This is a genomic window from Streptomyces sp. NBC_00078, assembly GCF_026343335.1.
Classification (GTDB): Bacteria; Actinomycetota; Actinomycetes; order Streptomycetales; family Streptomycetaceae; genus Streptomyces.
The window spans coordinates 7988818-8044654 of record NZ_JAPELX010000001.1; the positions used below are offsets into that span (position 1 = coordinate 7988818).

At 71.2% G+C, this 55837-nt stretch carries 51 protein-coding genes and 2 pseudogenes (2 of these 53 running past the window's edge); 27 read left to right on the forward strand and 26 right to left on the reverse strand.

The genetic code is table 11. The features are described 5' to 3' along the window. Positions 1-1976, reverse strand: the 5' portion of a protein-coding gene (locus tag OOK07_RS37085) for an AfsR/SARP family transcriptional regulator (protein ID WP_266800833.1). Its footprint begins 1132 nt before the window's first position; only the first 1976 of its 3108 coding nucleotides appear in the window; its start codon is at positions 1974-1976; the stop codon falls past the left edge of the window. A gap of 441 nt (positions 1977-2417) precedes the next feature. Here OOK07_RS37085 and OOK07_RS37090 point away from each other — a divergent pair, with 441 nt between their 5' ends. Beyond that, positions 2418-3356 carry a hypothetical protein gene (locus OOK07_RS37090; protein WP_266686542.1) on the forward strand — a complete coding sequence of 313 codons (939 nt, stop codon included), beginning with the start codon at positions 2418-2420 and terminating at the stop codon, positions 3354-3356. Positions 3357-3481: 125 nt separating this feature from the next. Beyond that, a complete protein-coding gene (locus OOK07_RS37095) occupies positions 3482-3949 on the forward strand; it encodes a hypothetical protein (RefSeq protein WP_266686544.1) in 468 nt (155 codons plus the stop codon). A gap of 50 nt (positions 3950-3999) precedes the next feature. On the opposite strand, the gene OOK07_RS37100 is transcribed toward OOK07_RS37095, so the two are convergent. Next, positions 4000-5283: an MFS transporter gene (locus OOK07_RS37100; protein ID WP_266800835.1), complete on the reverse strand. Its 1284-nt coding sequence runs from the start codon at positions 5281-5283 to the stop codon at positions 4000-4002. Positions 5284-5470: 187 nt separating this feature from the next. On the opposite strand from OOK07_RS37100, the gene OOK07_RS37105 reads away from it, so the two are divergent. Further along, positions 5471-7525: a phosphocholine-specific phospholipase C gene (locus tag OOK07_RS37105; RefSeq protein ID WP_266686547.1), complete on the forward strand. Its 2055-nt coding sequence runs from the start codon at positions 5471-5473 to the stop codon at positions 7523-7525. A 77-nt stretch (positions 7526-7602) separates the two neighbouring features. Continuing rightward, positions 7603-8442 carry an LURP-one-related family protein gene (locus OOK07_RS37110; RefSeq protein ID WP_266686549.1) on the forward strand — a complete coding sequence of 280 codons (840 nt, stop codon included), beginning with the start codon at positions 7603-7605 and terminating at the stop codon, positions 8440-8442. A 19-nt stretch (positions 8443-8461) separates the two neighbouring features. Here OOK07_RS37110 and OOK07_RS37115 read toward each other — a convergent pair whose 3' ends face one another. Both OOK07_RS37115 and OOK07_RS37120 read right to left on the reverse strand, forming a co-directional pair. Next, positions 8462-9412: a hypothetical protein gene (locus OOK07_RS37115; protein WP_266686550.1), complete on the reverse strand. Its 951-nt coding sequence runs from the start codon at positions 9410-9412 to the stop codon at positions 8462-8464. Then, complete coding sequence (locus OOK07_RS37120; protein WP_266686551.1) at positions 9409-10233, reverse strand: phosphatase PAP2 family protein; 825 nt, start codon at positions 10231-10233, stop codon at positions 9409-9411. Before OOK07_RS37120 ends, OOK07_RS37115 begins: the two co-directional genes overlap by 4 nt. 215 nt (positions 10234-10448) lie before the next feature. Here OOK07_RS37120 and OOK07_RS37125 point away from each other — a divergent pair, with 215 nt between their 5' ends. After that, on the forward strand, positions 10449-11063 hold the full coding sequence (locus OOK07_RS37125) for a TetR/AcrR family transcriptional regulator (RefSeq protein WP_266686552.1): 615 nt from the start codon (positions 10449-10451) through the stop codon (positions 11061-11063). 146 nt (positions 11064-11209) lie between these two features. On the opposite strand, the gene OOK07_RS37130 is transcribed toward OOK07_RS37125, so the two are convergent. Next, positions 11210-12256 (reverse strand): DUF2510 domain-containing protein, encoded by a 1047-nt coding sequence (locus tag OOK07_RS37130; protein WP_266800838.1) that lies wholly within the window; start codon positions 12254-12256, stop codon positions 11210-11212. 321 nt (positions 12257-12577) lie between these two features. After that, positions 12578-12799: pseudogene (locus OOK07_RS43840) on the reverse strand (anhydro-N-acetylmuramic acid kinase); the annotation flags it as partial. A 6-nt stretch (positions 12800-12805) separates the two neighbouring features. Between OOK07_RS43840 and OOK07_RS43845 the strand changes: the two are divergent. Continuing rightward, the gene (locus OOK07_RS43845; RefSeq protein WP_406312982.1) at positions 12806-13093 is read left to right on the forward strand and encodes a hypothetical protein; all 288 of its coding nucleotides are present in this window, start codon (positions 12806-12808) and stop codon (positions 13091-13093) included. Positions 13094-13259: 166 nt separating this feature from the next. Then, complete coding sequence (locus OOK07_RS37140) at positions 13260-15944, forward strand: ATP-binding protein (protein WP_266800840.1); 2685 nt, start codon at positions 13260-13262, stop codon at positions 15942-15944. Positions 15945-15990: 46 nt separating this feature from the next. On the opposite strand, the gene OOK07_RS37145 is transcribed toward OOK07_RS37140, so the two are convergent. The 8 genes from OOK07_RS37145 to OOK07_RS37180 form a co-directional block, all read right to left on the reverse strand. Then, a complete protein-coding gene (locus tag OOK07_RS37145; RefSeq protein WP_266800842.1) occupies positions 15991-16782 on the reverse strand; it encodes an SDR family NAD(P)-dependent oxidoreductase in 792 nt (263 codons plus the stop codon). A 70-nt stretch (positions 16783-16852) separates the two neighbouring features. After that, on the reverse strand, positions 16853-17974 hold the full coding sequence (gene pcaDC / locus OOK07_RS37150; RefSeq protein ID WP_266800844.1) for a bifunctional 3-oxoadipate enol-lactonase/4-carboxymuconolactone decarboxylase PcaDC: 1122 nt from the start codon (positions 17972-17974) through the stop codon (positions 16853-16855). Next, positions 17971-19332, reverse strand: a complete 1362-nt coding sequence (pcaB, locus tag OOK07_RS37155; protein WP_266800845.1) for a 3-carboxy-cis,cis-muconate cycloisomerase — start codon at positions 19330-19332, stop codon at positions 17971-17973. Before pcaB ends, pcaDC begins: the two co-directional genes overlap by 4 nt. Next, positions 19329-19934, reverse strand: coding sequence for a protocatechuate 3,4-dioxygenase subunit alpha (gene pcaG / locus OOK07_RS37160; protein ID WP_266686560.1), 606 nt, complete (start codon positions 19932-19934; stop codon positions 19329-19331). The genes pcaB and pcaG overlap by 4 nt, the downstream gene beginning before the upstream one ends. Positions 19935-19940: 6 nt before the next feature. After that, positions 19941-20714, reverse strand: a complete 774-nt coding sequence (gene pcaH / locus OOK07_RS37165) for a protocatechuate 3,4-dioxygenase subunit beta (RefSeq protein WP_266686562.1) — start codon at positions 20712-20714, stop codon at positions 19941-19943. A gap of 31 nt (positions 20715-20745) precedes the next feature. Continuing rightward, positions 20746-21948 carry a thiolase family protein gene (locus OOK07_RS37170; protein WP_266686563.1) on the reverse strand — a complete coding sequence of 401 codons (1203 nt, stop codon included), beginning with the start codon at positions 21946-21948 and terminating at the stop codon, positions 20746-20748. Next, the gene (locus OOK07_RS37175) at positions 21945-22589 is read right to left on the reverse strand and encodes a CoA transferase subunit B (protein ID WP_266686564.1); all 645 of its coding nucleotides are present in this window, start codon (positions 22587-22589) and stop codon (positions 21945-21947) included. The genes OOK07_RS37170 and OOK07_RS37175 overlap by 4 nt, the downstream gene beginning before the upstream one ends. Beyond that, entirely contained in the window at positions 22589-23344 is a 756-nt protein-coding gene (locus OOK07_RS37180; protein ID WP_266800848.1) for a CoA transferase subunit A, read from the reverse strand. The genes OOK07_RS37175 and OOK07_RS37180 overlap by 1 nt, the downstream gene beginning before the upstream one ends. A 211-nt stretch (positions 23345-23555) precedes the next feature. Between OOK07_RS37180 and OOK07_RS37185 the strand changes: the two genes are divergently transcribed. Beyond that, on the forward strand, positions 23556-24020 hold the full coding sequence (locus OOK07_RS37185; protein ID WP_266686566.1) for a MarR family winged helix-turn-helix transcriptional regulator: 465 nt from the start codon (positions 23556-23558) through the stop codon (positions 24018-24020). Between the two features lie 11 nt (positions 24021-24031). Here the strand turns inward: OOK07_RS37185 and OOK07_RS37190 are convergent, their stop codons facing one another. Next, positions 24032-25042: a DUF3048 domain-containing protein gene (locus tag OOK07_RS37190; protein WP_266800849.1), complete on the reverse strand. Its 1011-nt coding sequence runs from the start codon at positions 25040-25042 to the stop codon at positions 24032-24034. Positions 25043-25232: 190 nt separating this feature from the next. Here OOK07_RS37190 and OOK07_RS37195 point away from each other — a divergent pair, with 190 nt between their 5' ends. After that, positions 25233-26423: a zinc-dependent alcohol dehydrogenase gene (locus OOK07_RS37195; RefSeq protein WP_266800851.1), complete on the forward strand. Its 1191-nt coding sequence runs from the start codon at positions 25233-25235 to the stop codon at positions 26421-26423. 1 nt (position 26424) lies between these two features. Here OOK07_RS37195 and OOK07_RS37200 read toward each other — a convergent pair whose 3' ends face one another. Continuing rightward, positions 26425-27495, reverse strand: a complete 1071-nt coding sequence (locus tag OOK07_RS37200) for an ATP-dependent DNA ligase (RefSeq protein ID WP_266686568.1) — start codon at positions 27493-27495, stop codon at positions 26425-26427. Positions 27496-27568: 73 nt separating this feature from the next. Between OOK07_RS37200 and ligD the strand changes: the two genes are divergently transcribed. The 3 genes and pseudogenes from ligD (at position 27569) to OOK07_RS37215 (ending at position 30141) form a co-directional block, all read left to right on the forward strand. Next, positions 27569-28708, forward strand: a complete 1140-nt coding sequence (gene ligD, locus OOK07_RS37205) for a non-homologous end-joining DNA ligase (RefSeq protein WP_266686569.1) — start codon at positions 27569-27571, stop codon at positions 28706-28708. Positions 28709-28851: 143 nt separating this feature from the next. Beyond that, positions 28852-29070, forward strand: a pseudogene (locus OOK07_RS37210) (multicopper oxidase domain-containing protein); the annotation flags it as partial. A 27-nt stretch (positions 29071-29097) separates the two neighbouring features. Next, positions 29098-30141 (forward strand): LacI family DNA-binding transcriptional regulator, encoded by a 1044-nt coding sequence (locus OOK07_RS37215; protein ID WP_266800854.1) that lies wholly within the window; start codon positions 29098-29100, stop codon positions 30139-30141. Between the two features lie 105 nt (positions 30142-30246). Here OOK07_RS37215 and OOK07_RS37220 read toward each other — a convergent pair whose 3' ends face one another. Continuing rightward, a complete protein-coding gene (locus tag OOK07_RS37220; protein WP_266686571.1) occupies positions 30247-31026 on the reverse strand; it encodes a VOC family protein in 780 nt (259 codons plus the stop codon). Between the two features lie 250 nt (positions 31027-31276). Here OOK07_RS37220 and OOK07_RS37225 point away from each other — a divergent pair, with 250 nt between their 5' ends. Next, complete coding sequence (locus OOK07_RS37225) at positions 31277-31522, forward strand: WhiB family transcriptional regulator (RefSeq protein WP_266686573.1); 246 nt, start codon at positions 31277-31279, stop codon at positions 31520-31522. A gap of 100 nt (positions 31523-31622) precedes the next feature. Here the strand turns inward: OOK07_RS37225 and OOK07_RS37230 are convergent, their stop codons facing one another. From OOK07_RS37230 to OOK07_RS37240, 3 genes are all read right to left on the reverse strand, one after another. Next, positions 31623-32597, reverse strand: a complete 975-nt coding sequence (locus OOK07_RS37230) for an acyl-ACP desaturase (protein WP_266686574.1) — start codon at positions 32595-32597, stop codon at positions 31623-31625. A gap of 214 nt (positions 32598-32811) precedes the next feature. Further along, positions 32812-33588, reverse strand: a complete 777-nt coding sequence (gene ddaH, locus OOK07_RS37235; protein WP_266686575.1) for a dimethylargininase — start codon at positions 33586-33588, stop codon at positions 32812-32814. A 123-nt stretch (positions 33589-33711) separates the two neighbouring features. Beyond that, a complete protein-coding gene (locus OOK07_RS37240) occupies positions 33712-35325 on the reverse strand; it encodes an ABC-F family ATP-binding cassette domain-containing protein (protein WP_266800857.1) in 1614 nt (537 codons plus the stop codon). Positions 35326-35627: 302 nt separating this feature from the next. Between OOK07_RS37240 and OOK07_RS37245 the strand changes: the two genes are divergently transcribed. Then, positions 35628-36299, forward strand: coding sequence for a GOLPH3/VPS74 family protein (locus tag OOK07_RS37245; RefSeq protein WP_266686577.1), 672 nt, complete (start codon positions 35628-35630; stop codon positions 36297-36299). A gap of 181 nt (positions 36300-36480) precedes the next feature. Here OOK07_RS37245 and ssgD read toward each other — a convergent pair whose 3' ends face one another. Then, positions 36481-36894: a spore wall synthesis regulator SsgD gene (gene ssgD / locus OOK07_RS37250; RefSeq protein WP_266686578.1), complete on the reverse strand. Its 414-nt coding sequence runs from the start codon at positions 36892-36894 to the stop codon at positions 36481-36483. Positions 36895-37142: 248 nt separating this feature from the next. Here ssgD and OOK07_RS37255 point away from each other — a divergent pair, with 248 nt between their 5' ends. Together OOK07_RS37255 and OOK07_RS37260 are read left to right on the forward strand one after the other, a co-directional pair. Next, positions 37143-38219 (forward strand): WD40/YVTN/BNR-like repeat-containing protein, encoded by a 1077-nt coding sequence (locus tag OOK07_RS37255; RefSeq protein WP_266686579.1) that lies wholly within the window; start codon positions 37143-37145, stop codon positions 38217-38219. A 101-nt stretch (positions 38220-38320) separates the two neighbouring features. Beyond that, a complete protein-coding gene (locus tag OOK07_RS37260; protein ID WP_266800858.1) occupies positions 38321-38653 on the forward strand; it encodes a plasmid stabilization protein in 333 nt (110 codons plus the stop codon). 10 nt (positions 38654-38663) lie between these two features. Here the strand turns inward: OOK07_RS37260 and OOK07_RS37265 are convergent, their stop codons facing one another. Further along, a complete protein-coding gene (locus tag OOK07_RS37265; protein ID WP_266686582.1) occupies positions 38664-38960 on the reverse strand; it encodes a YciI family protein in 297 nt (98 codons plus the stop codon). 75 nt (positions 38961-39035) lie between these two features. Between OOK07_RS37265 and OOK07_RS37270 the strand changes: the two genes are divergently transcribed. Together OOK07_RS37270 and mmpA are read left to right on the forward strand one after the other, a co-directional pair. Beyond that, positions 39036-39731 carry an endonuclease V gene (locus OOK07_RS37270; RefSeq protein ID WP_266686583.1) on the forward strand — a complete coding sequence of 232 codons (696 nt, stop codon included), beginning with the start codon at positions 39036-39038 and terminating at the stop codon, positions 39729-39731. 89 nt (positions 39732-39820) lie between these two features. Next, entirely contained in the window at positions 39821-39967 is a 147-nt protein-coding gene (mmpA, locus tag OOK07_RS37275) for a morphogenic membrane protein MmpA (protein WP_266686584.1), read from the forward strand. A gap of 7 nt (positions 39968-39974) precedes the next feature. Here mmpA and OOK07_RS37280 read toward each other — a convergent pair whose 3' ends face one another. Continuing rightward, positions 39975-41153, reverse strand: a complete 1179-nt coding sequence (locus OOK07_RS37280) for a saccharopine dehydrogenase family protein (protein ID WP_266800861.1) — start codon at positions 41151-41153, stop codon at positions 39975-39977. Between the two features lie 427 nt (positions 41154-41580). Between OOK07_RS37280 and OOK07_RS37285 the strand changes: the two genes are divergently transcribed. The 5 genes from OOK07_RS37285 to OOK07_RS37305 all read left to right on the forward strand — a co-directional run bounded on the left by OOK07_RS37285 (position 41581) and on the right by OOK07_RS37305 (position 47990). Further along, entirely contained in the window at positions 41581-42792 is a 1212-nt protein-coding gene (locus OOK07_RS37285; protein ID WP_266800863.1) for a CaiB/BaiF CoA transferase family protein, read from the forward strand. Further along, on the forward strand, positions 42789-43931 hold the full coding sequence (locus tag OOK07_RS37290) for an acyl-CoA dehydrogenase family protein (protein ID WP_266686589.1): 1143 nt from the start codon (positions 42789-42791) through the stop codon (positions 43929-43931). The genes OOK07_RS37285 and OOK07_RS37290 overlap by 4 nt, the downstream gene beginning before the upstream one ends. A 24-nt stretch (positions 43932-43955) precedes the next feature. Continuing rightward, positions 43956-45170 (forward strand): acetyl-CoA C-acetyltransferase, encoded by a 1215-nt coding sequence (locus tag OOK07_RS37295; protein WP_266800865.1) that lies wholly within the window; start codon positions 43956-43958, stop codon positions 45168-45170. A gap of 50 nt (positions 45171-45220) precedes the next feature. Further along, entirely contained in the window at positions 45221-47398 is a 2178-nt protein-coding gene (locus tag OOK07_RS37300) for a 3-hydroxyacyl-CoA dehydrogenase NAD-binding domain-containing protein (protein WP_266686592.1), read from the forward strand. A gap of 193 nt (positions 47399-47591) precedes the next feature. After that, complete coding sequence (locus OOK07_RS37305; protein WP_266800867.1) at positions 47592-47990, forward strand: ACT domain-containing protein; 399 nt, start codon at positions 47592-47594, stop codon at positions 47988-47990. Between the two features lie 64 nt (positions 47991-48054). Here the strand turns inward: OOK07_RS37305 and OOK07_RS37310 are convergent, their stop codons facing one another. Further along, entirely contained in the window at positions 48055-48768 is a 714-nt protein-coding gene (locus tag OOK07_RS37310) for a MerR family transcriptional regulator (RefSeq protein WP_266800869.1), read from the reverse strand. 235 nt (positions 48769-49003) lie between these two features. Between OOK07_RS37310 and OOK07_RS37315 the strand changes: the two genes are divergently transcribed. The 3 genes from OOK07_RS37315 to OOK07_RS37325 are packed head-to-tail and all read left to right on the forward strand — an operon-like array spanning position 49004 to position 51683. Beyond that, complete coding sequence (locus OOK07_RS37315; protein ID WP_266686596.1) at positions 49004-50470, forward strand: amino acid permease; 1467 nt, start codon at positions 49004-49006, stop codon at positions 50468-50470. 38 nt (positions 50471-50508) lie between these two features. Next, the gene (locus OOK07_RS37320; RefSeq protein WP_266686597.1) at positions 50509-50778 is read left to right on the forward strand and encodes a hypothetical protein; all 270 of its coding nucleotides are present in this window, start codon (positions 50509-50511) and stop codon (positions 50776-50778) included. After that, the gene (locus OOK07_RS37325) at positions 50775-51683 is read left to right on the forward strand and encodes a PfkB family carbohydrate kinase (protein ID WP_266800871.1); all 909 of its coding nucleotides are present in this window, start codon (positions 50775-50777) and stop codon (positions 51681-51683) included. The genes OOK07_RS37320 and OOK07_RS37325 overlap by 4 nt, the downstream gene beginning before the upstream one ends. Before the next feature lie 26 nt (positions 51684-51709). On the opposite strand, the gene OOK07_RS37330 is transcribed toward OOK07_RS37325, so the two are convergent. Then, on the reverse strand, positions 51710-53197 hold the full coding sequence (locus tag OOK07_RS37330) for a M1 family metallopeptidase (RefSeq protein WP_266800873.1): 1488 nt from the start codon (positions 53195-53197) through the stop codon (positions 51710-51712). A 197-nt stretch (positions 53198-53394) separates the two neighbouring features. Here OOK07_RS37330 and OOK07_RS37335 point away from each other — a divergent pair, with 197 nt between their 5' ends. Beyond that, positions 53395-55335, forward strand: a complete 1941-nt coding sequence (locus OOK07_RS37335; protein ID WP_266800875.1) for a Xaa-Pro dipeptidyl-peptidase — start codon at positions 53395-53397, stop codon at positions 55333-55335. Positions 55336-55348: 13 nt separating this feature from the next. Here OOK07_RS37335 and OOK07_RS37340 read toward each other — a convergent pair whose 3' ends face one another. After that, positions 55349-55837 carry the 3' portion of an FAD-dependent oxidoreductase gene (locus OOK07_RS37340; RefSeq protein WP_266800876.1) on the reverse strand. 474 nt of this gene lie beyond the right edge of the window, so only the last 489 of its 963 coding nucleotides appear in the window; its start codon lies off the right edge, out of view; it ends in the stop codon at positions 55349-55351.

The following is a 55837-nucleotide window of genomic DNA, read 5'->3' on the forward strand; positions in this document are numbered from 1 at the left end:
GCCGGCTCCGGGAAGTACCGGGCCGCTCCGCCCGGACCGCGGGCGGCCGCCTGCTTCGCGAGTCCCAGCCAGCACTCCACCAGCCGCAGCACGGCCGTCGTACGCTCCTCGGCGCTCTCCTCCGACAGACAGCGCTCTCGGGCGTGCTCGCGGGCCAGATCGTGGATGCGGTAGCGGCTGCGCCCGGTGTCGTCGACGCCGATCACGTCGATGAAGTGGCAGTCCACCAGCCGCTCCACGGCCTCCTCGGCCTCCTCCGTGCCGATGTCGAGCAGCGGGGCGGCGATCCAGGCCGCGAAGTCGGGCAGATCGAGCAGGGCCAGCCGGCGCAGTGCCCGCCGCTCCTGCGTGTCGAGGTCGGCGTAACCGAGTTCCAGGCTGGTGCGCAACTCCAGGTCCCCGGCGCGCAGTTCGTTGAGCCGGCGCCGTTCGTCCCGCAGCCGGTCCGCGAGCCGGCCGGGCACCCAGTGCGGGCGGGCCGCGAGCCGCGCCCCGGCGATGCGCACGGCCAGCGGCAGCCGCCCGCACAGCGAGACGATCTCGGCGGCCCGCTCCGGATCGGCGCCGGTGCGGTCCCGGCCGGCCACGCGGCGCAGCAGTTCGAGCGCCTCTGCCGGGTCCGGCACGGCCAGATCCAGGTGGGCGGCGCCCTCCAGCGCTACCAGCCGGCGGCGGCTGGTGACGAGCACGGCGGAGCCGGGGCCGGGCGGCAGCAGGGGTCGTACATGGGCCTCGCCGGCAGCGTTGTCGAGGATCAGCAGGATGCGCCGGTGGCCGATGTGGGTGCGGTACAGCCCCGTCAGCTCCTCGACCGACGTCGGCAGTGTCTCCGGCTCGGCACCCATGGCGCGCAGCAGTCGGGCGAGGGCGTCGGCGGGTTCCAGCGGGGTCGTGTCGGCGGCCCGCAGGTCCACGAACAGCCGCCCGTCGGGGAAGAGTTCGGCGGTGCGGTGGCCGACGTGTACGGCGAGGGCGGTCTTGCCCGTTCCGGACCGTCCGGAGATCACCCCGATCGGCGGCGCCGTACGGCCGGCGTCGTCGACCCCGCCCAGCAGCGAGCCGGCCCAGTCGATCTGCTCGCGACGGCCCACGAAGTCGGCTATGTCCGGCGGGAGATGGGAGGGCGCGGGCCGTGGGCGCAGGACCGGCGCGCTTCGGCTCGCGCCCTCCCGCGCCCTGGGATGCCCGGCCGGTCTGTCCGACGCGCTCCGGGGCCCGGGGCCCAGCAGCTCCGGGTCGTTGGTCAGCACCGCCTTGTGCAGCGCCCGCAGCTCCGGCCCGGGGTCGATGCCCAGCTCCTCGCGCAGCGCCTCACGGCCCTCCTGGTAGGTGCGCAGGGCGTCGGAGACCCTGCCGGTGCGCACCAGCGCGGTGATCAGCTGGCCGCGCGGCCGCTCCCGGAGGGGATGGGAAGCGACGTGCGCGAGCAGGGGAGCGATCGTCCGGTCCGCGCGGCCCAGTTCCAGCTGCAGTGCGAAGGACTCCTCCTGGCCGACGAGCCGCAGTTCCGCGAGGCGGGCTGCCTCGATCCGGGCGAAGGACTGGCCGAGCCCCTCCAGGGCGTCGTGGCCGCGCCACAGCCCCAGCGCCTCGGACAGCAGCTCGGCGGCCTCCTCGGGGCGGCCCCGCGCGGCCGAGGCCCGGCCCGACGCGAGCAGTTCCTCGAAGCGGCGGGCGTCGACCTGGGACGGGTCGAGGTCGGTCACGTAGCCCGGCGGCCGGGTCCGGATCAGCTCCGCCTCGCCGACCCTGGCCAGGGCACGGCGCACGGCTGACACATGGGTGGCGACGAGCGCGGCGGCGGTCGCGGGCGACTGCTCGTCCCAGACGCAGTCCACGAGCCGCTCGGTGGAGAGCACCTCGCCGAGGTGGACGACCAGCGCGGACAGGACCGCCAGGGGCCTGATGCCGCCGAGCGGGGCCCGTCTGCCCCCTGCCCACACCTCCACCGGACCGAGCAGACGCACTTCGAACATCGTTCCCCGATCGCCGTACCATCCGCCCCGCGGATCACGGCGAAAGATATCGGCGAACATGCCCACGACACGGCGACAGCCGGACCGTCGTGTCCGAATCCGGACGGTCCGGTGTACTCGTGTCGCCCACCGGCAACATCGGTGCTGGCAACGCCTGTTGCCCCCGCCCGGTCGATGGCGGGCGGTTCTCCGCCCCCCTCACCAGTTGGCTAAATTCCGTCTCCCGGGAGGACCGGGTTCGCATACAGGGAAGACGGTTCGCCCGCCGCCCTCGTATGACCCCGGCCGCGAGAAAAGAACCTGGAATTCGAGAGGCATACGGACGGGCTTCCCGAGGCGTCAACGGCTCGAAAGAACAAGCAAGTTCGACCACGCCCCGGGAGCATGCCGATGAAGCGCACCGACGCCCCACGCCGGACGGTGGTACCGAAGAGGCGCAGCATGCGACGGACCGCCGCCGCGGTGGGCGCGATCACCGCGCTGGCCTCGCTCGTCCTGGCCGGTTGCACGGCGGGCGCCGACTCGCCCGACCGCACCTCGCCGGTCGCGAAGGCCCGGGCCGCCGCGCAGGCCCGGGATCTCACCTACGCCCAGGACCTGCGGATCTCCGACGCCGAGCAGCGCCTGATCACGCGCTGCATGACAGGGCAGGGCTTCCGCTTCTGGGCGGAGCGACCGCTGAGCCTGGAGGAGAGCCGGCCGGTCGGCTACGTCCAGGACGACATCGACTGGGCGCGTAGCCACGGCTACGGCAGCAGGATCATGGCGAAGGAGGACCGCGCCCGTGTGCGCAACCCCAACATCTCCTACCGCAAGTCCCTCTCCCGTTCGCGGCAGCGTGCCTACGACATCGCGATGGACGGCGGCCGGGACGCCGTCCTGTTGAAGGCGCGGGTACCTTCCGGCGGCACCATCACCAAGCAGTCCGGCGGCTGCGCGGCCGCGGCCGAGAAGACGCTGTACGGCGACCCCGCGGCCTGGCTCCGGGCCGACGCGACCGTCAGCAACCTGCGGCCGCTGTACGTGGGCAAGCTGCTGCGCGACAAGGAGTTCAAGAGCGCGGTGGGGGCCTGGTCGCGCTGCATGAGCAAGGCCGGCCATCCCTTCACCGACCCCGACGCGGCTCGCCAATCCACCCGCGACCACAGCGCGGAGCAGACCCGGGCCCAGGAGGCCAGGACCTTCGGGGACGAGACCCGGATCGCGGTCGCCGACGCCACCTGCGCCCGCTCCGTCTCGCTGCGCGCGGTCGGAGAGCGGCGCGAGGCCCACTACGTCGGCGAACTGGCCGGCAAGTACGGCGACGCCCTCGACGCCCACCGTCGGATGCAGCTGCACGCCCTCGCCCGCGCCGAGCGGATCGTCCCCGCGCGGGCCTGATCCGGCCGGGCGCACACCCCCTGATTTCCGTGACCCCGCGTCACGGACAGTTCCCCGCGGCATCGCTCGCGGATCGTCACCCCGCCCACGCCTCCCACGAGGCGGAAGCAGAACAGGAATCCGTCATGCGCAAACTGACCGTCTCCCTCGCCACCCTGGGCCTGGCGGCCCTCGGCCTCGCCATCCCGGCGACCGCTCACGCGGGCCCGGGCTGCAACGCCAACTGGAACTCGCACGGCCGCGACGGCGACGTCCGCGCCTGGGACGGCACCGACTGCGGCGGGACACTCCTCGGTGTCACGGCCGGCAGTGACCCCAACTGGAGCGACAGCGTGGGCCCCTTCCAGGGCTCCGACGCGAACACCGCCTCGTCGGTCATGAACAGCGGTTTCGTCGGCGGCAAGGACGTCGTGGCCTTCTACTACTACGCGCAGTACGACGACACGGCGTACGGCTGCCTCAAGCCGGGCGAGAAGTACGTGGACGACCTCAGCCGCGACAAGTTCACCAACACCGCGAACATGAACAACAACATCGTGTCGCACACCTGGGTGACGTCGAGCGCCTGCGCCCCGGGCTCCTTCATCAGCTGACACCAGCGTGCGGCCACGGCCCGCCGGCATCGCGCCGGCGGGCCGTGCCGTCAGCGGTGCAGCTCGGTGTGGGCGGTCTCCGGCAGCCGCAGATACACCAGCGAGGACAGCAGACACAGCGCGGCCACGTACCAGGGGAACAGGCCCGCCTGCCCCAACTCCGCGAACAGCGTGCCCACATAGGGAGCGGTGCCGCCGAACAGCGCGACCGTCAGCGAGTACGGGAAGCCGATGCCGGCCGCGCGCACCCGCGGCTGGAACACCTCCGCGTTCACGGCCGCGCTGATCGAGGTGAAGCCGGTCAGCAGGACCATGCCCGCGCACTGGACGAGCAGCAGCACCGCGAACGAGTCGCGCAGCGCGTGCAGCAGCGGCACGCTCAGCAGGGCGAAGCCCACGCCGAAGAAGAGGAGCAACGGGCGACGGCCGTATCGATCCGAGAGCAGTCCGCCGAGCGGCTGGAGCAGGCCGAAGAAGGCGAGGGAGATCGTGCCCGCGAGCAGGGCGTCCGACGGGGCGACGCCCGCGTTGAGCTGGGCGTACGTCGGCAGATACGACGTCCAGGTGTAATAGGCGATCGTGCCGCCCGCCGTGATCCCGCAGATGAGCAGCGACTCGCGCGGGTGGCGGCGCAGGGCCTCCAACAGGCCGGGGCGGGGCGCCTGTTGCTGCTCGTGGCTGCGGGTCTCCTGGGCGCCCTGTCGTATCCAGAAGCCGACCAGGCTCAGTACGGCCCCGAAGGCGAACGGAATCCGCCAGCCCCAGCCGTTCATGGAGCCCTCGCCCAGTGTGTCCACGAGCAGGGTCGCGATGCCGGACGCCACGAGCTGGCCGGCCGTCGTGGAGACGTACTGGAAACTGGAGAAGAGGCCGCGCCGGCCCGGTCCCGCCGACTCGACCAGAAAGGTCGTCGAGGCCGCGAACTCCCCGCCCACGGACAGGCCTTGGAGCAGACGGGCGAACACCAGGACCACCGGAGCCAGCACGCCGGCCGCCGCGTACGTCGGTGTCAGGCCGACCAGCAGACTGCTCCCGCCCATCAGCAGGATGGTGACCGTCAGCGCCGCCCGCCTGCCGTGCCGGTCCGCGATCGTGCCCATCAGCAGCCCGCCGACCGGCCGCATGAAGAAGCCCACCGCGAACACCGCGAACGTCGACAGCAGCGGCACCAGCGAGTTGTCCGCGCCCTTGGGGAAGACCGCGGCGGCGATGTAGGTGGCCAGGAACGTGTAGGCGTACCAGTCGTACCACTCCACCGCATTGCCCACCGAGGCGGCGAACAACTGTCGTACGGGCCGCTGCGTCGACGAGGCGGGTGTCTGCGTCTCTGTCATGATCGCGACTCTCCCCGCGAGGCCGGGAAGGCACACCTCACGGCCGTGGTGGCACACCTCTCGTACCGATGACTTTCACATGGGCGCCACCGGACCCTTCCCTGACGTTCGTTGCTCTTGGAACACTCGCACCGCGCGTAATCCGTCACGTTCCGGCCATCCGCACCAGGATGAGAGGCACTCACCCATGTCCGAAGTAGATCGGCGCCGATTCCTGCAGCTCGCGGGCGCGACCACCGCGTTCACGGCCCTGTCCAACAGCATCGAGCGCGCCGCCGCGCTGCCCGCGAACCACCGCAAAGGGTCCATCGAGGACGTCGAGCACATCGTCGTCCTGATGCAGGAGAACCGTTCCTTCGACCACTACTTCGGTTCGCTCAGAGGCGTCCGCGGCTTCGGCGACCCGCGCCCGGTGACCTGGCCGAACGGCACCTCCGTCTGGCACCAGAAGGACGCCGGCGGCAAGGAGATCCTGCCCTTCCACCCCGACGCGGACGACCTGGGCCTGGCCTTCATCCAGGACCTCCCGCACGGCTGGAACGACGGACATGACGCCTTCAACGGGGGCAAGTACGACAAGTGGGTGCCCTCCAAGGGCTCCACGACGATGGCGTACCTGAACCGCGACGACATCCCCTTCCACTACGCGCTCGCCGACTCCTTCACCATCTGCGACGCGTACCACTGCTCGTTCATCGGCTCCACCGACCCGAACCGCTACTACCTGTGGACCGGGTACACGGGTAACGACGGATCGGGCGGCGGCCCGGTCCTCGGCAACGACGAGGCGGGTTACGGCTGGACCACCTACCCCGAGCGCCTGGAGAAGGCCGGCGTCTCCTGGAAGATCTACCAGGACGTCGGTGACGGCCTCGACGCGAACGGCAGCTGGGGCTGGATCCCGGACGCCTACCGCGGCAACTACGGCGACAACTCGCTGCTCTACTTCAACCAGTACCGCAACGCCAAGCCCGGCGACCCGCTGTACGACAAGGCCCGCACCGGCACCGACGCCCGCAAGGGCGAGGGGTTCTTCGACCAGCTCAAGGCCGATGTGAAGGGCGGCAAGCTGCCGCAGATCTCCTGGATCGTCGCCCCCGAGGCCTTCACCGAGCACCCCAACTGGCCCGCGAACTACGGCGCCTGGTACATCGCCCAGGTCCTCGACGCCCTCACCTCCGACCCGAAGGTGTGGGCGAAGACGGCCCTGTTCGTCACCTACGACGAGAACGACGGCTTCTTCGACCACCAGATCCCGCCGTACCCGCCGGGCTCCGCCGCGCAGGGCAAGTCCACCGTCGACGTGGGCCCCGACCTGTTCAAGGGCAGCAGCTCCCACCCGGCGGGCCCCTACGGACTTGGCCAGCGCGTGCCGATGCTCGTGGTCTCGCCCTGGAGCAAGGGCGGATACGTCTGCTCCGAGACGCTCGACCACACCTCCGTCATCCGGTTCATGGAGACCCGCTTCGGCGTGCACGAGCCCAACATCTCGCCCTGGCGGCGAGCCATCTGCGGTGACCTGACCGCGGCCTTCGACTTCTCCCACAAGGACACCAAGCCGGTCGCCCTGCCCGACACCGACGGCTACCGGCCGCCGGACAAGGACCGCCACCCCGACTACGTGCCGACGCCGCCCGCCAAGGGTGCGCTGCCCAGGCAGGAGCGCGGTCTGCGCCCGGCGCGTCCCCTCAAGTACGCCCCGTACGTGGACGGCTCGGTGGACACCGCCGCCGGGAAGTTCACGCTGACCTTCGCCTCCGGCGCGAAGGCGGGAGCCGCCTTCCTGGTGACCTCCGGCAACCGCACCGACGGTCCCTGGAGCTACACCACCGAGGCCGGCAAGACCGTCTCGGACGCCTGGAACTCGGCGTACTCGAACGGCTCGTACGACCTGACCGTGCACGGCCCGAACGGCTTCCTGCGCGTCTTCAAGGGCCCGAACAAAGCCGCCGGGCCCGAGGTCACCGCCCGCCACAGCGGTGAGCACGTCGAGCTGGCCTTCACCAACAAGGGCTCCGGCACGGTGCGTCTGAAGCTGGCCGGCGGATACGGGTGCCACCCTCGGGCCTTCACGGTGCGGCCCGGTGCCACGGTCAGGCACACCGTCGACCTCGCGGCGAGCAGGCGCTGGTACGACCTGACCGTCACCTCCGACGCGGATGCGGCGTTCCTGCGGCGATTCGCCGGACATGTCGAGAACGGGCGGCCCGGCGTGAGCGATCCGGCGATCATCACGCGGTGAACCGCCGGGTAAAAGCTGAAGAACGGTGCCTCGCGGGGGCTGGCGAGGTGATGGTGGGGCCGGGGTAGTGTGCCCCGGTGACCACGCATTCGAACACTCCTGCAGGCTGGTACCCGGATCCGCACGGAGCGCCTCAGACCCTGCGTTACTGGGACGGCGCTCAGTGGACCCAGCACACGAACACGGACCAGCAGCAGGCGCAGGCTGCCCAGCAGCAGGCACCGCAGCACGTGCCGCAGCAGGCTGCGGGTCCGGATCCGCGGGTGCAGCGTCAGGTGCAGCAGCAGGCCGGGGTCGCCGCCGGCGGCCGCGGCGGCGGCAGCCTGTTCACCGAGCCGGTCCTGGTGGTCAACCAGAAGGCCAAGCTGATCGAGGTGACCAACGAGTACACGGTCATGGATCAGAACGGCAACCAGATCGGCTCGGTCACCGAGGTGGGGCAGAGCGCGCTGAAGAAGGCGGCGCGCCTTCTCTCCAGCCTCGACCAGTTCATGACCCACCGGCTGGAGATCCGTGACGCCCACGGTCAGCCGCAGCTGCTGCTGACCCGGCCCGCGAAGATCCTCAAGTCGAGGGTCGTCGTGTCGCGTCCGGACGGTTCGCAGGTCGGCGAGATCGTCCAGCAGAACATGATCGGGAAGATCAACTTCGCGATGAACGCGAACGGCCAGCAGGTCGGCGCGATCAGGGCGGAGAACTGGCGGGCCTGGAACTTCGCGATCGTCGACCACGCGGACAACGAGGTCGCCCGGATCACCAAGACCTGGGAAGGCCTCGCCAAAACGATGTTCACGACCGCGGACAACTACGTCCTGCAGATCCACTACCAGCTGCCCGAGCCGCTGCTGAGCCTCGTCGTCGCCACCGCCCTGACCGTCGACACGGCACTCAAGCAGGACTCGCGCGGCCTCGGTTAGTGCCGGCCGGTGCACCGGGTCACAGCGGTGTGAGATGTCCCGGCTCGGCAGACGGCCGGGGCACCAACGCCGGTTCGGGCGTGGCCGTTTCCGGCCTCAGGGCCAGGACCGCGGCCACCGGGTGCTCCTCGTCGGCCGAAGCGGGCGCCACAGCGGGCGCCACCCGGGTCAGCAGGACGACACCCCACGAGGCGAGTGCCGCGCCCGCGAGGGCCAGGAGCACACCCGTGGCGCCGCCGCGCAGTCCCTGCCCGAGCAGCATGAGCCCGATGACCGAGGCCGCCACCGGGTTGGACAGGGTCACCACCGCGAGCGGAGCGCCCAGTCCGCCGCGGTAGGCCGTCTGCGACAGCAGCAGTCCGCCCACGGCGAAGGCCGCCACCAGCACCGCCACCAGGACGACTTGCAGGCTCAGTGCGGGCCCCGAACGGTCCGTCGCGGACACCGTCACGGTCTGCGTGAGCGCGGACGCCACTCCCGAGGCGAACCCGGACGCCGTGGCGTGCCGGAGCCCGGGCCGGGCCCCGGGCCGAGCCAGCATCCCGATCAGTGCGGCCGTGGTCCCCGCGACCGCGACCGCCTCGGTCAGGCTCAGCACCTGCCGGGGTGCCGACCCGGACGCGGTCACCAGCAGCGCGGCCAGCCCGGCAAGCGTCAGGGCCGTACCCCGCCACTCGGTCGCACGGACCCGCCGTCCGGCCGCCCGCGCCCCCATCGGCACCGCGGCGACCAGGGTGAGCGCACCCAGCGGCTGTACGACGGTGAGCGGACCGTACTTGAGGGCCACGACGTGCAGCAGGGCCGCCCCGGCGTTGAGCCCGACCGAAGCCCACCAGGCGCCCGAAGCCAGCAGCCGCAGCATGCCGGTGTCGCCGCTGCGGGCGGCGAGCCGCTCCTGGGCGACCGCCGCGGCCGCGTAGGCGACGGCGGAGACCAGCGAGAGGGCGACGGCGACGAGGGTGGCGGTCATCGGCCCGCTCCGACCAGGACGTGCTCCTCGGCCGGACCTCCGGCCGGACGGCCTTGGGCCGGTACGAACCTGTCGGCGCCGCGTCCGGCGGTGCTGACGGTCCGGTGCGGCCGGTGGACCAGGGCGAGCGCGATGCCGAGCATGGCGGTGGCGACGATCGCGTCGAGCCAGTAGTGGTTCGCCGTCCCCACGATGACCAGCAACGTCACCAGCGGATGCAGCAGCCACAGCCAGCGCAGACGCGACCGGGTCGCGGCGATCAGGCCGATCGCCACCATCAGGGCCCAGCCGAAGTGCAGTGACGGCATCGCCGCGAACTGGTTCGAGAGATGGTCCGAGGACGGCGGCCCGTACACCGAGGGGCCGTACACATGGGCGGTGTCGACGAGGCCGGTGGCGGCCAGCATCCGCGGGGGCGCCAGCGGGAGGACGAAGGGCAGCACCAGGGCTGCCGAGGTGACGGTGGCCAGGACCCGCCGGGCCCACACGTAGTGCGCCGGGCGCCGCAGGTACAGCCAGATCAGGAAGGCCGCGGTGGCGGGGAAGTGGACGGTCGCGTAGTAGGTGTTCGCGATGTGCACCAGCGTGTCGCTGTGCAGGAGGAGGGACTGCACCGACCCCTCGCCCGGCAGATGGACTGCCCGCTCCAGGTCCCACACCCGACGGGCATTGTGGAGGGCCTCGCCGGTGTGCCCGGTGGCCAGCTGCCGGCCGAACTTGTAGACGAGGAAGAGCCCTGCGACGAGCAGGAACTCACGGACGAGCGGAGGCCGCGCTATCGCGTCGGTCTCTCCCTCTGCAGGCTCGGTGCGGGCATTCATCCCCCGGCCCCTTCGCTGACGTGGTGCTTGTGGCGGTACGAGTCCAGACCCCTGACGTGGCCGGAACTCATCGGTACGCCTCCGTCCCGAAACGAAAACGTTCCGATACGGCAGTGTACCGATACGTCGGCGTTCCGGTACACTGGCGTATCGATTGAGGTACGCCACACTGGATTCAGGGAATAGAGCGGGACTCGAGTGAAGGGGAAGGGCAGATGACGTCGCAGGCCGCGGACGGACCGGAGACGGTTGCCGCCTCGCGCCGCTCCAAGATCACGCCGGAGCGTGAGCGGGAGTTCTTCGACGCCGTGCTCGAACAGATCCGAGAGTGCGGGTACGACGCCGTCACGATGGAGGGGATCGCCGCCAGCACCCGCTGCAGCAAGTCGACCCTCTACCGGCAGTGGAAGACCAAGCCCCAGTTCGTCGTGGCCGCCCTGCGCGCCCGTCGCAAGGCACGCTTCGGCGATATCGACACCGGGTCGCTCGCGGACGACCTGCGCGAGGCCGCGCGGGCTGTGGGCCGCTGGTCACTGAACGACACCAAGCTGCTGCAGGCGCTCGGACACGCGGTGACCCAGGACGCGGAACTGGCCAAGGCGCTGCGCGAGGCGCTCGTGGAACCGGAGATCGTCGCGCTGAAGGAGATCCTGCGGCGCGGGGTGGAACGCGGCGAGATCGCCGGCGACCATCCGGCGCTGGAATACATCCCGGCCCAGATGTTCGGCGTCGTGCGCGCCCGGCCCGTCGTGGACGGAGAGTACGCCGACCCCGCATACCTGGTCCGTTTCGTGGAGGCCGCCGTGCTGCCGGCACTGGGCCTCACCTGAGACTCAGGCCGCCGTCCACGGGATGACTGGACGGTGACCTGATCGCGCCGCACCGTGGGGACGGGGGCGGCGCGCACCCCCCGGCCGGGTGGGACTCCTCTTGAGCGGAGGGAGTCCCGCCCGGCCGACCGCCGTCCGGGGCGGTGTCAGACCGTCTGGCCGTTGCCGCTGCCGGTCGACACCTTGATGCCCTTGGTGATCGTGTCGAGGACCGACTGCTTCTCGCCGACATCGACACCGAAGCGGACCACCACGATCTGGGAGGCGTTCGCGGGCGAGGGGAACGCGAGCGACTCGACATAGCCGTCCGAGCCCTTGCTGGTGACGGCCTTCCAGCGGACCAGGTAGCCCTTCTGCCCGGCGACCGTCACCGCCTTGGACTCCAGTTCGTCGTGCGAGGTGATCGAGCCGTAGGTCTTGCCGCCGTAGGACTCCTCGGCGTTCGCCTTGATGTCGGCCTTCGCGACCGCTTCGGCCGTGGAGCCCGCGGTGCCCAGAGCGAGGGCGGGCGCCGAGTACGCGCCGCCCTTCGTGCAGGTCTGGGAGGCTTCGCCCGGGCACTTGTAGGAGTCGTTGGACGTGATCTGCGCGCCCGCCCGGAGCTGCTGCCCGTACCAGTCGTCCGGGATGGGCAGGCTGATGCCGCTCACCGCGTCGGTCACCGAACCGCTGGTGATCTTCGGCGCCTCGGACTGGCCGGGCGCGGGCGACTCGGGACCGCCTGACCCTCCCGATCCGCCGGACCCGCCCGACGAACCGCCATTGCCGCCGTTGCCGCCGTTCGAACCGCCCTGCCCACCGGGCCCACCGCCCTGACCGCCGGGCCCCTGCGAACTGGCGCTGCCGCCGCCCGAGCCGCCGTTGCCCGTCAGCGCCCACACACCCACACCGATGCTCGCGAGCACCGCAACGGCCACCGCGACGGCGATGCCCGTGCGCAGCCCGCGTCGCGGAGAGGCCGGCGGATGCGCCGGAAACGCCGGATAGGCCGGATAGGCCGGCTGGGCCGAGTGCGCCGGATCAGCCCCGGCCGCGGCCGTCGGCGACTGCGCCGGGGGACCCCATCCGGCGGCCGGGCCCGCGGGGCGGGTCCGGTCGGTCCATGCCTTGCCGTCCCACCAGCGCTCGCCGGCGGGACCCTCACTCGTCTGCCCCGGGTCGGGATACCACCCGGGAGGAGTCACCTGCGTCATGCCCCCACCGTATGAGGCCTCGGTGAAAGCGGGATGAGAGGATCCGGACTTCAGCCGAGGACCATCCGCACGGGCGGCTGGTCGACCGGTGCCGGCAGCCGCAGTCCGCCCCGCCCGGAGGTGATCGAACCGAGCACGCTCGGGTACCACGCCCCGGTGCTCGCGGGCCCGATGCCCGGCAGACCGCGCAGGCCAGGAACCCGAGCACCGCGAAGGCGTACGCCTCCTTCGCGTCCGCCGCCGGCCCCGGCCCGTCGGACGTGCGCACCGCCACCCCGGGCAGGCGATCGCCCGGCCTCCCATGAGCACCGGATTCCGGGTCCCGCCACCGGACGCGATCACCTCCGTGGCGCCGAGCGCGAGCACGGCCTCCGCGACCGTCCGGGCCGTGGACATCGTCAGCGTGGCGACGACGTCCTGCGCCCTGAGCGTCCCGAACCCGGCCGGCGCGTCCCGCAGATACCCGAGGTGGAACAGTTCCTTGCCAGTCGTGTTCGGAGCGGGCAGCGCGCAGTACGGCTCGGCCGACAGCCGCTCCAGCAAAGGCTCGTGGACGCTGCCGCGAACGGCCAGGGCCCGGTAGACGTCTTACGCGAACTGCCGTACGCGAACCGGCCGCCGCTGAACCCCTCTGCCGGCGCGTCGATCAGTGCGCATGCGGGCCCGGTGTCGCCGCCCTCCGGCGTGAAGAAGCGTGCGGCGGTGACGGTCGCGAGACAGCAGTGGAGCCCGAACTCGTACCACTCGGCGAAGCTGCCCGCCGAACCCGCCGCGAAGAGCCCTCACCACCACCTCCAAGCCCGGACCTCCAAGTCGGTTCAAGCCGACCGCCTTTGACGGTCGGTTACCTTCACACACGCAGATCACGGGCTTCATGCGTCGCCCGCCCGCACCTGCTGTCACCTATCACGGCAACAGGTACCCGGAGCGGCCTCCGCTTCCGCGAGAGGACGGCTACGCTCGAGATCTGTACGTCGTTCGGGCGACTTGGGGAGGTATCGGGATGACGGAGGTCCGGCCCACGGAGGCCGCCTCGGCCTCCCTGTGGGAGCGCGAAGAGGAAATCGCCGCCGTCGAGCAGGCGGTCGAGACGCTCTGCGCCGACCGCTCGTCCTCGGGCAGCCTGCTGGTGATCCGGGGCGAGGCGGGAATCGGCAAGACCGCCCTGCTGGCCGAGACCCGCCGCATCGCCGAACGGCACGGCTGCACCGTGTGGTCGGCCCGCGGCGGCGAGACCCTCAGGTCGGTCCCCTTCAACGTGGTACGCCAGCTGCTGCAGCCCGCGCTGGTGTCACTGCTGCCGGAGGAGGGACGCGAGTACCTCGGCGACTGGTACGACATCGCCGGCCCCGCCCTCGGCCTCACGGACCCCGGCGAACGCCAGGCCGACCCGCAGGGCGTGTGCGACGGCCTCGTCGCCGGAGTGCGCCGACTGGCCCGCCGGGACTGGCCGCTGGTCCTGCTGATCGACGACGCGCACTGGGCCGACGGGGAGACGCTGCGCTGGCTCGCCGCGTTCGCCGAGCGGCTCGACGACCTGTCCGTCCTGGTCGTGGTGGCCAGGCGGCCCGGTGAGATCAGCGGCGAGAGCGCCCGCCACCTCGAAGCCATCGCCGCCGCTGCGGGCGGCCCCGACGCCACCCTCAGCGCCCTCACCCCGGACGCCACCGCCGGCCTCACCCGCGCCACCCTGGGCGCACACGCCGACGCCCCCTTCTGCCGCGAGGTCTGGGCCGTCACCGGCGGCAACCCGTACGAGACCGTGGAACTCCTCGCCAAGGTCCAGGACAGCGAGCTGGAGCCGACCGAGAGCGCCGCCGCCGAACTGCGCGCCCTCAACCGCTCGGCCCGCGGCGGCGGTCTCGTCGCCCGCCTCGAGGAACTCGGCATCAGCGCCACCCGGTTCGCCTGGGCGGCCGCGATCCTCGGCACCGGCATCTCCATCGGCCTGGTGGCCAAACTCGCCACCATGGGCCACGACGACGCGGTGCGCTGCGCCGAACTGCTGAAGGACGCCCGCATCGTCACCGAGCCCGACCCGGCGAGCGCCCAAGCCGCCGACGGCGAGCTGGAGTTCGTGCACCCGCTGATCGCCTCCGCCGTCTACAACTCCATCCCGGACGCCCTGCGCACCGCGATGCACGGCATCGCCGCCCAGGTCGTCTCGGACTCCGGACTCGGCGCCGCCATGGCCTCCCGGCACCTTCTCCAGGTGCACCCGGACGACGACGAGGAAGTCGTCGAGCAGCTGCGCGAGGCCGCCCGCGAACACCTCGCCGTCGGCGCCCCCGACGCGGCCCGCCGCTGCCTGGAGCGTGCCCTGCGGGAACCGCCGAACCCCGACGTCCACGCGCGCGTGCTCTACGAACTCGGCTGTGCCACCCTGCTCACCGCACCCTCCACCACCATCGGCCACCTGCAGTCCGCGCTCGGTATGCCCGGCCTCGACGGCCACACCCGTGTCGACGCCGTCTTCCGCCTCTCCCAGGCACTCCTCCACAACGACCAGCCGGACGAGGCCGTCCGCACGGTCGAGGCGGAGGCCGCCCGGCACGAGGCGGGCCCCGCCAGGTTGCGGCTGCAGGCCGTGCAGTGCATGTGGGAGAGCATCCACGCCGGCGAGTCGACCTCGCCCGGTCGCTCCCGGCGCCTGGCCGACCTCGCCCTCACCTGCACCGGCCGGGACAACTCCGAGCGCGCCCTGCTCATGCTGCGCGGCTTCGACGCCCTGATCCAGGGCGAGAACGCCGAGGAGGTCGTCGAGCACTGCGACCGCGCCCTCGTCAACGGCCGCCTCGCACCGGGCCTCGGCTGGACCGACACCGAGTGGGGCATCGAACTCCTGCTGATGCTCGCCAACTCCTACGCCTACTGCGACCGACTCGACCGCGCCGACGCCCTCTACAACGAGGGCCTGCGCGCCTACGAATCGGCCGGCTGGAGCGGCGGCCACCTCTCCCTGGCGCATGCCTACGTCGGCCTCGGACACCGCAGGCGCGGCCGGCTCCGGGAGGCGGAGGCGGCCCTGCGCGAGTCGCTGCGCATCGCCGAGCGCGTCGGCCGCGGTCTGCCCCTGTACTGGACGGCCACCTGCAACCTCGTGGATGTCCTGCTCGCCCGCGGCCATGTCGACGAGGCCTGGGCGATCGCCGAGCAGTACGGCTTCGCACCGGCCTATCCGTCCACCATCGTGATGCCGGACCCACGGTCCGTGCGCGGCCGGCTGCTGCTCGCCGTCGGCCGCACCAAGGACGGCATCAACGAACTGGAGGAGGCCGAGAAGGCGGCCACCGCGCGCGGCCACCACAACCCGGTCGTCGTCCCCTGGGCGCTCGACCTCGCCCGCGCCCTCGCCACGGAGGATCCGGCTCGCGCCGCCCAACTCGCCACGCACGCCCGCCGGCAGGCCGAGCGCTTCGGCACGGACACGGCCATCGGTGAGGCGCTGAGGTGTGCCGCGGCGCTGGAGACCGGGCAGCGCGCGGTGCGACTGGCCTCGCAGGCCGTGGCGTATCTGGAGGCCTCGCCCTGCCAGTACGAGCATGCCGCCGCCCGCGTCGAGTACGGCATCGCCGCACGGTCGGTCGCCGAACTCAACCGCGGTCTGGCGCTTGCTCGTTCGTGCGGTGCGGATGGGTTGGTGGCGCAGGCGCGGGAAGTGCTGGAAACGGGGCGGGGACTGCGCTGATCGGCGCAACCGCACAACGACACGGCCCCGCGCCCGTGCAACGGCGCTACAGCGCCAGCAGTTGGTCCGTGACCGTCGACAGGCGTTTCCGCACGTCGTGGTCGTACGTCGACTCGTGCGCCCTCGACCGGCTCGTGCCGTCGAAGTAGCCGTCCGTACCCCGGTCCCGGGTCGCGAGGGCCAGCACGCCCGGCGCCCCGTCGGCGACCGTGTTCCAGGGGGCGACGCCGCCCTCTCGCACCATCGCCGTGTCCATGAAGGTCGCCGGGTGCAGGACGTTCACCGAGACGCCGGTGTCCGCCAACTCCTCGGCAAGGGCGAACGTATGGGCTGCCAGAGCGAACTTGGCGCGGCAGTACGCCGCGAAGCCGTCATAACCGCGCCGGAACTCGACGTCGTCGAAGTCGACGGGCTCCTGGCCGACCGAGCCGACGTTGACGATGCGCGCGGGAGTGTTCGCGCGCAGCACCGGCAGCAGGGCGCGGGTCAGGACCACCGGCGCCAAGTAGTTCACGGCGAACCGGAGTTCGTGTCCGTCGGTGCTCAGCTCGCGCCCGGTGCCGGGCGCGCCCGCTCCGACGCCCGCGTTGTTGATCAGCACATCGAGGCCGGGATGCGCCTGGGCGACCTGCGCTCCCAGCTCGCGCACCTGCGCCAGCGAGGCCAGATCGGCGACGAACGGCTCGGCGTCGCCCTCGGCGCGCAACTCGGCGAGCAGCTGACGGGTCCGGCCCGGGTCGCGGCCGTGGGCGAGGACGACATGTCCGGAGCGGACCAGCTCGAAGGCGACGTAGCGGCCGAGGCCGGAGGTGGCGCCGGTGATCAGGATGGTGGACATGCCTCCACCGTAGGCACGCGGGGGAGGCATGTGCGAGGTGCTGCTGAAGCTACGACCAGCAGGGTCACCCTCAGAGGTCGTCGTCCTCCGCCAGCACCCGCTGGGCCGCCGCGAACGCCGAGTTAGCCGCCGGGACCCCGCAGTACACGGCCGTCTGCAGCAGCACCGCACCGATCTCCTCGGGCGTGAGGCCGTTGCGCCGCGCCGCCCGCACGTGCATGGCCAGCTCGTCGTAGTGCCCGTGCGCGACCAGAGCCGTCAGTGTGATCATGCTGCGTTCGCGGCGCGAGAGGGTCGGGTCGGTCCAGATCTCGCCCCAGGCGTAGCGCGAGATGAAGTCCTGGAAACGGGCGGTGAAGGGCGTCTGGCGGGCCTGCGCCCGGTCCACGTGCGTGTCGCCGAGCACCTCGCGCCGCACCTCCATGCCCCGCGCGGCGCCCCCGTCGAGGTGCGTACGGAGGGCTGTCAGCACGGCCTCGGGACACTGGGCCGGCGCCAGGTGCGCGGCCCCCGGGAGCTCCACGAGCGCGGCACCCGGCACCGCGTCCGCGATCTCCCGCAGATGGGGCGGCGGAGTCGCCCTGTCCTCGCGCCCGGCGATCAGCAGCGTGCGTACGGAGATCTCCGTGAGCCGGTCGCGCACGTCGAAAGCGGCCAGCGCGTCACAGCAGGCGGCGTACGCGTCCGGGTCGGCGTCCCGCTGGTCCCGCACCAGCTCCGGCACGGTGAAACCGGGCGTGAACCACCGGGCGTCGGCGCTCTCCACGAGCGGCCCCACCCCTTCGCGCCGCACCAGCTCGGCCCGTTCCCGCCACGGCTGCGAGCCGTTGAAGTGCGCCGACGAGCAGATCACGGCCAGCGACGACAGCCGCTGCGGGTGATGCAGGGCGAGATACAGGCCGACGGCACCGCCGAGGGACACACCCGCGTACGCGAACCGCCCGATACCGAGCGAGTCGGCGAGCGCGAGCACCAGGTCGGCCAGGTCACCGACGGTCGCGCCCGGGCCGATCAGTCCGGGCGCCGAACCGCCGTGCCCCGGCAGGTCCCAGCGCACCACGCGGTGGGCGACGGACAGTTCGGGCGCCACCTTGTCCCACAGGGCGTACGACGTCCCGAGCGAGGGCCCGAGCAGCAGCGCAGGAGCGGAAGTGGCCCCCTCGGCACGGTGGTTGAGAAGCCTTTTGGTCAACGTCGCTCCAGAGCACGGTCGGTGAGGACTCCGGCGGAGCCGGTGTATCGGGCTGGATCGGTCGGCTCGGTGAGGTCGACGTCCTTCAACTCGGGCTCCTCGGCGAGCAGTTCGTGCAGGGGCCGGCCCTCGGAGTAGGTGCGTCCGGCCAGCTCGGTCAGCAGCGTTCTGGCGCGGGCGCGGCCCAGCACGGAGGACAGCTCCGCCGACAGCCGCTCCGAGACGATCAACCCGTGGGTGAGGCCGAGGTGTTCACGCATCACGTCCGCGTGCACCCGCAGCCCTTCGGCCAGTTCGGTGGCGTCCCGGGCGGCGCCGCCTACCAGACGCAGCAGATCCCTGAGCGGCTCCCACTCGGCGTGCCAGGCCCCCGCCGGACGCTCGTCCTCGGCGACCATCGACCCGTACAGCGTGGCCGCGAGCTGCGGTGCCCGCCGGGCCGCGGCGACGATCAGCGTGGACCGTACCGGATTCGCCTTGTGCGGCATGGCGGAGGAACCACCCCCACTGCCCTCCGTGACCTCGGCGATCTCGGTGCGGCCGAGGACGAGCACATCCGTCGCGATCTTGCCCAGGGCCCCTGCCGTGAAGGCCAGGCAGCCGGCGAGGTCGGCGACCGGTGTGCGGAGGGTGTGCCAGGGGATGAGCGCTGCGTCGAGGCCGAGTTCGCGGGCGAAGGCGGCTGTGAGATCCGCGGTGTTCTGGCTGCCGTAGGCGGCGAAGGCCGCCAGTGTGCCGGCCGCGCCGCCGAGTTGGACGGGCAGAGCGTCCCGTACCCCGAGGACCCGGTCGCGCGCGTCGAGCACCAGCCACCGCCAGCCGGCCGCCTTCAGCCCGAACGTCGTCGGTACGGCGTGCTGGGTGAGTGTCCGTCCCGGCATCGGGCTGTCGCGGTGGCCGGCCGCCGAGCGGGCCAGTGCGCGTTCGGTGCGTGCGAGGTCGGCGAGGATCAGGTCCAGGGTGCGCACGGCGACCAGCATCGTCGCCGTGTCCATGATGTCCTGGCTGGTCGCGCCCCGGTGGACGTAGGGCCCGTACTCCTCGCCGACCGCCTTCGTCAGATCGGCGACCAGGGGGATGACCGGATTGCCGCCCGAGCGGGCGCGCTCGGCCAGGGAGCGTACGTCGAAGCGGTCGGCGTGCGCCGCTTGGGTGACCGCGGTCGCCGCCTCGGCCGGGACGAGCTTGCAGGCTGCCTGGGCCCGGGTGAGGGCGGCCTCCGCGTCGAGCAGGGCCTGCAGATACGCCGTGTCGGCCGTCGCGGACGAGGCGGGAGAGCCTGCCCACCCGGGGGCGAGCAGGCCGGTGTCGTCAGGATCGACCGGGGCCGCCTCCCGCCCGGAGGGTGGGGGAGTCACCGGAACTCCAGGAAGACCGTCTCGCCCTCGCCCTGAAGGCGGATGTCGAAACGGTAGGTGCCCCTGCCCTCGTCCTTCGCGATCAGCGTGTCGCGCCGCTCCTCGGCCAGCCGGGCCAGCAGCGGGTCGGCGGCGAGTGCCGCCTGGTCACCGGGCAGATAGATCCTGGTGAACAGGTGCACCAGCAGCCCGCGCGCGAACACGCACACGCTGATGTACGGGGCGCTCCGCCCGCGCGCGCCCGGACGCAGCGTCCGGGCGTACCAGTGCCCGTTGGCGTCGGTCTGGATGCGACCCCAGCCGGTGAACTCCACGCCGTTGCGCCCCAGGTAGCCGCCGCTCGCCGGGTCGCGCCGGATCGAGCCGTCCGCCTGCGGGATATTGCCGTCGGGGTCGGTGCCCCACAGCTCCACGAACGCGTCCGGCAGCGGATTGCCCTCGCCGTCGTACACGTACCCCTGGACGGTGACCGTGTCCGGGTGGCCGACCGGGGCGATGTCGCCGCCGCCGGGGAAGGGCAGGGCATGGCCGTAGAAGGGGCCGACCGTGTGCGACGGGGTCGGCAGGACGGTCTCAGGACGGCTCGTGTCGATCTTCGTCATGGCAGGTCAGCGCCCTTCTTCGAGCCAGGTGGCGTGCGGCCCGTCGAGCACGATGTCCCAGTGGTAGCCCATCGAGAACTCCGGCACCGACAGGCTGTGGTCGTATGTCGCCACCAGCCGCTGCCGGGCCGCGTCGTCGGTCACCGACCGGATGATCGGGTCGTACGGGAACAGCGGGTCGCTCGGGAAGTACATCTGCGTCACGAGCCGCTGCGTGAACGCCGAACCGAAGAGGGAGAAGTGGATGTGGGCCGGCCGCCAGGCGTTGAGGTGCTGACGCCACGGGTACGGACCCGGCTGCACGGTCGTGAAGTGGTAGTGCCCGTCGGTGTCGGTCAGTGTGCGGCCGACGCCCGTGAAGTTCGGGTCCAGCGGGGCGTCGTGCTGCTCGCGCTGGTGGGCGTAACGGCCCGCCGAGTTCGCCTGCCAGACCTCGACCAGCTGGCCGCGGATCGGGCGCCCCTCCCGGTCCAGCAGCCGTCCGGAGACCGTGATGCGCTCACCGATCGGCTCGCCGGTGTGCTGGCGGGTGAGGTCGTTGTCGATGTCGGTGATGTCCCGCTCGCCGAAGGCGGGGGAGGACAGCTCCACCAGCTCCGGGTCCTTGCTGACGTCGATGGCGACGGGCGGCTGGTGGGGGTGGCGCAGGACGGAGGAGCGGTAGGGCGCGTAGTCGCGGCGCGGCTGGTGCTCGACGGGCGCGCCGTCGGCGATCCGCTTCTCGTACGCGGCCTGCTCGGCCGCGATCTCCTGGTCGATGTCGTGCTGGGTGAGAGTCATTGGGGTTCCTCGGGGGGTTCCGCGGGGGTTCTCAGCGTTCGAGGACGAGGGCGAGGCCCTGGCCGACGCCGATGCAGAGGGTGGCGACGCCGGTGCCGGAGCCACGGCGGGCGAGCTGGTGGGCGACGGTGCCGGCGAGGCGGGCACCGGAGGCGCCGAGCGGGTGACCGAGGGCGATGGCGCCGCCCTGGGGGTTGAGGATCGCCGGGTCGAACTCGGGCCATTCGGCCACGCAGCCCAGCACCTGGGCGGCGAAGGCCTCGTTCAGTTCCAGGACGGACAGGTCGGCGAAGGTCCTGCCCGCCTTGGCGAGGGCGCGGTTGACGGCTTCGACGGGCGCGAGGCCGAAGTAGTGCGGGTCGACGGCGTGCACGCCGGTGGCCGATACACGGGCCAGGGGTTCGCGGCCGACCGCTTTCAGGCCCTCCTCGTCGACCAGCAGGAGGGCGGCGGCACCGTCGTTGAGCGGCGAGGCATTGCCGGCGGTCACGGTGCCGTTCTCAGTGCGGAAGGACGGCTTGAGCCCGGCCATCGCGGTCAGGGAGGCGTCCGCGCGCACCGACTCGTCGGCGCCGAAAACGACCGGGTCACCCTTGCGCTGCGGGATCGCCACCGGGGCCAACTCGGCGTCGAACAGGCCCTGTTGCTGCGCGGTGGCCGCCTTCTGATGGGAGGCGAGCGCGAACTCGTCCTGCTGCTCCCGGCTGATCTTGTGCTTGTCGGCGATCAGCTCGGCCGACTCGCCGAGCCGGATGGTCCACTGCGGGTCCATCGCCGGGTTGACCATCCGCCAGCCCAGGGTGGTCGAGTACAGCTCGGTGTGGGCGGCGGGGAAGGGCCGGTCGTTCTTGGGCAGGACGTACGGGGCGCGGGTCATCGACTCCACGCCACCGGCCACGGCGATATGGGCGTCGCCGACGGCGATGGCGCGGGCCGCCTGGATGACCGCCTCCAGTCCGGAGGCGCACAGGCGGTTGACGGTGACACCGGGCACGGAGGTCGGCAGGCCCGAGAGCAGGGCGGCCATGCGGGCGACGTTGCGGTTCTCCTCGCCCGCGCCGTTCGCGTTGCCGAAGTACACGTCCTCGATCCGGGAGGGGTCCAACTCCGGTGTACGGGCGAGGAGTTCGCGCAGGGCGTGGGCGGCCAGGTCGTCCGGGCGCACGCCCGCGAGGCCGCCGTTGTAGCGGCCGATCGGACTGCGCACAGCCTCGACGAGGTAAACCGTGTTCACAGCAGGTCCTCCGCGATCGTCAGCTTGGCGGCGGTCTTGGCGATGACGTCGTCGACGCGCACTCCGGGGGCGACCTCGGTCAGCACGAGCCCGTCCGGTGTCACGTCGATCACCCCGAGATCGGTGATGACGCGGTTCACACACGCCTTGCCGGTGAGCGGCAGCGTGCACTCCTGAAGGATCTTCGCCGAACCGTCCTTGGCGGTGTGGGTCATCACCACGATGACCGTGCGGGCCCCGTGCACCAGGTCCATCGCCCCGCCGATCCCGGTGACCAGCTTGCCCGGGACGGCCCAGTTCGCCAGATCGCCCGTCGCCGAGACCTGCATCGCACCCAGCACGGCCACATCGATGTGCCCGCCCCGGATCATCGAGAACGACAGCGCCGAATCGAAGAAGGACGCGCCCGGCAACACCGTCACCGTCTCCTTCCCGGCGTTGATCAGATCCGGGTCGACCTGGTCGTCCGTCGGATACGGACCCGTGCCCAGGATCCCGTTCTCCGACTCCAGGATCACCTCCACACCCGGCGGGAGATAGTTCGGGATCAGCGTCGGCAGACCGATGCCGAGATTCACGTACTGCCCGTCGGCCAGCTCCCGGGCGGCTCGTCCGGCCATCTGCTCGCGGCTCCAGGCCATCAGCTGCTCACCGTCCGCTGCTCGATCTTCTTGTCCGCCGCCTGTACGGGAGTCAGGGCGACCACCCGCTGCACGAAGATCCCCGGCAGATGCACGTGATCCGGGTCGATCTCGCCCGGCTCCACCAGCTCCTCCACCTCGGCGATCGTCACCTTCCCGGCCATCGCCGCCAGCGGATTGAAGTTCCGGGTCGACATGTTGAACACCAGGTTCCCGTGCCGGTCCCCGCGCGCGGCCCTCACCAGCGCGAAGTCGGTCCGGATGCCCCGCTCCAGCACGTATTCGGCGCCGTCGAACTCCCGCACCTCCTTGGGCGGGGAGGAAAGAGCGACGCCGCCCTCACCGTCGTAGCGCCAGGGCAGTCCGCCGTCGGCGACCTGCGTACCCACTCCCGCGGGCGTGTAGAAGGCGGGGATGCCGGCTCCGCCCGCGCGCAGCCGCTCGGCGAGGGTGCCCTGCGGAATCAGCTCCACCTCCAGTTCGCCGGCCAGATACTGCCGGGCGAACTCCTTGTTGGCGCCGATGTAGGAGCCGGTCACCCGGGAGATCCGCCCCGCCGCGAGCAGCACCGCGAGACCGCTCTCCATCGCCCCGCAGTTGTTCGACACGACTCTGAGCCCCGCCACACCCCGCTCGTAGAGCGCCTGGATGAGCACGTTCGGTACACCGCTCAGCCCGAAACCGCCCACCGCCAGCGACGCGCCCTCCGGCACATCGGCCACCGCCTCACCGGCCGTGGCCACCACCTTGTCCATCCGCGAAGCCCCATCCCGTCCGAGCGCCCGGTCACGAGTTAATCAGGGCACTGAGTATTTCGGTGAAGTTTCCTTCACGCTGCCACTGTCCCGGCGAAGCGTCAAGGCCCAGGAGAAGCGCATGGTCAGAGGTGCGTGCAGGACAGAAGACAGTCGACAGGACGTCCAGGTATCGTTCAGTGCACCAACGAATTCGACTTCGGGAGCGCACATGGCCGCGGTGGACCTCACCACCCACCCCGGGCACCTGGCCCGGCGGCTGCAGCAGGCCCACTACCTGCTGTGGAACACGATGGTCTCGGAGGAGATCACCTCGCCGCAGTTCGCGGTCCTGAACGCGCTCGTCGCCGAGCCGGGCCTGGACCAGCGCACGGTGGGCGAGCGGGTGGGGCTCGACCGGTCCACGATCGCCGAGGTGATCAGCCGGCTCGGCCGCCGCGGGCTGCTGGACAAGGTGCGCGACCCGCAGGACGGCCGCCGTTTCCTGTTGCGCCTCACCGACGACGGCGTGCGCACCCACCGCAAGCTGACCGTGCGCACGGCCCGGATGAACCAGGTCTTCCTGGCGCCGCTGTCCGCGAAGGAGCAGGCGGTCTTCTTCGATCTCATCCGACGGGTCGCCGACGCGGCCGAGGGGCTCCGCAACCCGGCGGAACCCCTCGTGGCACCGGGGTGAGCGCGGGCTGATCACGAGGCCTGTGCCAGCACCACCCACACCTGGCCCTTCGCGAAGTTGACCGGCTTGCCGTCCTTCGTCGTGAACTCCGTGCCGTCGGTGGCTTTCCCGCGTTCCCAGTCGACGTCGTAGACCCGTCCGTCGCGAAGGACCTGAGCTGTACCGGAACCGACCGTCTCGGTGTAGGGCGTGTTGTTGCCGAGGATGTCGTGGAAGGCCGACTTGTGCATCCTCACGTACTGCACGACCACCGTCGCCGGGGTCACCCGCTTCCCGTCGGCCGTCACGGTGGGCGTCCCGTCCATCGCCACCAGATAGCGGTGGAGGTTCGCGGACCAGGTGAACGTGAAGCCGGCGGCCGGGTAGCGGACCGTGCGGGTGTTCGCCGGCTTGCCGCCGGCGGGTGCGGCGCCGTAGCGAAAGCCGGTCGTGAGCGCGTCAGCGCCGGGCGCCGACTTCATCAGACGGGCGGGGCGCAGATAGAGGTTGTGCGGTGCGGCCTTGCCGGTACCGCGGAAATAGGCGTCGGACGCCTTCGCCGGCGGCTCCGCCTGCACCGGCGCGTCGTCGATGAGCGGCAGCAGCTTGTGCTGCGCCCCGGAGAAGGCGAGCAACGGGTCGTGGAACTGGCGCAACAGTTCCAGATCCGACTCGCGGGCACTGCGCACCGGCCCGACGACCTTCGGCAGCGTGCCGGCGTACACCGCCATCAATCGGCTCAGCCCGCCCTCGACCTGTTCCGCGTACACGACGTCCGCCGCATCGAGGCCGGTCTGGGGCCGGGCCCCGGGCGCGTTGTCGATCTTCACGGCGAGTACGGAGCCCTTGTTCACCTGGCCCTTGTCGACGGCGCTCCTGTCCGGGGTCGGGGTCGGGGCCGGGGTCCGCGTCCGCCCGCGTGCGTCGTCCGCCGGGCCGTGCCCTCCCGTGCAGCCTGCCGCCAGCACGGCGGTCACCGTGGCGGCCAGCACGGCCACCGTCGTCGAGGCGCGTCGCGGGCGCGCATTCCGTCTCCTGCTCACCGTGGCACCACATCCCGTGTCAATGATTGTCCGCTTATACGTTCATTGTTGGCCATACCCGCTCGGTTCTGATTGCGCGCGTTGAATACGCCCATTGGCCCCTGAACCTGCTTCGGGATGCGGGCGCCCGGGTACCCGGGGCGGCACCGCAGGACCGGACACACCGACGCGACAGAGGGAGCCCGACGCGATGAAGGCAGTTACCTGGCAGGGAAAGCGGGACGTTCGGGTGGAGAACGTGCCCGATCCGAAGATCCAGGAGCCGACCGATGCGGTAATCCGCATCACCTCGACAGGGCTGTGCGGCTCCGATCTGCACCTGTACGAGGTGCTCACACCGTTCATGACACCGGGCGACATCCTCGGACACGAACCGATGGGCATCGTCGAGGAGGTCGGCGCCGGGGTCCCGGACCTCGCCGCGGGAGACCGGGTCGTGGTGCCGTTCCAGATCGCCTGCGGCGACTGCTGGATGTGCCTGACCGGGCTGCCGACGCAGTGCGAGACCACGCAGGTGACCAGTGAGGGCATGGGCGCCGCCCTGTTCGGCTACACCCGTCTGTACGGCGCGGTCCCGGGTGCCCAGGCCGAGTACCTGCGCGTACCGCAGGCGCAGTTCGGCCCGATCAAGGTCCCGCACGGGCCGCCCGACGACCGTTTCGTGTACCTCTCCGACGTACTGCCCACCGCCTGGCAGGCGGTGGAGTACGCGAGCATCCCGGAAGGCGGCAGCGTCGCCGTGCTCGGCCTCGGGCCGATCGGTGACATGGCCTGCCGGGTCGCCCAGGTGCGCGGCGCCGGACAGGTGTTCGGGGTGGACCTGGTGAGCGAACGGCTGAGCCGGGCACGCGAGCGCGGCGTGGAGACCTACGACCTCAGGAGCTTCGACAACGAGAAGGAGCTGGTCACGGCCATCCGCGACCAGACCGACGGCCGCGGCCCGGACGCCGTGATCGACGCCGTCGGCACCGAGGCCCACGGCAGCGCGGCCGCACGCCTGGCCCAGCAGGCCTCGGCCATGCTGCCGCGGAAGATCGCCGGCCCGTTCGCCGAGCGCTTCAGCATCGACCGGCTCGCCGCCCTGCACACGGCCATCGAACTGGTGCGCCGCGGCGGCACCATCTCGCTCAGCGGCGTCTACGGCGGCACGGCCGACCCGCTGCCGCTGCTGACCCTGTTCGACAAGCAGATCCAGATCCGCATGGGCCAGGCCAACGTGCGCCGTTGGAGCGACGAGATCCTGCCGTACATCACGGACGAGGACCCGCTCGGCGTCGACGACTTCGCGACCCACCGGCTGCCGCTCACAGACGCGCCGCACGCGTACGAGATGTTCCAGCGCAAGCAGGACGGCGCGGTCAAGGTGCTGATGACGCCCTGAGTCACGCGGGAGAGTTGAGGATCTCGTCCAGGTCGTAGCGCACCGGCTCTTCCAGCTGCGCATAGGTGCAGCTCTCGGGGGTCCGGTCCGGACGCCAGCGGCGGAAGCGCGCCGTGTGCCGGAAACGAGCCCCGTTCTCCATGTGGTCGTACGCCACCTCGGCCACCCGCTCCGGCCTGAGCGGCACCCAGGACAGGTCCTTCTTGCCCGACCAGCGGCTGGGAGCGCCGGGCAGCCGGGCCGTCTCGTGCGCAGCCTCCTCGGACCAGGCCGCCCAGGGGTGGCCCGAGGCGTCCTGAAGGCGCAGCGGCTCCAGCTCCTCCACCAGCTCCGCGCGCCGCTTCATCGCGAACGCGGCCGACACCCCGACATGTTGCAGGGTCCCCCGGTCGTCGTAGAGGCCGAGCAGCAGTGAGCCCACGATCGGGCCGCTCTTGTGGAGGCGGTAGCCGGCGACGACGACGTCCGCCGTGCGCTCGTGCTTGATCTTGAACATGGCGCGCTGGTCCTGGAGATAACGCAGGGTGAGCGGCTTGGCGATGACACCGTCCAGGCCGGCCCCCTCGTACTGCTCGAACCACTGCCGCGCCACGTCGATGTCGGTCGTCGCCGGCGCCACATGGACCGGCGCCGTGACACCGTCCAGCGCCCTGACCAGGAGGTCGCGCCGGTCGGTCAGAGGCACGTCGAGCAGCGACTCGCCCTCCAGCGCGAGCAGGTCGAAGGCCACGAGCGACGCCGGCGTCTTCTCGGCGAGCATCCGGACCCGGGAGTCGGCCGGGTGGATGCGCTCGGTCAGCGCGTCGAAGTCCAGCCGCCCCTCCCGCGCGATCACGATTTCGCCGTCCAGCACGCACCGCCCCGGCAGCCGTTCCTTCACCGCCGTCACCAGCTCGGGAAAGTACCTGGTCAGCGGCTTTCCCGTACGACTGCCGAGCTCGGCCTCGTCGCCGTCGCGGAACACGATGGCCCGGAACCCGTCCCACTTCGCCTCGTACTGCATGTCCGGCGGGATCTTCGCCACCGACTTGGCGAGCATCGGCTTCACGGGCGGCATCACCGGGAGATCCATGTCTAGATTGTGCTCGCATACGTCATGAATCGCCCGGTGTGCGAGGTGTGCGAGGTACGCCTACCGTGGCCGCATGGGCGAAGCGGTGGAACTGGAGGCGGGAGGCCGCACCGTCCGGCTGTCCAGCCCGGACAAGATCTTCTTCCCCGAGCGCGGCTTCACCAAGCTGGACCTCGCCCGGTACTACGTCGCCGTCGGCCCCGGCATCCTGCGTGCCCTGCGCGACCGGCCCACCACCCTGGAGCGCTACCCGGACGGCGTGACGGGTGAGAACTTCTTCCAGAAGCGGGCGCCCAAGAACATGCCCGACTGGATCCCTACCGCCCACATCACCTTCCCCAGCGGTCGCAGCGCGGACGAGATGTGCCCCACCGAGGAGGCCGCCGTCCTGTGGGCCGCCCAGTACGGCACCCTCACCTTCCACCCCTGGCCCGTGCGCCGCGACGACGTCGATCGCCCCGACGAACTCCGCATCGACCTCGACCCGCAGCCCGGCACCGACTTCGACGACGCCGTCCGCGCCGCCCACGAACTGCGCGCCGTCCTGGACGAGTTCGGTGGCCTGCGCGGCTTCCCCAAGACCTCCGGCGGCCGCGGCCTGCACGTCTTCGTGCCCATCGAGCCGCGCTGGACCTTCACCCAGGTCCGGCGCGCCGCCATCGCGGTGGGCCGGGAGCTGGAGCGGCGGATGCCGGAGCAGGTGACCATCAAGTGGTGGAAGGAGGAGCGGGGCGAGCGCATCTTCGTCGACTACAACCAGACGGCCAGGGACCGCACCATCGCCTCCGCCTACTCCGTACGTCCCCGCCCGCACGCCCCCGTCTCGGCGCCCCTGCGCTGGGACGAGGTCGGGGTCGCCCATCCGCAGGACTTCGACATCGCGACCATGCCCGCGCGCTTCGCCGAACTCGGCGACGTGCACGCGGACATGGACGAGCACCGCTTCTCCCTCGACGCCCTGCTCGAACTCGCCCGCCGCGACGAGCACGACCACGGACTGGGCGACCTGCCCTACCCGCCGGAGTACCCGAAGATGCCGGGCGAGCCGAAGCGGGTGCAGCCGAGCAGGGCCAAGAGGGCGTCCGCGAAGAAGGCGTCCGCGAAGAAGCCGGACACGATGGAGACGGACGCGACGGAGGCACCTCCGGCCGAGGCGCCCGCGGCCGAGGCCCCTCCGGCTCAGGCCCCTCCGTCGAGTCCTGCGGCTCCTTGATCCGGATGTTCCGGCCGGAGATCACATCCGTCGAGCTGTGCACCTGCAGTCCGATGCAGTCGGAGGCGAACCGCCGCCCGTCCGTGCCCGGGTCGTCGGAGCGCGGCGGAGAGAAGCCCCGTCCGCCGGTGTTGCCGAACTCGGGGCGGGGTGCGGGTGCGTGGACGTACCACTGCCATGTCCAGAGCCACTCCGACATGGGGATGGGCGAGCTGTTCCGGGTGAAGAAGCAGGACGGCACGATTCCGGGATACGAGCCCCATGACCACGGGGTGGGTGGCGCACCGGCACTGACGGAACTCCGGCGGCCGTCTGCAGGCCGAGAGCGCTCTCACCTCCTCGACCACGCGGAGCTATCCTGATCCGCAGCCGCCGAGGAGGAGCCCGAAGTGACCGACACAGCGCCGCGCCCCACGCTGGAGGCCGTGGCCGCCCGGGCGGGTGTCTCCCGGGCCACCGTCTCGCGCGTGGTGAACGGCGGGGACGGGGTCAGGGAACCCCTCGTCGCCCGGGTCCGGCGCGCGGTGGAGGAACTCGGGTACGTGCCCAACCAGGCCGCCCGCAGCCTGGTGACGCGACGGCATGACGCCATCGCCGTGGTCATCGCCGAGCCCGAGGCCCGCGTCTTCGCCGACCCCTTCTTCGCGCTGCAACTCCGCGGCATCAGCAAGGAGTTGACGGCCCACGACAACCAGCTCGTGCTCCTGCTCACCGAAGGCCGGGACGATCACGTCCGCGTCGGCCGCTATCTCGCCGGAGGCCATGTCGACGGCGCGCTCGTCTTCTCCCTGCACCTCGACGACCCGCTGCCCGGCCTGATCCAGCACGCCGGTGTGCCGACCGTGTTCGGCGGCCGGCCCGGCTGGAGCGACGGCCGCGGCGGCGCGGTGTACGTCGACTGCGACAACCGCGGTGGCGCCCGTGAGGCCGTACGCCATCTCGTGGGCCTCGGCTGCACCCGGATCGCGCACATCACCGGCCCCCTCGACCAGACGTCCGCGGCGGACCGGCTCGACGGCTTCCGGGATGTCATGGTCGACGCCGACCCCCGGCTGATCGTCGAGAGCGACTTCACCCCGGCCGGCGGTGAGCAGGCGATGCGGCAACTCCTGGACCGGCGGCCCGACGTGGACGCCGTGTTCGCGGCCAACGACCTCACCGCTGCGGGTGCGCTGCGTGTGCTGCGTGAGCGGGGGCTCGGGGTGCCCGCCGACGTCGCCGTGATCGGGTTCGACGACATGTTGCCGGTCGCCGAGCAGACCGATCCGCCCCTCACGACAGTCCGTCAGGACATCGAGGAGATGGGGCGGTTGATGGCCCGGCTGCTGCTGCGGCGCGTGGGCGCCCGCGTCGGCGCCGGGGAGCAGGGTGACCCGGACGCGCCGTCCAGCGTGGTACTGCCTACGACGCTGGTACGGCGCGCCTCCGCGTAACGCTCCGCTGGTGGGGCTGTGACGGGCCGTCTGTCGCTCCCGGTCCGTGGTGGCCGGTCGCGGGCCCCGCGGCGGAGCCGCATATCGATACGGGCCCGCGCTCCGTCAAAGAGACGCGCTCCTGATCACCGCGAACCTTGCGCCGTACGGGTCGGTGAGTTTGGCGATACTTCCCACTCCCTCGACGGGCGTGGCCGGCATACGAACCTCGGCGCCCAGGTCCCGTGCCTTGCTCACGGTGGCCTCCGCGTCGGCGACCTCGAAGTACGGCAGCCAGTGCGGGCTGTTCTCGACCGGGTCATCGGCCAGTGGGACGACGCCGCCGAACATGGAGTCCTCGCCGCCCCCGGCGGGGTTGAGGGTGGTGTACGTGCCCCCGGGGAAGGGCACCGCGGCCGTCTCCAGGCCGAGTGTCTCGTGGTAGAACCAGGCGGCCGCGGCGATGTCCGGGGTGTACAGCTCGACCCAGGTGAGGGTGCCGGTCTCGCCCGCCACGTCGACACCCTTGGTCCGGCCCGGCTGCCAGATGCCGAACGGCACGCTCGCCTTGTCGGCGATGATCGCCATGTGGCCCTCGCCCATCACGTCCATGGGCCGCATGAGCACGCTGCCGTGGGCCTGCTCGGCAGCCTTGGCGGTGGCTTCGGCGTCCGCGCTCTGGAAGTACACGGTCCAGGACGGCGGGCCCTGCTCGGGCGTGGTCTGCATCCCGCCCGCGACGGTCTTGCCGTCCAGCTGGAAGAAGCCGTAGCCACCGGCGTCGGGGCCCGCCGACTGGAATGTCCAGCCGAAGAGACTGCCGTAGAAGGAGATGGCGCCGTCGATGTCGGACGTGCCTACGTCGAGCCAGTTGGGAGCGCCGTTGACGAAACGGGTGGTGAGCATCCTTGCCCTCCTCGGAAGGGTCCCGTTCTCTGCACTGCCGAGTCTTGCACCGCCCACTGACAATCGCTGCCGGAACGGGGTTCGCCCCCTTCCGCCTCCTTCCCCCTTTTCCTTCTGCGTTCTTCTGCGCGCCGCCGTGCGCCACGGTGTGTGAGGGCGCCACCATCAGGGTGGCCGCGTGCGGGCCCTGCGGCGAGGCGTTGATCCCGCGTTGATCGAACGTTTTTCGCGGCGCGCCACGATCTGGTTCATGCACATCGACACGATCACCCCGGCCGGCCTCGCCTGGCAGGCCCAGGCTCTGTGCGCGCAGACCGGGGCGGACTTCTTCTTTCCCGAGCCGGGCAGCTCGGTGCGTGAGGCGAAGCGCATCTGCGGCATGTGTGAGATGCGGCCCACCTGCCTCGAGTACGCGCTGCGGAACGACGAACGCTTCGGTGTCTGGGGCGGTCTGTCGGAGAAGGAACGGCTGGCACTGAGGCGCACCGCGCACTGACGCACCCTGTCCCGGCCGACGCCGCAGCGTCCGTACGCGACGACGAGGCCGGTACGCGCGCGCGTACCGGCCTCGTCGTCGTCCGCAGTCGGTTGTGCCGTCAGCCCGCGGCGCGGGCCGCCATCCTCGCCTTGCGTGCCGCCAGCTTCTCGTCGAACTTCAGGGCCTCCGCGTCCAGGCCGCCCATGAACAGGCCGAGCTCCTCCTGCGCGGCAAGGCCCTCGGGGCCGAGGCCGTCGATCTCCAGGACCCTCAGGTGGCGCAGGACCGGCTGGAGCACGTCGTCGTGGTGGATGCGCATGTTGTAGACCTCGCCGATCGCCATCTGCGCGGCGGCCCGCTCGAAGCCGGGCATGCCGTGGCCGGGCATCCGGAAGTTGACGATCACGTCGCGCACGGCCTGCATGGTGAGGTCGGGCGCCAGCTCGAAGGCCGCCTTGAGGAGGTTGCGGTAGAAGACCATGTGCAGGTTCTCGTCGGTCGCGATGCGGGCCAGCATGCGGTCGCAGACCGGGTCGCCCGACTGGTGGCCGGTGTTGCGGTGCGAGACGCGGGTGGCCAGCTCCTGGAAGGCGACGTAGGCGACGGAGTGCAGCATCGAGTGGCGGTTGTCCGACTCGAAGCCCTCGCTCATGTGGGCCATGCGGAACGCTTCCAGCTTGTCCGGGTCCACCGCGCGCGAGGCGAGCAGGTAGTCGCGCATCACGATGCCGTGCCGACCCTCCTCCGCGGTCCAGCGGTGCACCCAGGTGCCCCAGGCGCCGTCGCGTCCGAAGAGCGAGGCGATCTCGTGGTGGTAGCTGGGCAGGTTGTCCTCGGTGAGGAGGTTCACGACCAGCGCGATCCGGCCGATCTCGGTGACCTTGGACTGCTCCTTGCCCCAGGCCTCGCCGTCCTCGAAGAGCCCGGGGAAGTTACGCGCGTCCGACCACGGCACGTACTCGTGCGGCATCCAGTCCTTGGCGACCTTCAGATGCCGGTTGAGTTCCGTCTCGACCACTTCCTCCAGGGCGTACAGCAGTCGGGCGTCGGTCCAGACGGAAGTGCTGCCGAGGTGCGGGGAAGTGATCGTCACGGGAGCTCCAGGGGACATACGGCAAAGCGGAACAAACCGGCGAGCGGTGCCGGAACTTACGAAAGCGTAGGCTACGAAACCGTAGGTTACGTTGCCGTAGGTTAAGTGCTCTGTAAAGAACCCTGATCAGGGCATGTTTCTTAGGGCATCCAAGGATCTGCCGGAACCTCGGGGAGTGCAGGTCCCGGGGCTGAAAGGGCGAGCCGATCACCCTTCAGGCGTACAGATCCCTCAAGCGGACCGAGAGGCATGTCACACAGCCCTCGAGCTTCTCGAACTCGCTGATGTCCACCACGACCGGCTCGTGACCGAGATCGGCGAGCAGTTCCGCCGTCTTCGGCGCGCTCGCCGCCATCAGCAGCTTGCTGCCTCCGAGGAGCACCACGTGGGAGCCGGCCTCCTCGGGCACCGACAGGAAGCGCGGGAACAGTGCCGGCCGGTCCACCTTGGGGATGTGCCCGATGACCGTCCCGTCGGGCAGCGCCGTGACCGCCGACTTCAGGTGCAGCACCTTGCTCACCGGCACGGCGACGACCCGCGCTCCCAGCGGCTCGAAGGCGGCCCGCAGCTGCTGCACGCCGGCCGCGTTGGTGCGCCCGCCCCGGCCGACGTAGATCGTGTCGCCGATCTTCAGCACGTCGCCGCCGTCCAGGGTGCCCGGCTCCCAGATCCAGTTCACCGAACAGCCGAGGCGCGCCACGGCCTCCTCGACCCCGGCCGTCTCGTCCCGCCGGGAGGAGGCGCCGGGCCTGGTGATCAGCGCGACGTTCTTGTACATGACGACCGTGTCCTCGACGAACACCGAGTCGGGGCAGTCGTCCTCCGGATCCACCTCCACGGTCTCCCAGCCGTGGGTGCGCAGCGCCTCCACGTAGGCCTCCCACTGCTCCACCGCAAGACCGGCATCGACCTTCTCCCGCTCGACGTGCGTCACCAGACCTTCGGCGAGGCGCGGGCTGGGGCGGCGGACGAGGGCCTTCTTGCTGGGCACGAGGGGCCTTTCGTATGGGCGGAACGACGGACCGGCCCTTGTGGGGCCCGGCCCGCCATCATGCAGCGCGGATCCATGGACACAAAACCCCCTGTTGCCAGGCTGTGCCCCTCCTGAGATGCGCTACCCCACCTCCTCCGGAGCCGTTTCCCGCAGCTCGCCGTCGAGCAGCAGCCACCGGGTGATGCCGATCGACTCCAGGAACGGCAGGTCGTGACTGGCCACGACGAGCGCTCCCTCGTAGGAATCCAGGGCCGTCGTCAGCTGCCGGACGCTCGCCATGTCGAGGTTGTTGGTCGGCTCATCGAGCATGAGCAGCTGCGGAGCGGGCTCGGCCAGCATCAGCGCGGCCAGGGCCGCCCGGAAGCGCTCGCCGCCGGACAGCGTCTCCGCCTTCTGGTCGGCGCGGGCGCCCCGGAACAGGAAGCGGGCCAGTCGGGCCCGGACCCGGTTGTTGGTGACGCCCGGCGCGAACCGGGCCACGTTCTCGGCGACGGACAGCTCGCCGTCGAGCACGTCGAGCCGCTGCGGCAGGAAGCGGAGCGGCACGTGCGCGTGCGCCTCGCCCGACACCGGCTCCAGCTCCCCGGCGATCGTCCGCAGCAGCGTCGTCTTGCCCGCGCCGTTGCGCCCGATCAACGCGACCCGCTCCGGACCGCGCAGGTCGAGTCCGCCCGCCACGCGCGCCCCGTAGGCGAGTTCCAGGTCCATCAGGGTCAGGACCGTGCGGCCCGGCGGTACGGCCGTGTAGGGCAGGTCGACGCGGATCTCGTCGTCGTCCCGTACGGCGTCCACCGCGTCGTCGAGCCGCTCCTTGGCCTCGGTGAGCCTCTCCTCGTGCATGATGCGGTGCTTGCCCGCGGACTCCTGCGCGGCGCGCTTGCGCGCCCCCATGACGATCTTCGGCTCGCGCTTCTGCTCGAACATCTTCTGCCCGTACCGCTTACGGCGGGCCAACTTCACCTGTGCGTCGGCCAGTTCGCGCTTCTGCTTGCGGAAGTCGGCCTCCGCGACGCGCACCATCCGCTCGGCCGCCTCCTGCTCGCCGGCCAGAACCTCCTCGTACGCGGAGAAGTTGCCGCCGTACCAGGTGACCTCCCCCGAGCGCAGATCGGCGATCTGGTCGACCAGCTCCAGGAGTTCGCGGTCGTGGCTGACCACGACCATCACTCCCGTCCAGGACGCGACGGCCGTGTACAGCCGCCTGCGTGCGTACAGGTCGAGGTTGTTCGTCGGCTCGTCCAGAAGCAGGATGTCCGGGCGGCTCAGCAGCAGTGCCGCCAGCCGCAGCAGCACCGACTCACCGCCCGACACCTCTCCGATGGTGCGGTCCAACTCGATGCGGCCGAGCCCGAGTTCGCCGAGTGTGGCGAGGGCGCGTTCCTCCACGTCCCAGTCGTCGCCGACCGTCTCGAAGTGCTCCTCGGCCACGTCGCCCGCCTCGATGGCGTGCAGCGCGGTCCGCTGAGCGGCGATGCCGAGCACCTCGTCGACGCGCAGCTGCGTGTCGAGCGTGACGTTCTGCGGGAGGTAGCCGACCTCGCCCGCGACGCGGACGGCGCCGTCGGCCGATGCGAGTTCACCGGCGATCAGCTTCAACAGGGTTGACTTGCCCGATCCGTTGACCCCGACGAGGCCGGTGCGGCCGGGGCCGAAGGCGACGTCGAGACCCTCGAAGACGGGGGTGCCGTCGGGCCAGGTGAAGGCGAGGGAGGTACAAGTGATGGAAGTAGACATGGTGGCCTCGCGGTTGCTTGATGCGGTCAGGGGCAAACGCGTATCGAGACACCGCAGACCAAAGGCGGGAGAGGAGAGCCCTGAAGCATGGAAAAGCCCTGCTCCGTCAGGACGGCTCGACGGCCGAGGTCGCACGCGGCGGCCACACCTCACGGGTGTGACGCGGTGTCTCAGGACCTCAGACGAGCAACGTCCCTCTCCAATCGACGGCAACAGAAGCGCTTTACACCGTAGGAGAGAGCCGGGACGGCTGTCAACGAATTAACGTGATCCCTGATTCGCCCTCGCCAAGGAGGCTCCCCGTGCCCTACGGCTCGCTCTCACTGCCCGCCCGGCTCTGTCTGCTCGCCTGGGACACGGAACGGGCCAAGGTCACCGGCGCCGCCCGCCTCCACCAGCTGGTGCGGGCCGGTGCCCTCACCGAACTGGCCCAGCGCGGTCTGCTCACGGACGAGGACGGCATCGCCACACCCGTCGACATGGACTCCGCCACCGGGGACGCCGCCCTCGACGGCCTCCTGGAGCTGATCCGGGAGTCCCGGCCGCACCGGTGGCAGACGTGGGTGACCCTCCACGCGCGCGTGACCCTGGACGCCGTACGGGAGCAGCTGACCGCACAGGGATATCTGCGGGCGGTGAAGAAGCGGGTCCTCGGGGTCTTCCCGAGCGTGGACCACGTACTGGAGCAGCCCGCCGTCGTGGACGCGCTGTGCGAGGAGGCGCGGCAGGTGCTCCAGGGCCCGGTGCCGGTCGCCGAGGTCTGTGACCGGGACGCGGCCGTGGTCGCCCTGGCCGCCGCCGCGGAGCTGCGCACGCTGGTACCGGCCGGCGACCGCAAGCGCCACACGGAGCGCGTGGAGGCGCTGACCGAGCGGGCCGGCGCGGCGGCGCCCGCGCTGCGGAAGGTCGTCACGGAGGTGCACACGGCCCTGGTCGCGTCCCTGACGGCGGTCGCGGTGGCAACCGGCGAGTGACGTGCTCCCGGCGCCTCACTACATGTCGGATTCCTGCCGGCCCCGCCCGGCCGCAGCCGGTTGCCGGGCCTGCGGCGTTGCGGGTTGCGCCCCGAAGGGGGCAGGAAACCGCGCGACCACCCACCACGGCCCCGCGGACGGCAAACGGCCCCTCGCGCCCTCACCGGCGGAGCGTGACGCGTCACGCTTCCCGCATCAGCTCCGCCAGGTCGTGGTCCAGGTCCAGCTGCAGGTGCTCCAGGCCGACGGGGACCAGGTGGTTGGTGGCGTCGAGGAAACGGCGTATCTCGTCCGCGTGGACGTGCACGACGGCGGTGCCCTCGGGGGCGTGGAACTCCAGGACGATGCGCTCATAGCCGTACGGCCGCACCCGCACGTCGCCGTGGCCCTCGGGCTCCTCCAGGCCGGCCGTGAGGAGTTCACGCGAGAAGGTCCAGCAGACGTCCACGCCCTCCAGGGTGGCCGGGGCGGGGAAGGTCATGCGGACCGCGAACGGGTCGCGTCGGTCGTAGTGCAGCTTCGCCGGGATGCTCGACATACGAGGCGCGGCGGCGACGAGACGGGCCTCTACGGGCTGCTCGATGACGGTGGACAACGCCTGCTCCCTTGTGACGGCTGGACGGGCTTCCGGGCTGATCGGTCCGGCACTGCTAGAGACGCTGGAACCAGCCAATCCGTGCACCTGAAATTCGAGTGACCTCCGTCACCGCATTCATTCACAGGAGTGACGAGGTCCACTTACCGTGTCGCGAGGGGTACTTGTGGCGACCGCGGGCATCTGGACGGCGTCCGGGCGGTCGGCTAGCTTCGCGCGCCATGAGGCGCTTGGGGAACACGCGACGAATGAGACGTACGTTTCGCACGGTGGCCGCGGGGGCGGTGTGCTCGGCGGCTCTGGCCGCCCTGGCCGCCGTACCCGCGCAGGCGCAGGAGCCGGAGAGCCGGGCGCCGCACTGGGAACTCAAGGACACCGGCGCGGGCGATGTGCGCTTCCGTGGGCTGTCGGCCGCCAGCCGGAACACCGCGTGGGTGGCCGGAACCGGGGGCACCGTGCTGCGCACCACGGACGGCGGGGCGAGCTGGCGGAACGTGTCGCCGCCGGGCGCGGCCGAACTGCAGTTCCGGGACATCGAGGCGTTCGACGCGCGGCGGGCCGTGGTGCTGGCCATCGGCGAGGGCGAGGCATCCCGCGTGTACCGCACCGACGACGGCGGCGCGACCTGGACCGAGTCCTTCCGCAACACCGACGCCAAGGCGTTCTACGACTGCCTCACCTTCTTCGACAGCCGCCATGGCCTCGCGATGAGCGACCCGGTGGACGGCAGGTTCCGCATCCTGTCGACCGGTGACGGCGGCCGCTCCTGGAAGGTGCTCCCGAGCGACGGCATGCCGGCCGCGCTGGACGGCGAGGCGGGCTTCGCCGCGAGCGGCCAGTGCCTGGTCGCCTCCGGCCCGTCGGACGTCTGGCTGGCCACCGGAGGCGGCGCACACGCGCGCGTGCTGCACTCCCGCGACCGCGGCCGGACCTGGACGGCGGCCGGCACACCGATCCCAGCGGGCGACCCGGCCAAGGGCGTCTTCGCCCTCGCCTTCCGCGACCGCACGCACGGGCTCGCCGTCGGCGGAGACTACCGGCCCGACCAGTCCTCCCCACAGGCCGCCGCACGCACCGGCGACAGCGGCCGCACCTGGCAGCCCGCCGCCGAGCCGCCGTCCGCCTACCGCTCCGGCGCCGCCTGGCTCCCGCACAGCCGCACCGCGGCCCTCGCGGTCGGCCCCACCGGCACCGACCTGACCACCGACGGCGGCCGCACCTGGCGGACGGTCGACACCGGCTCGTACGACACCGTGGACTGCACCGCCGACCTCGGCTGCTGGGCCGCGGGGGAGCAGGGACGGGTCGCGCGCCTGCAACGGTGACGCATAAGACGCGAATACGGGTACTCGATCGCCGGCCGCGGCAGTTGCGGCCGTGACGGCCGTGACCGCGGCAGTCGTGACAGCGAGAGGAGTGAGCGACCATGCCCGCAGGCTCGAACTCCAAGCGGGAGCGCCAGTACGAGCACATCAAGGAGAGCGCCCAGGACCGGGGCGAGAGCGCCGGACGCGCCAAGGAGATCGCGGCCCGGACGGTCAACAAGGAACGGGCCCGGTCCGGCGAGGCGAAGAGCGCGAGCCGCACGTCGACCCAGGACATGTCGTCCGGCAGGCGGGGCGGACAGCGCTCGGGTCAGGGTTCTCAGGGCCCGACCCGGGACCAGCTGTACAACGAGGCCAGGCAGCGCGGCATCGAAGGCCGTTCGAACATGAACAAGGACCAGCTGCAGCGCGCGCTGACCGCGAAGAAGGGCTGAGCGGCGCGGTTCAGCCGGACGTCGCGCGGTACTGCTCCAGCGCCGGTGCCGTCCGGGCGGCCACGAACTCGATGATGCGGTATGTGCACACGCCGCCGGTCGAGAACGGGTCGCCGGCGGTGAGTTCCTCGGCCTGTGCGCGGTCCTCGAACAGGGCGAGGATGATCCCGCCGTCGCGGGGCTCCTTGCGCCCGGCCGCGAGGAAGACGCCTTTCGCGAACTGCTCGTCGAGCCATGCCACATGGGCCTCGAGCAGCGCGTCGACGGCGTCCAGCGGGGCGGTGTAGGTCAGCTCCAGTACGAACATGATCGCGAGCCTACGCCGCCGGGCGCGGGCCCGTACGCCCGTCCCCGGCGTGACGACCGTACGCTCGTCCTCATCATGACGACCGTACGCATTCCCGCGGGCTGGCCTGCGACCGAGGACGAGGCCCGCGCCGTACAGGACGAGCTGCGGGGGCAGGTCGTGCACGACGAGCCGGGACCGCCGCCCGGCACGGGCCACGTCACCGGCGTGGACGTGGCGTACGACGACGAGCGGGACGTCGTCGCGGCCGCGGCAGTCGTCCTGGACGCGGCGAGTCTGGACGTCGTGGCCGAGGCGACGGCCGTCGGCCGGATCTCCTTCCCGTACGTGCCGGGCCTGCTGGCCTTCCGGGAGATCCCCACGGTCCTCGCCGCTCTGGACGCTCTCCCGTGCCCGCCCGGCCTGGTCGTCTGCGACGGCTACGGCCTCGCCCACCCGCGCCGCTTCGGCCTGGCCAGCCACCTCGGCGTCCTGACAGGCCTGCCCACGATCGGCGTCGCCAAGAACCCCTTCACCTTCGCCCACGACGATCCGGGCGCCGCGCGCGGCAGTACGTCACCGCTCCTTGCGGGCAGCGACGAGGTCGGGCGCGCCCTGCGCACCCGGGACGCAGTCAAGCCGGTCTTCGTGTCCGTCGGCCATCGGGTGAGCCTCGACAACGCCTGCGCCCACACCCTGGCGCTGACCCCCGCCTACCGCCTCCCCGAGACGACCCGCAGGGCGGACGCGCTGTGCCGCCGGGCGCTTCAGGAGGCGACGCCGCGCCACTGACCCGCGTGCGCGCCGGGTGCCGTCTGAGTACGTGGACTGAGTATCCGTACGGATGTGGGCGTGGCGCGGCGGTCGGCAGGCTGTGCCGCATGACGACGCACCGCGCCCCGAAGCCCCTCGCCGACCCCAACCGTCCCGTCGAGCGCGCCGTGACGGCCGTGCTGGTCCTCGCCGTGCTGGCGGGGCTCTGCTGGATCGGCGGGATGATCTACACGGTGGCGGGGTGGTCGGTGTAGGGCGGGTTCACCGGCTCGCGACGACCCGGAAGGTGATGCCGGCCTCGCGCAGGCGCCCGGTCAGCGCGTCGCCCATCGCGACCGCCGTGGTCACCTGGCCGGCCGTCGGCGGAAGGTCGTCGAAGGCCAGCGACAGCGCCGACTCGGCGAACATCCTGGCCGTCTCGTCGTAACCGGGGTCGCCGCCCGCGACCTCCGTGAACACCCGGCGCCCGCCGCCCTCGCCCACGAAGCGGACCTTGAACCAGCTCTTCGCGCGCTTCTCGGCGCTCGGACCCTCGCCGGGCTTGAGCCGGTCCGACAACCAGCGCCGTGCGGGCGGAAGTTGGGCGGCCGCGAAGATGCCGCCGACGGCCGCGATCCCGCCCGCCGCGACGGGCAGGTGCCGCACCGCCGCGTAGTGCCGGTAGCGGAAGTCGGGGCCGTAGCGCTCCAGGGCCTTCGCCGACCGGCCCACGATCTGGGCGTCGATGGTCGGCAGCGGCAGCACCCACGCGCCGATCTCCTTCGCGAACCGCGGCAGCCCCGTGGGAGCGGCGGCCCGCCTCCCCACCAGACGCGGCTCGTTCCGCCTACGGTCCCGCTCGGCCGCCAGCATCGGACGCACGCGTGAGAACTGGTTGAGCGCCGAGGCGAACGTACCGCCCGAGAAGGCGGCGTCCGCCGTCACGAACCCGTCCACCGTCAGCGGCACTCCCTCCGGCAGCTGCTGGACGGTGAAGTACGCGCCCAGGTCGTGGGGGATCGAGTCGAAGCCGCAGGCGTGCACCAGCCGGGCACCGGTCTCACGCGCGCGTGCGTCGTGACGGACGTACGTCAGGTCCACGAACTCGGGCTCACCGCACAGATCCAGGTAGTCGGCCCCGGTGTCCGCGCAGGCGGCGACGAGTTCCTCGCCGTACGTCACGTACGGCCCCACCGTCGTCGCCACCACGCGCGCGTGCTCGGCGAGTGCGCGCAGCGAGGCCGGGTCGGCCACGTCCGCCCGCTCCACCCCGACGTGCTCGCCGCCGGGCAGCCGCTCGCGCAGCTGCTCCAGTTTCCGCTCGCTGCGGCCCGCGATCGCCCAGCGCAGCCCCTCGGGAGAGTGCGCGGCGAGGTACTGCGCCGTGAGCGTCCCGACGAAGCCCGTGGCCCCGAAGAGCACGATGTCGTATGGGCGGTCCGCCCCGTTCATCCTGCTCATGACACCCTTCGTCCGCAGCGCGCGCCGTTGTCGGTGGCCGAGGCTAGCGTGAGGAGTTCGGAGCCCGACGACGAGCCCGGAGGTAGGGCGGTGACCGTGACCGAAAATGCCCTGAAGAAGCGGGCGAAAGTACGCGAGTTTGCCCTTGGCCTGCCGGGCGCCGCCGAGCCGAGCGGCGGAGCCGGGGTGAGCGCGTCGCGGAGCTGCCGCGCGACCGGGTCCCAGGAGGGCTACCGGGTGATCGTGCCGAAGCGGCTGATACGGAGCTCGACGCGCGCTGAGCGCAGGGTGCGGGTCTTGCGGCAAGCCCGGCCGCCTGGCTTCCTGTAATTGGCTAAGCGCTTGCTCGCTCAGGGCTTGTGCTGAATGGAACGTGTTCTTAGCATCACTGGTGTTACATCAGTTGTGTCACATTGCTGGGGGCTGGATGACAACGGCAGAGACGCCGCCCGGGCAGGGTCCGCTCACCGGCGTGCGCGTGGTCGAGCTGGCCGGCATCGGGCCCGGCCCGTTCGCCGCCATGCTCCTCGCCGACCTGGGCGCCGACGTGGTGCGCGTGGACCGCCCCGGCGGTGCCGGCCTCGCGATCAACCCGGCGTACGACGTCACCAACCGCAACAAGCGCTCGGTGATCGTCGACCTGAAGTCCCCGGACGGCCCCGCACGCGTCCTCGACCTCGCCGAACGCGCCGACATCCTCATCGAGGGCTACCGTCCCGGAGTGGCCGAGCGCCTCGGCGTCGGCCCCGGGGCCTGCCACGCCCGCAACCCCCGGCTGGTCTACGGCCGGATGACGGGCTGGGGTCAACAGGGTCCGCTGGCCGACCGCGCCGGCCACGACATCGCGTACATCGCACTCACTGGCACCCTCGGCATGATCGGCGCCCCGGACGCCCCTCCGGCCGTCCCCGCCAACCTCCTCGGCGACTACGCGGGCGGCTCCCTCTACCTGGCCGTCGGGGTCCTCGCCGCCCTTCACCACGCGCGCGCCGGCGGCACCGGGCAGGTCGTCGACGCCGCCATCGTCGACGGCACCTCCCACCTCTCCGCCATGATCCACGGCATGCTCGCCGCCGGCGGCTGGCACGACCGGCGCGGCGCCAACCTCCTGGACGGCGGCTGCCCGTACTACGGCACGTACGAGACGGCCGACGGCAGGCACATGGCGGTCGGCGCGCTGGAACCGCAGTTCTACGAGGAGTTCGTGACCCTTCTCGGCCTCCCGGAGCACACCGGCGCCCGCAAGGACTGGGCCCGCTGGGGCGAGCTGCGCGAGGCGGTCGCCGCCCGCTTCAAGTCCCGCACCCGCGACGAGTGGACGGCCCTGTTCGAGGGCTCCGACGCGTGCGTGGCGCCCGTACTGTCGCTGCGCGAGGCCCCCGGCCACCCGCACCTCGCCGCCCGCGGCACCTTCACCGAACACGGCGGCATCACCCAGCCGGCGCCCGCGCCCCGGTTCTCCGCGACCCCCACGGCCGTACGAACCGGCCCGGCCAGGCCCGGCGCGGACACCGCCGACGTGGCGCGCGACTGGGACGTACCCGACCTCATGAAGGACCGGGAGCCCGTGAAGGACCCGGAACTCACGAACGACCGGGAACTCACGAACGACCGCGAATTCACGAAAGGCCCCGAATGAAGCGGCAGATCTTCGCCCCCGAGCACGACGCGTTCCGCGCGACCGTGCGTGCCTTCCTGGCCAGAGAGGTGCTGCCGTACTACGAGCAGTGGGAGAAGGACGGCATCGTCTCCCGGGACGCGTGGCGGGCGGCGGGCAAGCAGGGCCTGCTCGGACTCGCCGTGCCCGAGGAGTTCGGGGGCGGCGGCACCACCGACTTCCGCTACAGCGCCGTACTGGCCGAGGAGTTCACGCGCGCGGGCGCCCCCGGGCTCGCCCTGGGACTGCACAACGACATCATCGGCCCGTATCTCACCGGTCTTGCCACCGAGGAGCAGAAGCGGCGCTGGCTGCCCGGCTTCTGCGACGGCTCGCTGATCACCGCCATCGCCATGACCGAGCCCGGCGCCGGCTCCGACCTGCAGGGCATCCGGACCCACGCCGAGGACAGGGGCGACCACTGGCTGCTCAACGGCGCCAAGACGTTCATCTCCAACGGCATCCTCGCCGACCTGGTGATCGTGGTCGCGAGGACGACCCCCGAGGGCGGTGCCCGCGGACTGTCGCTGCTGGTCGTCGAGCGCGGCACGGACGGCTTCGAGCGCGGCCGCAACCTCGACAAGATCGGCCAGAAGGCCCAGGACACGGCCGAGTTGTTCTTCAACGACGTACGCCTGCCGAAGGAGAACCTCCTCGGCACGATCGACGGCGCCTTCGGCCACCTGATGACGAACCTCGCGCAGGAGCGCCTGAGCATCGCCGTCTCGGCGATCGCCGCCGCCGAGCACCTGCTGGAGATCACCACCGAGTACGTCAAGGAGCGCGAGGCCTTCGGCCGGCCGCTCGCGACCAAGCAGCACATCCGGTTCGAGATAGCCGAGATGGCCACCGAGTGCGCCGTCACCCGCACCTTCCTCGACCGCTGCATCGAGGAGCACGCGGACGGCACGCTCGACGCCGTGCACGCCTCCATGGCCAAGTGGTGGGCGACCGAGCTGCAGAAGCGGGTCGCCGACCGCTGCCTCCAACTGCACGGCGGCTACGGCTACATGACCGAGTACCCCGTGGCCCGTGCCTTCACCGACGGCCGCATTCAGACCATCTACGGCGGGACCACCGAGATCATGAAGGAGATCATCGGCCGTTCCCTGCTGGGCTGACCCTCACTTCCGAAAGGCTTACCAGTGAGCACCGAAGCGTTTGTGTACGACGCGATCCGCACCCCGCGCGGCCGCGGCAAGGCGAACGGCTCCTTGCACGGCACCAAGCCCATCGACCTGGTCGTCGGACTCATCCACGAGATCCGCGACCGCTTTCCCGGCCTCGACCCGGCCGCGATCGACGACATCGTGCTCGGAGTCGTCGGACCGGTCGGCGACCAGGGCTCCGACATCGCCCGGATCGCCGCCGTGGCCGCGGGGCTGCCGGACACGGTGGCCGGCGTACAGGAGAACCGCTTCTGTGCGTCGGGCCTGGAGGCCGTCAACATGGCTGCCGCCAAGGTCCGTTCGGGCTGGGAGGACCTGGTCCTCGCGGGCGGCGTCGAGTCCATGTCCCGGGTGCCGATGGCCTCCGACGGCGGCGCCTGGTTCAACGACCCGATGACCAACCTGGCCGTCAACTTCGTGCCGCAGGGCATCGGCGCCGACCTGATCGCCACCATCGAGGGCTTCACTCGCCAGGACGTCGACGAGTACGCGGCCCTCTCGCAGGAGCGGGCGGCGACGGCCTGGAAGGAAGGCCGCTTCGACCGTTCGGTCGTGCCGGTCAAGGACCGCGCCGGACTCGTCGTCCTCGACCACGACGAACACCTGCGCCCCGGCACCACCGCCGACTCCCTCGCCAAACTGAAGGCGTCCTTCGCCGACATCGGCGACCTGGGCGGCTTCGACGCGGTGGCCCTGCAGAAGTACCACTGGGTCGAGAAGATCGACCACGTCCACCACGCGGGCAACTCCTCCGGCATCGTGGACGGCGCCTCCCTGGTCGCGATCGGCTCCCAGGAGGTCGGCGAGCGGTACGGCCTCACCCCGCGCGCGCGGATCGTGTCCGCGGCGGTCTCCGGCTCCGAGCCCACGATCATGCTCACCGGCCCCGCCCCCGCGACCCGCAAGGCACTCGCCAAGGCCGGGCTGACCATCGACGACATCGACCTCGTCGAGATCAACGAGGCCTTCGCGGCGGTCGTCCTGCGCTTCGTGAGGGACATGGGCCTGTCCCTGGACAAGGTCAACGTCAACGGCGGCGCCATCGCCCTCGGGCACCCGCTCGGCGCCACCGGAGCCATGATCCTCGGCACGCTCGTCGACGAACTGGAGCGCCAGGACAAGCGGTACGGCCTCGCCACGCTGTGCGTGGGCGGCGGCATGGGCATCGCGACCATCGTCGAGCGCATCTGAACCCCCGGCGGAACCAAGAGACTTCAGAGACTTCTACGGAGACCCCCGTCATGACTCAGAGCACCACCATCCGCTGGGAACAGGACCGCACCGGCGTCGTCACCCTCGTCCTCGACGACCCGAACCAGTCCGCGAACACCATGAACCAGGCGTTCCGTGACTCCCTCGCCGTGATCACCGACCGCCTGGAGGCCGAGAAGGACTCCATCCGCGGCATCATCGTCACCTCCGCCAAGAAGACGTTCTTCGCCGGCGGCGACCTGCGCGACCTCATCCGGGTCACCCCGGAGACCGCGCAGGAGCTGTTCGACGGCGGCATGGCGATCAAGCGCAACCTGCGCCGCATCGAGACGCTCGGCAAGCCCGTGGTCGCGGCGATCAACGGCGCCGCCCTGGGCGGCGGTTACGAGATCGCCCTCGCCTGCCACCACCGGGTCGCCCTCGATGCGCCCGGCTCGAAGATCGGCTGCCCCGAGGTCACACTGGGCCTGCTCCCCGGAGGCGGCGGCGTCGCCCGAACGGTACGCCTGCTGGGCATCGCGGACGCACTGCTGAAGGTGCTGCTCCAGGGCACCCAGTACAACCCGCAGCGCGCCCTGGAGAACGGCCTGATCGATGAAGTCGTGGCCACCGGCGACGAGTTGCTCGCCCGGGCCCGCGCCTTCATCGACGCCCATCCCGAGTCGCAGCAGCCCTGGGACAAGCCCGGCTACCGCATCCCGGGCGGCACCCCCGCCAACCCCAGGTTCGCGGCCAACCTGCCCGCCTTCCCGGCCGGCCTGCGCAAGCAGACGAACGGCGCCCCCTACCCGGCGCCGCGCAGCATCCTGGCCGCGGCCGTCGAGGGATCCCAGGTCGACTTCGATACCGCGCAGGTCATCGAGGCGCGCTACTTCGTGGAGCTGGCCGCCGGCCAGACCTCGAAGAACATGATCCAGGCGTTCTTCTTCGACCTCCAGGCCGTCAACTCGGGCGCGAACCGGCCGCGGGGCGTCGAGCCCCGCCAGGTCCGCAAGGTCGTGGTCCTCGGCGCCGGGATGATGGGCGCGGGCATCGCGTACTCGTGCGCCCGCGCGGGCATCGACGTCGTCCTGAAGGACGTGTCCCTGGAAGCGGCCGTCAAGGGCAGGGGCCACTCCGAGAAGCTCTGCGCCAAGGCGGTCTCCCGCGGGCGTACGACCCAGGAGAAGGCGGACGCGCTGCTCGCCAGGATCACACCGACCGCGGACCCGCAGGACGCGGCCGGCTGTGACGCGGTCATCGAGGCCGTCTTCGAGAACCCCGAGCTCAAGCACAAGGTGTTCCAGGAGATCGAGCACATCGTCGAACCGGACGCGCTGCTGTGCTCCAACACCTCGACGCTGCCGATCACCGTGCTGGCCGAAGGCGTGGAGCGCCAGGCCGACTTCGTCGGACTGCACTTCTTCTCCCCCGTCGACAAGATGCCGCTCGTCGAGATCATCAAGGGCGAGCGCACCGGAGACGAGGCGCTGGCCCGCGCCTTCGACCTGGTCCGCCAGATCAAGAAGACACCGATCGTCGTCAACGACTCGCGCGGCTTCTTCACCTCCCGCGTCATCGGCCACTTCATCAACGAGGGTGTCGCGATGGTCGGCGAGGGCATCGAGCCCGCGTCGGTCGAGCAGGCGGCGGCGCAGGCCGGCTACCCCGCCAAGGTCCTGTCCCTCATGGACGAGCTGACGCTGACCCTTCCGCGCAAGATCCGCAACGAGTCGAAGCGGGCCGTGGAGGAGGCCGGCGGCACCTGGCCGGCGCACCCCGCCGAGGCCGTCATCGACCGCATGGTCGACGAGTTCGACCGCCCCGGCCGCAGCGGGGGAGCGGGCTTCTACGACTACGACGAGAACGGCAAGCGGGCGGGTCTGTGGCCGGGCCTGCGCGAGCAATTCACCAAGCCGGGTCACGAGATCCCCTTCGAGGACATGCAGGAACGCATGCTCTTCTCCGAGGCCCTCGACGCGGTCAAGCTCATCGAGGAGGGCGTCCTCACGTCGGTCGCCGACGCCAACATCGGCTCCATCTTCGGCATCGGCTTCCCCGGCTGGACCGGCGGCATCCTTCAGTACATCAACGGCTACGAGGGTGGCCTGCCCGGCTTCGTGGCCCGCGCCCGCGAGCTGTCCGAGCGCTACGGTGACCGCTTCGACCCGCCCGCGCTGCTGGTGGAGAAGGCGGCGAAGGGGGAGACGTTCGCAGACGCACGCTAGGCGCTGAACCTGACTTCCGGGCCCCCGCCGCGGCCCTCATGGGGCCTTGTCCTCCAACGCCGGACGGGCTGGAGGCGGCTGAGCTGAGTTCAGCCCCTCCGGCCTTCGAGGAGCGGGGGCCCGGGGGCCGGCCCCCGGGGACGCTTCCGCACCGTCCGGGCGCATCCCACGACCACGACGTAGCGTGGTGCGCATGGCCGGAGAAACCGATCTGAGCAAGCTGCTGAGCGGCATGAGGCCGGAGCTGGATCCGGGCCGCTACGTGTTCACCACCGTCGAGGGAGACATCCCCGCGGGCGTCGCACCCGTCGTCACGGTCGCCGAGCCGGAGGGCCTGACACTCGTGGTGCGGCAGGAGGAAGCGGACGTGGCCGGGCTCGCCTACGACTACGTGGCCGGGTGGATCACCCTGCGGGTCGTCTCCGCGCTCGAAGCGGTGGGCCTGACAGCGGCGTTCGCACGGGAACTCGCCGACGCCGGCCTGAGCTGCAATGTCGTCGCCGGGTACCACCACGACCACATCTTCGTGCCCCACGAGCAGGCCGAGCAGGCGGTGGCGGCGCTGAACGGCCTGGCCCACCGGTCGGGTTGAGGGACGACCGCGGGACGCCCCTGGTCGACGTACGGCTACGAGAGTGATCGCACGCGGCGACCTGTCAGGCGGGCCGGCCGTCGTCCGGGGCGGCGAGCCACTGGTGCACCTCTTCCTTGAGCGACCGCTGGAAGGTCGTCACAAGGGCCTGCACCACGATGGGCTCCATGTGCGCGGAGAGGGACTTCACGTCCTCCTCCGCACGCTCGGACACCTCGCCCCTGAACAACTGCGACAGCTCGTGCGCGGCGGCCCGCGAGTGCTCGATGAGCACCTTGCGCGCCGCGAGGATCGCCGCCTGCGACAGCGGTACGTCGAGGAGCTGAACGGCGAGCCGGAGCAGGCCCGAGTCCACGTGGTAGGAGCCGCCGTCCGGGCGGACCACGTTCATGGCGGCGAGCCGCTCCAGGTCGTCCTCGGCCAGCGGCCGTCCCGCCCGGCGCTGCAGTTCCTCCGCCGTCACCTTCTCCACGCTGTCCGGCGCCCAGGACGCCACCACGGCCCGGTGGACGGCGAGGTCGCCCTCGCTGAGGTCAGGGGGCAGCTGCTCCAAGTAGCGCTCGATCGCGGCCAGCGTCATGCCCTGGTGCTGCAGTTCCTCGATCAGCGCCAGCCGGGCCAGGTGCTGCCTGCCGTAGTGGCCCACCCGCCGCGGACCGATCACCGGCGGCGGGAGCAGGCCCTTGGTGCCGTAGAACCGGACCGTGCGGACCGTGATGCCGGCCCGCGCGGCCAGTTCGTCGATCGTGAGGGCCGGCTCCCCGGTGTCGGTCGTCATGTGCAGCAGTATCGCTGTCTCACCAACACTGTGAAACCTGTCGGGCCGCGACGGCCCTCACGGGGCGGACGGGACCGCTGTGAGAAGCACCGCTGTGTGACGTGAGCCACCGCATGCCGGGAGAGCCCTCTGGGAAGGTGGCCCTTGGTCCGTGCCGCGAGCAAGGTGGCACGGACCTTGGCACGTACGGACATCGGGCACACCCCGCCCGGGAGCACCAGAGAGTGGTACCACCGTGAGCAAGGACGCCGTACGCACGGCACTGGCCGCCGCCCACCCCGAGGCGACCGTGACGCCCGCCGACGCGGGTGACGCCGGATACAGCAAGGACCTCAAGGCCCGCCACGTCAACATGATCGCCATCGGTGGCGCGATCGGCACCGGACTCTTCCTCGGCGCCGGAGGACGCCTCCACAGCGCGGGCCCGGCGCTCGCGCTCGCGTACCTGGTGTGCGGGATCTTCGCCTTCTTCGTGGTCCGCGCCCTCGGTGAGCTGGTCCTGTACCGCCCGTCCTCGGGGTCCTTCGTGTCGTACGCGCGCGAGTTCCTCGGCGAGAAGGGCGCGTACGTCGCCGGCTGGATGTACTTCCTGAACTGGTCGACGACCGGCATCGCCGACATCACCGCGATCGCGCTCTACACGCACTACTGGAGCATGTTCACCGACATCCCCCAGTGGACGCTGGCCCTCGTCGCCCTCGCCGTGGTGCTGGCCGTGAACCTCATCTCGGTGAAGATCTTCGGTGAGATGGAGTTCTGGTTCGCGATCATCAAGGTCGCCACGCTCGTCGGCTTCATGCTGATCGGCATCTTCCTGCTGGCCACCCAGCACGAGGTGGGCGGCCGCACGCCGGGCCTGAGCGCGATCAGTGACCACGGCGGCGTCCTCCCGCACGGCGTGATGCCGGTCGTCCTCGTCATGCAGGGCGTGATCTTCGCGTACGCCGCACTGGAGCTGGTCGGCGTCGCCGCGGGCGAGACCGCCGAGCCGGAGAAGGTCGTCCCGCGCGCGGTGAACTCGATCATGTGGCGGGTCGGACTCTTCTACGTGGGTTCGGTGGTCCTCCTCGCCCTTCTCCTCCCCGGCTCCGTGTACTCGGCAGACCAGAGTCCCTTCGTCACGGTGCTGTCGAAGATCGGGGTACCGGCGGCGGGTGACGTGATGAACCTGGTCGTCCTCACGGCCGCGATGTCCTCCCTCAACTCCGGCCTCTACTCCACGGGCCGCATCCTCCGCTCGATGGCGATGGCGGGCTCGGCCCCGAAGTTCACGGCGCGCATGAACCGCAGCCAGGTCCCCTACGGCGGCATCCTGCTCACCTGCGCGGTGTGCGTGCTCGGCGTCGGCCTCAACTACCTCATGCCGAGCCAGGCCTTCGAGATCGTGCTGAACGTCGCCTCCCTCGGCATCGTCAGCACCTGGGTGATCATCATGATCTGCCACCTTGTCTTCGTCCGGCGCGCGAAGGCGGGCCTGCTGACCCGCCCGTCCTTCCGCCTCCCCGGCAGCCCGGTCACCGAACTCACCACCATCGCCTTCCTCGTCGCCGTCCTGGCCCTGATGTGGAACGACCCCGAGGTCGGCCGCAAGACCCTCCTCCTCATCCCTGTGATCGCCGTGATGCTGGTGGGCGGCTGGTTCGCGGTCCGGGGCCGGGTCGCGAAGGCGGAGGACCGGGAGCTGGCCGAGCTCACGGAGTAACCGGGACCACTGTCAGTGGCGACCTCTACCCTGGCGTCATGTCGGAGATCACTTGTGTCCGGGGTGACGCCACCGTTCCGTCGGTGACCCACACCTACGGCGCGGGCTTCACGAAGAGCCGCACACAGAAGACGGCCGAACCACTCGACGGCTGCGCGCACCTGCCCGGGATACGGCGCGCACCGGCCGGGGGCAACTGGTCCCGCGTCGATCCGCTGATCACCGAGCGGCCCGTGCGGCGGAGGATCTCCGGCACGGTCCACGACCATGGGGCGTCGGCCTGCAGCCAAGGGGAGGGCGGGAGTTGAGCCGGGACATCGACGTGCTCGTGCTGGGCGGCGCGGGCGTGGACACCATCGTGTACGTGCCGGAGCTTCCGCTGCCGTACGCCGACAGCTACATGATCGAGAGCGGGATTCGTACGCGCGCCGGACAGACCGGTGACTTCGTCGCGCTGGGTCTGGCCGCCCTGGGCCTGCGCACGCACCACCTCGACATGCTCGGCGACGACCCGGAGGGCGACCTGGTGCGCGCCCTGCACCATGACCACGGCATCGCGCTCACCGCCGTCTCCCAGCCCGCCGGCACCAAGCGCGCGGTGAACCTCGTCAGCCCCGACGGCAGACGGCTGTCCCTCTACGATTCGAGCCGCGCCCGGGACCAGGACCGGTTCCCGGAGCCCCTGCTGCGCGAGCTGGCGGGCACCTGCCGCCACGCCCACGTCTCCATCACCCAGCCCTGTGCCCACGCCCTGCCCGTGCTGCGCGAGGCCGGGATCACCCTCTCGACCGACCTGCACAACTGGGACGGCGAGAACCCCTACCACGAGCCGTTCGCGTTCGCGGCGGACATCGTCTTCCTGTCCACGGCCGCCCTCACCAACCCCGAGCGCACCATGCGCCGTATCGCCCTCCGCGGCCGGGCCGAGGTGGTCGTGGCCACGGCCGGAGCGAAGGGCGCCTACCTCCTGGCCGACGACGAGCTGACCCACGTACCGCCCGCCACACCGCCCGCACCGGTGGTGGACTCCAACGGTGCGGGCGACGCCTTCGCCGCCGCGTTCCTCTACGGCTGGCTGAACCGTGCGGCACCACAACACTGCGCCCGGTACGGCGCGACCGCCGGCGCCCAGGCCTGCACGGTGCCGTCCACGCGGACGCAGCCCATACGCCGAGAGGAACTCCTGGCAAGGTCGGCCGGGTCGCCCCTTTAACAGCACGGGGCGGACCCGGCAGATCCTCAGTGCACGCTGTTCGTCGCAGCGATCTTCTTCCAGGACTTCGGCTGCACCGGAGCCTTGGACTGCCTCGCGAGGGACACCGCGTGCGCCGCGGGCGCGCTCGGCTTGGACGGCTGGAACAGCCACGCATCGAACAAGGAGCCCAGCGACTTCCCGGACACCCGCTCGGCGTACGCCCTGAAGTCGGCGACCGACGCGTTGCCGTACGCGTGCTCCTGGGGCCACCCCTTCAGAATGGCGAAGAACGCGTCGTCACCCACGGCGTTGCGCAGCGCCTGGACGGCCAGCGCCCCCCGGTCGTAGACGGCGATGTCGAACTGGTTGTCCGGACCCGGGTCACCCGGCTCGACCTTCCAGAAGGCGTCGTCGGCCGGATGCGAGGCGTACACGTAGTCGGCGAGTTCCTGCGTCGTGCCCTCGCCCTCGTGCTCGGACCACAGCCACTGGGCGTACCGCGCGAAGCCCTCGTTGATCCAGATGTCCTTCCAGCCCTTCAGCGACACGCTGTCGCCGTACCACTGGTGCGCCAACTCGTGTACGACGACAGAGGCGTTGGCGCCGTTCGCGAACTGCTTCGGGCTGTAGTACACGCGGGTCTGGGTCTCCAGCGCGTACCCGGTGGTGGTGTTCGGGACATACCCGCCGGCGGAGCTGAAGGGATACGGCCCGAAGTAGCCGCTCAGCCAGTCGACGAGCTCACCGGTGCGCTCGACGCTCGCCCGCGCGGCCCCGTCGTTGTCGCCGAGGTCCTTGCTGTAGGCGTTCACGACCGGCACCCCGCCCTCCGAGGTGCTCGTCGTGATGTCGAACCTGCCGATCGCCAGCGTGGTGAGATATGTCGCCTGCGGCTTGTTCTCACGCCAGTTGTAGCGGGTCCAGCCGAGCTGTGAACTCGTCGACTGCAGTGTGCCGTTGGAGATGACCTGGGTGCCGTTCGGCACCGCCACCGACACGTCGTACGTCGCCTTGTCCAGCGGGTGGTCGTTGCTCGGGTACCACCACCAGGCCGCCTCGGGCTCGTCGGCCGCGATCGCCCCGTCCGGGGTGCGGTGCCAGGTGTTGAAGCCGTACGCGCTCTTGGTGGAGGGCACCCCGCTGTAGCGCACCACGACGGTGATCGGGGTGCCCTCGGCCAGGGACGTCTTCGGCGTGATCACCAGTTCGTGCTGGCCCGAGGTGGTGAAGGAGGCCTTGGCGCCGTTGACCCGCACTTCGCTGACGTCCAGCAGGAAATCCAGGTCGAAGCTCGACAGGTCCTGCGTGGTCTTCGCCAGGATCGTCGCCGTACCCTCCAGCCGGTCGGTCGAAGGCTGGTACTTCAGGCGCAGGTCGTAGTGGGAGACGTCGTATCCGCCGTTGCCGTAGGCCGGGTAGTAGGGGTCGCCGATGCCCGGGGCGCCGGGGGAGTGGCTCGCGGCCGACGCCGGGATCGCCAGCATCAAGGACGCGGCAGCGAGTGCGCCCGGCGCGATGATTCTGCGGTGCACGAAAGCTCCAAGTCGTAGGGGCACGAAGTCTGTCGGAAGCCTATTCAGTCCCTGTGGCCCCGGGCATGTCCATGGCACCGCCTGTCACACGATCGCCATTCGGCCGTCACGAGGAGCCGTCCACGACACCTCACCCGCCCCACCGGCGTCCGATTCCCCTCTTCTGCACAGGAGTTGGCCCATGTACCGTCCCGCGCATGCGCTTCACGACCTGGAGATCGCCCGCGGCGGCGGCCGTCGTCGCCCTCATGGCAGCCTTCCTCACCCCGGCGGCGGCCCACGGCGCCCCGCAGAAACCGCGGGAGAGCCAACCCGTCTACTCGTACGCGAACGCCGTCCGGGAGGCCGTATGGGTGGACACCGGACTCGACGGGGACGGTGACGGGAAGACCGACCGCGTCGCCGTCGACATCGTCCGCCCCCGCGAACCCGCCCAGCAGGGCCGCAGGATACCCGTCATCATGGACGCCAGCCCGTACTACTCCTGCTGCGGACGCGGCAACGAGAGCCAGCTGAAGACGTACGACGCGAAGGGCGACGTCGTCCAGATGCCGCTCTTCTACGACAACTACTTCGTGCCCCGCGGCTACGCCTTCGTCGGTGTCGACCTCGCCGGCACCAACCGCTCCGACGGCTGCGTCGACGTCGGCGGCCGCTCCGACATCCGGTCCGCGAAGGCCGTCGTCGACTGGCTGAACGGCAGGGCCAGGGCCTACACGACACGCACCGGAACCAGGACCGCCAAAGCGACCTGGGCCAACGGGAAGACCGGCATGATCGGCAAGAGCTGGGACGGCACGATCGCCAACGGCGTCGCCGCGACCGGTGTGAAGGGCCTGAAGACCGTCGTCCCGATCAGCGCCATCTCCTCCTGGTACGACTACTACTTCGCCAAGGGCGCCCCGCTCTACGACTCCGGCCCCGACGGGCTCTCGGACTACGTCGACAGCCCCGACGCGCAGGCCAAGTGCGCCGCCGTGCAGCAGAAGCTCGTCGACGGTGCCCCGCGCACCGGCGACTGGACGCCGTTGTGGACCGAGCGCGACTACGTCAGGAACGCCGGCAAGGTGCGGGCGAGCGTCTTCCTCACCCAGGGCATGCAGGACCTCAACGTCCGCACCAAGCACTTCGGCCAGTGGTGGGACGCCCTCGCCAAGAACGGCGTCCACCGCAAGATCTGGCTCTCCCAGACCGGCCACGTCGACCCCTTCGACTTCCGCCGCGGCGCCTGGGTCGACACCCTGCACCGCTGGTTCGACCACGAACTCCTCGGCTACGACAACGGCATCGACCGCGAGCCCATGGCCGACATCGAGCGCCACCCCGAGCAGTGGGTCACCTCGAAGGTCTGGCCGCCGAGCGGCACGCACACCACCACCCTGCGCCCTGACCGGGGCACCCGGGCGGGCGTCGGCACCCTCGGCCTCACCCGGGGCGACGGCACTGAGACCGTCACCGACAACCCGCAGCTGAGCGAGACCGACTGGGCCGCGAAGATCGGCACCTCGACCCCCGACAAGGCCGGCTTCGTGACCCGGCCCCTCACCCACGACGTGCGCCTGTCCGGCTCCTCCACGGTCACCGTCACCGCGACACCGACCACCCCGACAGCCCACCTGTCCGCCGTTCTGGTCGACCTCGGTCCCGACACGATCCGCGACTACGCCGACGGCGGCGAGGGCATCACCACGCTCAGCGACCGCACCTGCTGGGGTGCGAGCACGGCAGGTGACAGCGCCTGCTTCAAGACCACCCAGGCAAAGAAGACGGCCGTCGACTACACGGTGTTCAGCCGCGGCTGGGCCGACCTCGGCAACTACGCCTCCGACCGCAAGGGCTTCCCGCTCACCCCGGGCAAGGCGTACACCATCACCCTGGACCTCGCGGCCACCGACCACGTCGTCCCCGCCGGGCACCGCCTCGCCCTGATCGTCGCGGGCACCGACAAGGACCTCATCGACCCGCCGGCCGACAAGCCGACGCTCACGCTCGACCTGTCCCACACCTCGGCGCGCGTCCCGCTGGTCGGAGGCGCGCCGGCCTTCCTCCGCGCGTCGTCCGGTACTGCCTCCGCCGCTCCCGAGGCGAGGACGCTCGACGGCGTGACGGCACCGCGAACGGCCCAGCGAGTGCCGTAGGGGACCCCTCGGCTCAACCGGAGGCGGCCGGACCGACCAGCCCGGCCGCCTCCTCCGCGCACCCCCACGCCACCGTCACACCCGCCCCGCCATGCCCGTAGTTGTGCACCAACACCCGCCCGTCCGGCAGGACTTCACGCTCCAGCCGCACCGCGTGCCGCGCCGGCCGCAGCCCCACCCGGTGCTCCAGTACCCGCGCCCCCGCGATCTCCGGCCGCAGCGCCGCACACCGCCGTACGATCGCCTCGGCCACCGCCGGATCCGGTGTCGTCGACCACGCGTCCTCGTCGGCGGTGCCGCCCAGCAGGAGCCGCCCGGGCTGCGGGAAGAAGTACGCCATCTCCCCGTCCGCTCCGGTGGTGACGAGCCAGGTGCGGATCCCCGGGTTCTCGACGACGACCAACTGCCCGCGTACCGGACGTACACAGGCGTCCGGCACCAGCTCCCGAGCCCCCAGCCCCGTGCAGTTGACCACCACCGGCCCCTCGACCTCCGTGAAGTC

What these genes read in the sequence shown, in the direction of transcription:
- OOK07_RS37255 (WP_266686579.1), top strand. Translation starts at nt 37,143, where the DNA reads ATGAGACGTACGTTTCGCACGGTGGCCGCGGGGGCGGTGTGCTCGGCG.
- OOK07_RS37195 (WP_266800851.1), top strand. Translation starts at nt 25,233, where the DNA reads ATGAAGGCAGTTACCTGGCAGGGAAAGCGGGACGTTCGGGTGGAGAAC.
- OOK07_RS37180 (WP_266800848.1), bottom strand. Translation starts at nt 23,344, where the DNA reads ATGGACAAGGTGGTGGCCACGGCCGGTGAGGCGGTGGCCGATGTGCCG.
- OOK07_RS37240 (WP_266800857.1), bottom strand. Translation starts at nt 35,325, where the DNA reads ATGTCTACTTCCATCACTTGTACCTCCCTCGCCTTCACCTGGCCCGAC.
- OOK07_RS37270 (WP_266686583.1), top strand. Translation starts at nt 39,036, where the DNA reads ATGACGACCGTACGCATTCCCGCGGGCTGGCCTGCGACCGAGGACGAG.
- OOK07_RS37125 (WP_266686552.1), top strand. Translation starts at nt 10,449, where the DNA reads ATGACGTCGCAGGCCGCGGACGGACCGGAGACGGTTGCCGCCTCGCGC.
- OOK07_RS37290 (WP_266686589.1), top strand. Translation starts at nt 42,789, where the DNA reads ATGAAGCGGCAGATCTTCGCCCCCGAGCACGACGCGTTCCGCGCGACC.
- OOK07_RS37300 (WP_266686592.1), top strand. Translation starts at nt 45,221, where the DNA reads ATGACTCAGAGCACCACCATCCGCTGGGAACAGGACCGCACCGGCGTC.
- OOK07_RS37105 (WP_266686547.1), top strand. Translation starts at nt 5,471, where the DNA reads ATGTCCGAAGTAGATCGGCGCCGATTCCTGCAGCTCGCGGGCGCGACC.
- OOK07_RS37120 (WP_266686551.1), bottom strand. Translation starts at nt 10,233, where the DNA reads ATGAATGCCCGCACCGAGCCTGCAGAGGGAGAGACCGACGCGATAGCG.
- OOK07_RS37115 (WP_266686550.1), bottom strand. Translation starts at nt 9,412, where the DNA reads ATGACCGCCACCCTCGTCGCCGTCGCCCTCTCGCTGGTCTCCGCCGTC.
- OOK07_RS37130 (WP_266800838.1), bottom strand. Translation starts at nt 12,256, where the DNA reads ATGACGCAGGTGACTCCTCCCGGGTGGTATCCCGACCCGGGGCAGACG.
- OOK07_RS37310 (WP_266800869.1), bottom strand. Translation starts at nt 48,768, where the DNA reads ATGACGACCGACACCGGGGAGCCGGCCCTCACGATCGACGAACTGGCC.
- ligD (WP_266686569.1), top strand. Translation starts at nt 27,569, where the DNA reads ATGGGCGAAGCGGTGGAACTGGAGGCGGGAGGCCGCACCGTCCGGCTG.
- OOK07_RS37175 (WP_266686564.1), bottom strand. Translation starts at nt 22,589, where the DNA reads ATGGCCTGGAGCCGCGAGCAGATGGCCGGACGAGCCGCCCGGGAGCTG.
- OOK07_RS37265 (WP_266686582.1), bottom strand. Translation starts at nt 38,960, where the DNA reads ATGTTCGTACTGGAGCTGACCTACACCGCCCCGCTGGACGCCGTCGAC.
- OOK07_RS37285 (WP_266800863.1), top strand. Translation starts at nt 41,581, where the DNA reads ATGACAACGGCAGAGACGCCGCCCGGGCAGGGTCCGCTCACCGGCGTG.
- OOK07_RS37260 (WP_266800858.1), top strand. Translation starts at nt 38,321, where the DNA reads ATGCCCGCAGGCTCGAACTCCAAGCGGGAGCGCCAGTACGAGCACATC.
- OOK07_RS37305 (WP_266800867.1), top strand. Translation starts at nt 47,592, where the DNA reads ATGGCCGGAGAAACCGATCTGAGCAAGCTGCTGAGCGGCATGAGGCCG.
- pcaG (WP_266686560.1), bottom strand. Translation starts at nt 19,934, where the DNA reads ATGACGAAGATCGACACGAGCCGTCCTGAGACCGTCCTGCCGACCCCG.
- OOK07_RS37225 (WP_266686573.1), top strand. Translation starts at nt 31,277, where the DNA reads ATGCACATCGACACGATCACCCCGGCCGGCCTCGCCTGGCAGGCCCAG.
- pcaH (WP_266686562.1), bottom strand. Translation starts at nt 20,714, where the DNA reads ATGACTCTCACCCAGCACGACATCGACCAGGAGATCGCGGCCGAGCAG.
- OOK07_RS37090 (WP_266686542.1), top strand. Translation starts at nt 2,418, where the DNA reads ATGCGACGGACCGCCGCCGCGGTGGGCGCGATCACCGCGCTGGCCTCG.
- OOK07_RS37185 (WP_266686566.1), top strand. Translation starts at nt 23,556, where the DNA reads ATGGCCGCGGTGGACCTCACCACCCACCCCGGGCACCTGGCCCGGCGG.
- OOK07_RS37335 (WP_266800875.1), top strand. Translation starts at nt 53,395, where the DNA reads ATGCGCTTCACGACCTGGAGATCGCCCGCGGCGGCGGCCGTCGTCGCC.
- OOK07_RS37100 (WP_266800835.1), bottom strand. Translation starts at nt 5,283, where the DNA reads ATGACAGAGACGCAGACACCCGCCTCGTCGACGCAGCGGCCCGTACGA.
- OOK07_RS37095 (WP_266686544.1), top strand. Translation starts at nt 3,482, where the DNA reads ATGCGCAAACTGACCGTCTCCCTCGCCACCCTGGGCCTGGCGGCCCTC.
- OOK07_RS37320 (WP_266686597.1), top strand. Translation starts at nt 50,509, where the DNA reads ATGTCGGAGATCACTTGTGTCCGGGGTGACGCCACCGTTCCGTCGGTG.
- OOK07_RS37200 (WP_266686568.1), bottom strand. Translation starts at nt 27,495, where the DNA reads ATGGATCTCCCGGTGATGCCGCCCGTGAAGCCGATGCTCGCCAAGTCG.
- OOK07_RS37220 (WP_266686571.1), bottom strand. Translation starts at nt 31,026, where the DNA reads ATGCTCACCACCCGTTTCGTCAACGGCGCTCCCAACTGGCTCGACGTA.
- mmpA (WP_266686584.1), top strand. Translation starts at nt 39,821, where the DNA reads ATGACGACGCACCGCGCCCCGAAGCCCCTCGCCGACCCCAACCGTCCC.
- OOK07_RS37145 (WP_266800842.1), bottom strand. Translation starts at nt 16,782, where the DNA reads ATGTCCACCATCCTGATCACCGGCGCCACCTCCGGCCTCGGCCGCTAC.
- OOK07_RS37140 (WP_266800840.1), top strand. Translation starts at nt 13,260, where the DNA reads ATGACGGAGGTCCGGCCCACGGAGGCCGCCTCGGCCTCCCTGTGGGAG.
- OOK07_RS37280 (WP_266800861.1), bottom strand. Translation starts at nt 41,153, where the DNA reads ATGAGCAGGATGAACGGGGCGGACCGCCCATACGACATCGTGCTCTTC.